We start from the raw sequence: 46,202 nt of genomic DNA on the forward strand, positions 1-46,202 counted from the left end.
GCGGTACCGGGTCAGGAGATCCCGAGCTCCGTGCAGGCGTCGGCGAACTTCTCCGTGCACAGCTCGTCCGCCGTGACGAAGCCGTCGTCCACGACGTCCTTGACGTTGTCGCGGAAGATCGCCTGCGGCTCGAGGAGGATCGAGGCGACGTCGCGGTCGCCGGTGTCGTCGCGCACGGTGCCCGTCGTCTCCGGCTCCTCGCCGTTGATGAGCGCGATCGCCGTGTCCGCCAGCCCCTGCGCCTCCTTGGTGACCGCCTTGTAGACGGTCATGCACTGGTCGCCCGCGAGGATGTTCTGCAGGCCCTGCACCGTGGCGTCCTGGCCGGTGACCGGGACCTGCCCGTTGAGGCCGTTCTTCGCGAGGATGGAGATGGCCGCGTTGCCGAGGCCGTCGTTCGCCGCGAGGACGCCGTTGATGGTGCCCGCCTGCGTGAGCATCTGCTCGAAGATGGTGGCGGCCTGCTGGTTGTCCCAGTCCGGCACGGCCTGCTCGCCGACGACCGTGTACTGCGTCATCGGGTCGAGGACGCTGTGGGCGCCGTCGGCGAAGAGCGTCGCGTTGTTGTCGGTGGGGGAGCCGTCCAGGTAGACGATGTCCGCCGGCTGGTCGCCGAGGCACTGGGCGAGGCCCTGCCCCTGCAGCTCGCCGACCTTCGTGTTGTCGAAGGAGACGTAGTAGTCCGCCGAGCCGCCGAGCGTCAGGCGGTCGTAGTCGATCGTCTGGACGCCGGCCTGCTTCGCCTTCGCCTCGATCGCGGCACCGGAGTCGGAGTCGAGGTTGACGATGGCGAGGACGGCGACGCCCTGGGTGATCATCTGGTCGGCGATGGTCTGCATCGTCGAGGCGTCGCCCTGCGCGTTCTGGATGACGGCGTTGACGCCGGCGTCGTCGAACGCCTGCTGCAGGAGCGGCTGGTCGAACGACTCCCACCGGGCCGACGACTCGGTGTCGGGGAGGATCACGCCGACCTGCGGGGTGTCGGACCCGCCGCCGTCGGACCCGCCGGTGCTGCCGCCCGACCCCGCCGAGGCGTCGTCGGTGCCGCTGCTGCCGCAGGCGGACAGCAGGAGGAGGGCGGCGGTCGCCGCGGTGGCCGTGAGGGTCGAGCTGCGCACGTGCATGGATGCTCCTTCGCATCGGGGACCCGGGTCGTCGGCGACCCTGGATAAGTCTGCGGCCCGAACATATGCCCTTGTCCAGCGCGCCGACGCCCTCGTGACCGGATCGTGACGGCGCGTCGCCCGTGCGGGTGCCTGCGGGGGCCCCGGGAGGGTCCGGCCGGCCCGCGGCGGCGGGCCGGCCGACACACCACGCGACACACCACCAGGGGCTTCCGGGCGGGTGGTTGCAGGGCACGGCGCTGACCTGCGGCGACAGCGTGTCGTCGCAGGTCAGAGGGGGTGCGCGAGCTGCCGCGAGCTGGTTGACACCAGGTCGCGCCCGAGTACGGTCGACCTCGGCCACCGCGGCTCGTGGTGGAGCAGCGACGGACCCGTCCACCCCGTAGACAACGTCTCGCAGACCTCGGCGCCACCGGGGCTCGGACGGACCGAAGGGTGGACGGGTCCGTCCGCTCGCACCCGGGCTCGTCCGGCGCCGGCCACCGCCCGCGCGGCACCTACCCTGGTCGGGTGCTCCTGCGGCCGCCCCTCCTCGTCCGGCTCGTGGCGGCCGCCCTCGGGGGCCTGCTCGTCGCCGTGGCCTTCCCCGAGCCCGGGTGGTGGTGGCTGGCCGCGCCGGGCGTGGGCCTGCTCGTCGCCGCCGTCGCCGGCGCCCGGGTCCGGACCGGGGCGCTCGCCGGCCTCGTCCACGGCCTCGTGCTCTTCGTCGTGCTCCTGCGCTGGACGGCGGAGTACGTGGGACCGGTGGCCTACGCCCTGTCGGTCCTCGAGGCGGGCTTCACGGCGCTCGCCGGCGCGCTGCTCGTCCTCGTGCTGCGCGTGGGTCGCCGAGGTGCCGGGCACGTCCGGCGCGAGGGCTGGGCACCGACGGGCCCCGCCGCCGTGCTGCTCACGGCGCTCGGCGCCGGCGGGGTCTGGACGGGCGTGGAGGCGCTGCGCGGGCGGCTGCCCTTCGGCGGCTTCGGCTGGGGCCGCCTCGCCTTCAGCCAGGCGGACGCCCCCGCGGTGGGGCTGGCCTCCCTCGGCGGGGCGCCGCTCGTCTCCTTCGCCGTCGCGACGACGGGCGCGGCGCTCGCCCTCGTCCTCCTGCGGGGGGCGCTCGCCGCGGGCGCGGCCGCTCCGGCGCGCCGCACCGGGACCACGTCGCCGGCCGGCGCCACCTCCCGCGCCCGCGCCGCGGGTGCAGCGGTCGCGCCGCTGGCCCTCGCCCTCGTCGCCGGCGGGGCCGGTGCCCTCGTGCCGCGGCCGACCGACCCCGAGGCGGGCACCCTGGTCGTCGCCGCCGTGCAGGGCGACGTCCCCGAGCCGGGGCTGGAGTTCAACGCGGAGCGCCGCGCCGTCCTGGACAACCACGTGCGGGCGACCGAGCGGCTCGCCGACGCGGTCGCGGCCGGTGAGGTGCCCCAGCCGGACCTCGTCGTGTGGCCGGAGAACGCGAGCGACATCGACCCCTTCGCCAACGCCGACGCGGCGGCGCAGATCGACCGGGCCGCGGACGCCGTCGGCGCGCCGCTGCTCGTCGGGACGCTCGTGCGCGGGAGCCGCGGCACGGGCGTGGCCGCGACGGGCGACCCGCTCGAGGACGACGAGCTGCGCAACGTCGTCGTGCAGTGGGACCCGGGCAGCGGACCCGGGCACGTCTACGCCAAGCGGCACCCCGTGCCGTTCGCGGAGTACGTGCCGCACCGGGACTTCTTCCGCCTCTTCAGCGACAAGGTCGACCTCGTGCGGGCCGACATGGTCCCCGGCGAGGTGCCCGGCCTCTTCGACGTCGCGGGGACCACCGCCGGCACGCTCATCTGCTTCGAGGTCGTCGAGGACGGGCTCGTCGACGACGTCGTCGACGGCGGCGCGCAGCTGCTCGTCGTGCCCACCAACAACGCGACCTTCGGCTTCACCGACGAGAGCGTCCAGCAGCTGGCGATCTCGCGCGTGCGGGCCGTGGAGGAGGGACGGGCCGTGGTCCACGCCTCGACCGTCGGGGTCTCGGCCGTCGTGCAGCCGGACGGCAGCACCGGACGGACGACCGACCTGTTCACCCCCGACGTCCTCGTCAGCGAGGTACCGCTGCGCACGACGCGGACGCTCTCCGCGCGCCTGGGCGCCTGGCCCGAGCTGGCACTGTCCCTGCTCGGGGCCGCGGTGGCGCTCGCCGGGGCGCTGCCGGGTCGTCGCGGTCGTCGTGCGGGGCTCCCGTCGGCAGCGCCCCCCGCCGCCGACGCCGAGCCCGTCGGGGCCTCCGCCGGGGGCCCACGATGAGCGGCGGGCGCCCCCGCGCTCGGCGGGCGAGCCGTCCGCGCCGGCGCCGGCTCGCCCTCGTGCCCCCGCTCCTGGTCCTCGTCGAGGTCGTCGGCATCCTGCTGGTCGGCCAGGCGGTCGGGGCGGGCTGGACGGTGCTGCTGCTGCTCGCCGGCGCCGTCGTCGGTGCCGTCGTGCTCGTCCGCGGCGGGCTGGGTGGCCTCCGGCGCGCCGCCGAGGGGGCGCGCCGGCGCGCCGCGACGGCCACCGCGCCGGCCGACCTCGAGGGCGCCCGGACGGGGCGCGAGCTCGCGGACGCGGGGGTCGTCGCGCTCGGCGCGCTGCTCCTCGTCGTGCCCGGGTTCCTCACCGACCTCGTGGGGCTCCTCGCGCTGCTGCCGCCGACCCGCCCGCTGGTGCGGCGGCTGCTCGGCGCGGCCGCGGGTGCGGCGGCGCTGCGGGTCGTCGGTCTGCGCCGGGGCGACGTGGTCCCCGGCACGGTGGTCGTCGAGGGCGACCCACGCCCGGACTCCGCCGCAGGACGCGGCGCACCGCTGCGGGGGCGCGTCCTGCCGCCGCCCGAGCAGCCCCCGGACGGCCCCCCGCCGCGCTGAGGACGCCGCCGCGCTGAGGACGCCGCCGCGCTGAGGACGCCGGCGCGTGCCCGGCGACGACGACGGCCGCCCCACCGTGAGGGTGGGGCGGCCGTGGTCGTGCCGGTGCGGCGCCGTCGCCGTCAGGCCGTGCGCTTGGCGTGCAGCAGCCCGTTGCGCAGGAGCTCCAGGCGCTCGTCGAGCAGCACCTGCAGGTCGTCCTTGGACCGCCGCTCGAGCAGCATGTCCCAGTGCGTGCGGGGCGGCTTGCCCGGCTTCTCGTCGGGGCGGGACGCGTCCCGCAGCAGCGCCTGCTGACCGCACCGGCACTCCCAGAGCGCCGGGACGTCCGCCTCCATCGACAGGGGGACCACGGTGCGGTGGTCGTCGGGGCACACGTACTCGCGCATCTGCCGGGGCGCCGGCTCGACGCCGGTGTCCGACTCCAGGCTCGCAGCGCCCAGTCGGGTGCCTCTCAGGCTCCGGTCGGCCATGGGCAGCCACCTCCATCCTCGTCCATCACCACCGGCGCCACGGGGTGGGGGCGCCGGGTACTGCAGGGGACAACGGGACCCCGGGGCGGGCTGTTCCTGCCGCCGGCCGGACGGTCGCCGGGAGGGCCCCCGTCCGGTGCGGCAGCCCCCGGGTCCTGCTCCCTCTTCGGCGCCGACCGGGCTCCCGGATGCCGTCGACCGCGGGTGGGACGCAGGACGTCGCGGGTCACACCCGTCGCGGCTGCTCCCGGCCGGCGTCGGCGACCCCGCGGCGCACGTCCACGCGCAGCAGGAGCAGCCCGCCCACGACGAAGAAGACGACGAGCGAGGCGATGGCCGGGCGGTAGGAGCCGCTCAGCTGGAACACGAGGCCGAAGACGAGCGTGCCGAGCCAGGAGGTGCCCCGCTCCGCCGCCTGGTAGAGGGCGAAGTACTGCGCCTCGCGCCCGACGGGCACGACCTGGGCGTAGAGCGAGCGGGAGATCGCCTGGGTCCCGCCGAGGACGAGGCCGATCGCCGTGGCCAGCAGGAGGAACAGCCCGAAGCGGCCGGCGGGCAGGGCGTAGCCGGCGGCGACGACGACGGTCCAGGCGACGAGGGACCACAGCACCGTCCTGCGGGCGCCGAAGCGCCCGGCGAGGCGTCCGAAGACCAGCGCGCCGCCGAAGGCGACCGCCTGGACGAGGAGGATCGCGGTGATGAGCTGGGACTGGGCGAGGCCGATCTCCACGGTCCCGAAGAGGCTCGCCGCGTAGATGACCGTCTGCACGCCGTCGTTGTAGAAGAGGTAGGCGAGCAGGAGCAGGAGGGTCATCGGGTAGGCGCGGGCGTGCCGCAGCGTGGCCACGAGCTCGCCCAGCGTCCCGCCGAGCGCCCCCCGGCTGCGCCCGCGGGAGGGGGCCACGGCGTCCCCCGCGGGCCCGGCGCCCCCGCTCGGGGGCGGCCGCAGGGGCCGGTCCCGCAGCCCGAGCACGGGCACCAGCGTGAAGGCGCCCCACCACACGCCGGCGGACAGCAGGCTGAGGCGCACCGCCTCGGCCTCGGTGAGCCCCAGGGAGCCCGCACCGGACACGAGGCCGAGGTTCGCCGCGAGCAGGAGGAAGCCCCCGAGGTAGCCCAGCGCCCAGCCGCGGCTGGACACGGCGTCGCGCTCGTCGGGACCGGCGAGGTCGAGCAGCAGGGCGTTGTAGACGACGAGCGAGGCGCCGAGCGAGGCGCCCGCGACCACCTGGAGGACGACGCCGAGCTGCCAGTCCGTCCCGGTCACCGCAGCCATGGACGCCGCGGCGAGCGCGCCGACGAGGGCGAAGGCGCCCAGCAGCAGCCGCTTGCGGACGACCCGGTCGCAGAGCGCGCCGACGAGCGGCAGGAGGAGCGCGGACAGGACGGTGGAGACCGTGGTCGTGTACAGCGACAGGGCGCCCGGGGCGACGGGGATCCCGAGGACGGACAACGTCTCGTCGCAGACGGCACCCGCCGCGAGGTCCGGGCAGGCGGCGGCGGTCGCGACGGCGGTCAGGTAGGGGGCGAGCAGCACGGTCCCCGTCGTCGTGACGTAGGCCGAGTTCGCCCAGTCGTAGACGTACCAGGCCCGGCGCTCGCGGCGCAGCGCGGCCGGGGTCGTGGCCGCCGTCGCCTCCTCGACGGGGACCGGCCTCACGGGTGCGCCGCCCCGCCGGACGCGCCGCGGCCGCGACGCGCGCGCAGGACCTGCCCGAGCAGGTCGGTGCGGTCGGTGACGAGGCCGTCGACGCCGAGGTCGAGGAGGCGGTGCATCGTCGGGACGTCGTCCACCGTCCACACGTGGACCGGGCGCCCCGCGCCGTGGACGGCGCGGACGAGGGCGGGGGTCGCCACGCGCTCGGGCACCTGGACGACGTCGACGCCCGCGAGGGTGCGTCGCACCGCCGGCCCCCGCAGCCGTCCCGGCAGTGCCCGGACGGCGGCGACGACCTCGGCGACGAGGGGTGCCCCGGCCGAGGTGGCGGTGCCCGGCGGCAGCCGCCGCACGACCGCCCGGCGACGGCGCTCCGAGAAGCTGGCGACGACGACCCGCTCCCAGGCGCCGCTGCGCCGCAGGAGGTCCACGAGCGGCGCGACCGCACCCGGCGTCTTGACGTCCACGTTGAGGACGGCCGTGGGGAACGCCTCGAGCACCTCGGCCAGGCGGGGCACGGGCTCGCGCCCGCCGATGCGGGCACGGGCGACGTCGGACCAGTCCGTCCGCGCCAGCAGGCCCGTGGCGTCGCTCACCCGGTCGAGACGGTCGTCGTGGAAGGCGACGAGGACGCCGTCCGCGGTCGTGCGGACGTCGGTCTCGAGGACGTCGGCGCCGAGGTCGAGCGCGGCGGCGAAGGCGACGAGCGAGTTCTCCAGCCCGTCGCGGGAGAAACCGCGGTGGGCCACGAGCAGCGGCCCGGGCGCCTGCAGCGCGGCGGGGCGCGGGCGGTGGCCGCCGCGGGTCACGGCCCCGGCGCGGCGGCCGGGGAGGGCGACGCCGTCCCTCACGGCTCCCCGGCGTCGTCCGCGGCGGGGCCGCCCGCCTCGGCCGCCTCGGTCGGCCCGGCAGCCTCGGTCGGCCCGGCAGCCTCGGTCGGCCCGGCAGCCTCGGTCGGCCCGGCAGCCTCGGTCGGCCCGGCAGCCTCGGTCGGCCCGGCAGCCTCGGTCGGCCCGGCAGCCTCGGTCGGCCCGGCAGCCTCGGTCGGCCCGGCAGCCGCGGCCGGGTCGGCCTGCTCGGCGAACTCGAAGTGCCAGGGCTCCGGCTTCGAGCCGTCCGCCTCGGCCCACGAGGGGTGGAAGAAGCCGAACAGCGGCGCCCGCTGGACCATCCACGCGTGCTGCGGCGTGCCGAAGTCCTCGACGCCGCCGCAGAGGTCGACCGCGCGGCCGAGGCCGTGGCGGCTCGTGCCGGGGACGGCGGCCAGCCCGGGCTTGCGGGCGCGCACGGAGATCTGCTCCTCGAGGGAGCGGTAGGAGTCGGTGACGCACAGCGGCTGCCCGAAGGTCTGGGCGTAGGCCCGGCTCATGGCGTCGAAGGAGCGAGCCGCGTCGGCGCGCAGGCGGTGGCCCGGGGCGGTCTCCAGCGGGCACAGGGCCTCGAGGGGGATCTCGCCGTTGGGGTAGGCGCTGACGTCGCTGGACGCGCAGCCCCCCGAGCCCGCCGGCAGGTCGACCGGGCCGGCCGCCCCGGCCGCGGCGGCGAGGTCGGCCGCCTCCCGGGCGGCGTCGACGGCCGTCCCCAGCCGCTCGCGCGCGGCCGCGAGCCGGGCGTCGACCGCGGCGGCGAGGTCGCGCTGCTCGGCGAGGGCGTCGGCGGCGGAGGCCGCCTCCGCGTCCGCCTCCTGCTGGGCCGCCACGGCCTCGGTGGCGGCGGCGTCGGCGCGGGCGAGGGCCTGGCGCGCGACGGCGTCGGCGTCCAGGGCGCCCCGGACGGCGCCGGCCCGGTGCCGCCCGAGGGCCTCGAGCAGGCTGAGCTGGTCGCCGATCTCGTCCGTCGTCGCGCTGCCGAGGAGCGCGGAGGCGACCGGCATCGCCCCGACGTCCTCGGCCCCGCGGTAGCTCGAGCTCGCCCACCGCCCGACCTCGCTGCGCTCGCGGGCCACGGTCGTGGCGGCGGAGGCGGCGACCTGCCGCTGGTGCTCCTGCTCGGCGACCGCCGCGTCGTGCCGCGCCCGCGCCGCGTCCCGGGCCTCGAGGGCGGCGCCCGCCCTCGCGGACACGGCGGCGAGCTGCCGGGAGGCCTCCGCCGAGGCCGCGACCGCCTCCTCGTACGCCGCCACGGCCGCCGGGTCCGGCGCCGGGGCCGTGCCCTCGGCGGCAGGCGCGCCCTCCGGGGCGGCCGTCCCCTCCTCGGGGTCCACCGGCTCGCCCGTCGCCGTCCCGCCGCCCGGCCTCTCGTCGCCGGGGGTGGTCTCGTCGCCGGGGGTCTCGTCGCCGGGGGTCTCGTCGCCGGGGGTCTCGTCGCCCGGGGTCTCGTCGCCCGGGGAGGAGGCCGCGGCCGTGGGCGTGGGGGCGCTCGTGGCCGGCGAGGTCGCCCGACCCGCCGCGCTCGGGCCCGCCGTCACGGTCGTGCCCTCGCCCGCGGGGGCCGGGGTCGCCGCCGAGGCCGGCAGCACGAGGCCGCCGCAGAGGGCGGCCGCTCCCACCAGCACGGCGGCACCGCGCAGGACCCCGGGCGCTCGGCGGGCGAGGGCACCGGCGCGCGTGCGCCGCGACGGCACGGTCGGCGCCGCCCCGGGCCTCGTCGCCGTCACGGGACCCGTCGTCGCCGCCCTGCTCGCCTCGCCCCGCACCGGTCCTCCTCGTCCCACGCCGCTGCGCGTCCTCGCCGGGCGCTCTCCCCGGGCACTCTCCCCGGACATCGTCCTCGGGCACCCTCGCCGGACATCGTCCTCGGGCATCCTCCTCGGGCATCGGCACGTCTGTCACGGTCCTGGAGCACCCCGTCCGCGCGTCCCGGAGGCCCCGCCCGTGCGGCGGGCCGGCGCTCAGCGTCTCGACCGGTACATCTCCTCGATCTCCCCGGCGAACTCCTCGAGGACCACGCGTCGCTTGACCTTCATGCTGGGGGTCAGCTGGCCGGCCTCCTCGGTGAGGTCGACGGGCAGGACGCGCAGCCGCTTGACGCCCTCGGCGGACGACACGCCCTCGTTCGCCCGGTCCACGGCGCCCCTCAGCTCCGCGAGGAGCTCGGGGTCGTCCACGAGCTCGGCCACCGGCGTGGCGGGCCGGCCCTGCTGGGCGAGCCACGCGTGCACCGCCTCCTCGTCGAGGGTGATCAGCGCCCCCACGCTGCTGCGGCCGTCGCCGACGATGACGGCCTGGCTGACCAGGGGGTGCGCGCGGACGGCGTCCTCGAGGGGGCCGGGGGAGACGTTCTTGCCGGAGGAGGTGACGAGGATGTCCTTGGACCGGCCCGTGATGCGCAGGTACCCGTCCGCGTCCAGCTCGCCGAGGTCACCCGTGGCGAACCAGCCGTCGTCGAGCACCGCGGCGGTGGCGTCGGGGTTGCCGAGGTACTCGCGGAAGACGTGGCCGCCCCGCAGGAGCACCTCCCCGGAGCCGGAGACCCGGACGTCGAAGCCCGGGAGCGCGCGCCCGACCGTCCCGACCCGCTGGTCGCGCGGGGTGTTCACGGTGGCGGCGGCCGTGGTCTCCGTCAGCCCGTAGCCCTCGAGGATCGTCACGCCGACGCCACGGAAGAAGTGGCCCAGCCGCTCGCCGAGCGGCGCGCCGCCCGAGACGGCCCACTCGGCGCGGCCCCCCAGCGCGGCGCGCAGCCTCGTGTAGACCAACCGGTCGAAGAGCGCGTGCTGGGCCCGCAGGAGCAGCCCGGGGCCGCCCGTGTCCTGGGCCCGGCTCCACGCCGTGGCCACGTCCGACGCCCGCTCGAAGACGGCGCCGCGCCCCTCGGTCGTCGCCCGGCGCCGCGCGGTCTCGTAGACGCGCTCGAAGACCCTCGGCACGGCGAGGACGAAGGTCGGCCGGAAGGTGGGCAGGTCGCGCGTGATGCGGGCCACGTCGCTGTGCCCCATCTGCACCCGGGCCATGAGGACGGCGATCTCGATCATCCGCCCGAAGACGTGCGCGAGCGGGAGGAAGAGCAGCGTGGAGGACCGCGGGTCGGTGAACAGCTCGGGGAGCAGCTCGACGGCCGTCCCGCACTCGACGAGGAAGTTGCCGTGCGTGAGGACGCACCCCTTGGGGCGCCCCGTGGTCCCGGACGTGTAGATGATCGTCGCCACGTCGTCGCGCGTCAGCGCGGCGCGGCGGCGGGCGAGCTCGGCGCGGCCGTCGTCCGCCGCCGCGCGGCCCGAGGCGACGAGGTCGCCGAGCGTCGGCAGGACGCCCGTGGCGCCCCCGTCGACGACCCAGGAGGAGCGCAGCGCCGGCAGGTCCCCGGAGACCTGCGCCAGCGTCTTCGCGTGGCTGGGCGTCTCGACGAAGCACGCGACGGCCCCGGAGTCCTCGAGGATCCAGCGCAGCTGGTCGGGGGCGCTCGTCTCGTAGACGGGCACGACGACGGCGCCCGCCGCCCACAGCGCGGCGTCCAGCAACGTCCACTCGTACCGCGTCCGGGACATGAGGCCGACCCGGTCGCCGGGAGCGACCCCGGAGGCCACGAGGCCGAGCGCGACCTCCTCGACCTCCTGCGCGAAGCGCCGCGCGTCCACGCCCTGCCAGCCGCCGCCCGAGCGGCGCGCGAGGACCTCCCGGTCCGGCTCCTGCTCCGCGGCGCGCGCGACGACCTCGGCCAGGCTGGCGGGCGGGTCGGCCTGCCACCACCACGTGCCGCCGGTCGCCGCGGGACGGGGCGCCGCTGGAGAGCTCGAGGAGGGCCGCGCTGCGCTCATGGACGCAGCCTAGGAGACGGCACCCCTCGCGGCCGGGGCGTCGCGGTCGCCCCCGACGGGACCCAGGCAGCAGAGTGGCCCCGCACCGGCCGACCGGCCGCTGCGTGAGGAGATCCCGCATGTCCCTGCTCCAGCGCCTGCGCGGCGGCTCCGCGCGCGGCGGCCAGGACCCGCGTCCTGACGAGTCGCCGTCCGCCGACGACGCGTCCCCGCCGTCCCGGGGCCAGGAAGAGGAGGACCAGGGAGGGCTCGGCGCGGTCGTCGAGGTCCGTTCCCCCCAGGCGCGCCAGTCGACGCGCTTCAGCCGCCTCGAGCGCGCCGCGACGTCGGTGGCGCTGTGGGTCCTGCGCGTGCTCGCGATCGTCGCCGGGCTCGTCCTCGTCTTCGTCGTCCTGCGCGAGCTGTGGTCGATCGTCCTGCCCGTCGTGCTCGCGCTCATCCTCTCCACCGTCCTGTGGCCGGTGGTCAAGCTGCTGCGCCGGGTGATGCCGGCCGCGCTCGCGGCGGCGATCGCCCTCGTCGTCTTCCTCGGCGCGATCGTGGGGATCTTCGCCTTCCTCATCCCGCGGGTCGTGGACCAGGCGTCCGGTCTCACGCAGCAGGTGGTCAACGGCTTCGAGACGCTGCAGCAGACCGTCACCGACGCCACCGAGAACGGCATCCTCGGCATCGGCGGCGACCAGATCAGCACCTGGATCGACGACGGCCTGCAGCGCCTGCAGAGCAACGCGCAGAGCATCGCCAGCTCGGTCGGCGGCGGGGTCGTCAGCGGCCTCACGAGCCTCGGCTCGGCGCTCATCACCCTGCTGCTGGTGCTCGTCCTCACGTTCTTCTTCACGAAGGACGGGCCGAAGTTCCTGCCCTGGCTCCACCTGTGGAGCGGGGCCAAGGTCGCCGACCACGTCGACGAGCTGCTGTCGCGGGTGTGGTCGACCCTGCAGGGCTACATCTTCTCCCAGGCCGCCGTCGCCCTCGTGGACGCCGTCTTCATCGGGCTGGGCCTGCTCGTCATCGGCGTGCCCTTCGCCTTCCCGCTCGCGGTCCTCGTCTTCTTCGCGGCATTCATCCCCATCGTCGGGGCCGTCGCCACCGGGGCGCTCGCGACGCTCGTCGCCCTCGTCAGCCTCGGGTGGCCGCAGGCTCTCGCCACGCTGGCAGTCGTCCTCCTCGTGCAGCAGCTCGAGGGCAACGTCCTGCAGCCCCTCCTCGTGGGCAAGACGCTCGCGCTGCACCCCGCCGTCGTCATCCTCGCCGTCACCGCCGGTGGCACCATCGCGGGGATCATCGGGGCCTTCCTCGCCGTCCCGCTGGCCGCGGTGGGCACCGTCGTCTTCCGCTACGTCCGCGAGGGCGTCCTGGGGGAGGACCCCGCGCACGGCGACGGAGGGTCCCCGCCGCTGACGAAGGAGCTGTCCGAGAAGGTCGAGGAGAAGGCCGACGCCGGCGAGGACCCGCGCGAGGCCGTCGCGGACGCGACGCCCCGCGGCTGACCGCCGACGTCGCCGACCGCCGACGTCCTCACGACGACGCCCCGCCCCCTCACGAGGGGCGGGGCGTCGTCGTCGGACGGCTGCTCGGGTCAGCTCCCGGCCACTCAGCGGCCGGCCACTCAGCGCCCGGCCACTCAGCGCCCGGCCACGACCAGCCGCTCGCTGGTCGCCGCGTCCGAGGTGACGCCGTGGGCCCGCAGGTCGTGGGGTCCGCGACGGGCGTCCGCCGGCACCCGCACCTGCGTGGAGAACCCGCCGTCGGCGTCTGCCCGCACGGTCGCCAGGGCGACCACCTCGGCCTCGCCGCGGCCCTGGTGGCGCTGGAGCGTCATCTCCACCTGCTCGCCGGGCGCGAAGCCGGTCCCGGTCACGGCGACCCGCGCGCCGGGGCTCGCGAGGCGCGCGCCGAGCCCCAGGGCCGGGTCGACCTCGACCGCCGGGGCGGCCGAGACCTCGACCCGGACCTCCCGCGTCACGCTGGAGCGTCCGTCGTCCACCGTGACGTGCGCCGTGTACGAGCCCGGCTGCGCGTAGACGTGGTCACCGGCCACCGTCGCGGCGTCGTCCTCCACCCGGGTGGCGACCTCCTCGAGCGGGGTCCCGTCGCCCCACAGGACCCGGGCGGTGACGTCCTCCGGCGCGGCCGTGCCGCCGGAGACCGTGCCGAGGGCCGCCTCGACGGGCTGCCCCGCCACCGCCGCCACCGACGCCGGCGCGGACAGCTCCAGCGCGGCCGCGGGCGTGCCGTCCGAGGCGACCGCCATGACGTGCACGCGCCCGTCCTCGGTCTCCGTGCCCTGCTGGTCGGGCATCGTCACCGAGACGGGGAGGGGCCCGTCCAGCGCCACCGGCGCCGTCGCGAAGACGTACGGGCGGGCGCCGTCGCGGCTGCCGTCGCGCAGGCGGTACTGCGCGGCCGCCACGACGACGTTGCCGAACTGCGGGTCGCCGGCGCCGCCGCCGAGCGTCCAGTCCGACAGCTGGAGCGGCACCTCCTGCGTGCTGCCGTCGGCGTAGGTGAGCGTCGCCGTCTCGTCCTGCGCGCCCTGCGTGCCGGCGCCGACGAAGGAGACCTGCGTCGCGTCGGCCGGCAGGTCGAGGTCGACGACCTGCCCGTCGCCCGTCGCGTTGTCCGGGGCGCCCGCGGGCACCGCGGGGAGGACGAAGGACAGGTCCGTGCCGGGCACCTCGTGGCGCTCGCCCTGGACGAGCCCCGCGTCGGCCAGGGCCGCGCGGGAGTACGCCCAGCCCTTCGCGTCGCAGTCCGCCGTGGCTCCGACGGCCGTGCCCTCGTCGCCGAGGCACGTGCTGTCGAAGGCCGCGCGCAGCGAGCCCTCCGGCACCAGCGCGACGTCGACGAGCAGGGCGGCCGACGCGCTCTCGTCACCGGCCGTCGCCGTGACGACGACCCGGTGCACCCCCGGCTCGGCGTAGGTGTGGCCCCCGCTGACGACGAGCGAGCCGAGACGGCCCTCCCGCACGTCCGCCGGCGCCGGCTCGCTGCCGTCGCCCCAGTCGACGGTGACGTCGACCGCGTCCGCGTCGGCGCCCGCGACGACCGCGAGGTCGCCCGAGACCTCCGTCCCCGTCTGCGCGGTGAGGTCCTGCCCGGCGGTCACGGCGAGGTCGCCGGTCACCGCCTCGGCCGGGTCGACGAGGAGCTCGACCTCGGACAGGGAGACCTGCTCCTGCGTGCCGTCGGTCACGCGCAGCCGGTACCGCGAGTACGGCTGCACCGACGACCGGGCGTCGTCGACCTGGAACGGCCGCGTCTGCCGACGCCAGTCGAAGGTCTGCCCCGAGCGGGCGTCGACCTGCGTCCACGACTCGCCGTCGTCGGAGCCCTCGAGCACCCACGCGCTCGGGTCCCCGGCACCGTCGGTGCCGCCGGAGCCGGAGGTCAGCGTGTACGTCCGCACCGCGCGGGCGCCGACCGCCGAGTCCCACGTCAGCGTCGCGTCCGCGCCCAGGACCGCCTCGGTCCGCGACGTGTCGTCCACGAGCGCCCCGACGTCGCCGCCGTCCGCGCTCGTGAGCCGGCCGAGGCCCTCGGCGGTGGAGTCCTCGAGCGGGTCGGGCGCCTCGCCCTCGGGCGTGAGCGACGGCGGGGAGTCCTCCGTCGCCGACCCCCACGACGACGGCTCGGGGCCGGTCGTGAAGTCCAGCTCGTGGCCGCCGCTGACCTGGTCGGCGGTCAGCCAGGTCTGCTCGTGCTCCTGGCCGTCGACGGCGAGGGACTGCACGTAGACGTCCTCGTGCCCGTTGTCCCCGCCGCCGGCGTCCTGCGCCTCGACGACGAGGTCGCCGTCGGGGCGGTGCACCACGGCCCGGTCGAACAGCGGCGAGCCGATGCTCCACCGGTCCGAGCCCACCTGCTGCGGGTAGATCCCGAGCGAGGACAGCACGTACCAGGCGGACATCTCCCCGTTGTCCTCGTCGCCGGGGTAGCCCTGGCCGATCTCGTCGCCGGTGTACAGGCGCCGCATGATGTCGCGGACGAGCGCCTGGGTCTTCTCCGGCGCGTCCGCCTGCAGGTAGGCGTAGGGGATGTGGTGGCTGACCTGGTTGCTCATCCCGAGCTGTCCGAGCCGCACGTCGCGCGCCTCGCGCATCTCGTGGATGACGCCGCCGTAGCCGCCGGGCTTGTCCGCCTCCTCGGGCGTGGCGAAGAACTCGTCGAGCTTGTCCTCCAGGCCCTGCCGCCCGCCGTACAGCGCCGCGAGCCCGGCGCCGTCGTGCGGGGCGTGGAAGGCGAAGTTCCAGCCGTCCGTCTCGGTGTAGACCCCGCCCCAGGCCTCGGGGTCGAACTCCTCCGGGGACTGCTGGAACTCCCCGTCGGGCTCGCGGCCCTGGAAGAAGCCCACCGACGGGTCGAACATCCGGCTGTACCCGGTCGCCCGGTCGAGGAAGTACGTCGACTCCTCGCGCAGCCGCGCCCGCCGGTCCTCGGGCGTCCTCGGGTCCTCGGCGAGGGCGGCGGCCATGTTGCCGATGCCGTAGTCGTTGATGAAGCCCTCGAGGCCCCAGCTGACGCTCTCGCCCGTCGTCGTGGGCGTGTAGCCGAGGAAGATCGAGGAGTCGAGGCCCTTGCGGCCCACGGCCGCGTCGTCCGACGGGGTCGTCGCGTTCTTCACGGCCGCGTCGTAGGTCTCCAGGGCGTCGGGCAGGTCCACGCCCTTGAGGTAGGCGTCGGCGAAGGCGACGTCAGAGCTCGTGCCCGTCATGAGGTTCGCGTAGCCGGGGGAGGACCAGCGCGAGACCCAGCCGCCGTCCCGGTAGTGCTGCACGAAGCCGTCGACGAGCTCGGCGGCGACGTCCGGGTACAGCAGCGAGTAGGCGGGCCACACGGTCCGGTAGGTGTCCCAGAACCCGTTGTTGACGTAGATCTTCCCGTCGACGACCTCGGCGCCGGTCTCCGTGGCGGTGGGCTCCCCGGCCGGCTCGGCCATGGGGCTCGCGTGCCGGTAGACGGGCTCGTCGGCCGTGCCGGTGTTCTCGAACTGGCTGTTGGGGTAGAGGTTCAGCCGGTACAGCGAGCCGTAGAGGCTGCGCAGCTCCGTCTCGCTCGCCCCCTGCACCTCGACGACGCCGAGGCGCTCGTCCCACTGCCGGGCGGCGTCGGCGCGCACGTCGTCGAACGAGCGGCCGGCCACCTCCATGGCGAGGTTCGCCCGCGCCTGGTCCAGGCTGATGAAGGACGTCGCGACCCGCAGCTCCACGTCGCCGTCGCCGTCGAACGCGGCGTAGCGCGTGCCGGCGTGCCCGCCGTCGGTCTCCCCGGCCGCGCTCGCGGCGCGGTCGAAGGTGCCCGCCACGAACATCCGGCTGCGGCCGGCGGACAGGCCGCTGCCGTTGTCGACCCAGCCGGTGAGCTCGTCCGAGCCCGCCGCGACCGAGAACTCCCCGTCGTCGTCCACCGTGTCGACGACGACCTGGCGCGGCGCTCCCTCGGGGAAGGAGAAGCGCATCACGGCGCCGTGGTCGGTCGGCGTCATCTCGGCGCGCAGCCCGCCGTCGAGGTCGACGCCGTAGTAGTCCGGCTGCGCGGTCTCGTCGTCGTGGGCGAAGGGCAGCGACCTCGCCTGCGCACCGCCGGCGGGGACGCCGTCGGCGGTCGCCGGCATGAAGGACACCTGGTTGCGGTCACCCATCCACGGGCTCGGCTCGTGCGAGAACGCCAGCCCCTGCAGGTGCGGGCGGTTGCGCGCGTCGTTGCCGCGCGCCCAGTCGTACTCCCAGCTCTGGCTGTTCGCGTTCGTGGTCGGGGTGAGGAAGTTGAACCCGTTGGGCACGGCCGTGATGGGCAGGTTGTTGCCCCGCGAGAAGCTCCCCGTCGAGTTGGTGCCGCGCCGGGTGTCGACGAGCTCGGCGAACCCCGTGCCGTCGGCGGGCGCGGTGAGGCGCTCGGGGGACGGGTCGATGACCACGTCGTCGACCCAGCCGCCGAAGGCGGTGCCCTCGTCGGCGTCGGGGTCGTCGTAGGACAGCAGGAGCGCCTCGACCGTCTTCCCGGCGGCCACGGCCCCGAGGTCGGCCTCGACCTGGTTCCACTGGTCGGGGTAGAGGACGTCGGAGGCCCCCTGGCCCGCGGCGGTCAGCGGGTAGCCGTGCTGGTCGGTGGCGCCGAGCTCGGACAGGCGGGTGCCGTCGGTGAAGCGGACGTCCATCGCGACGTGCAGGGAGGGGTAGGAGAGGTCCCCGCCGGTCAGCTCGGGGAAGACCCGGTAGGACAGCCGGCTGTCCTCCCCGACGGCGACGTCGTCGACGTCGAGCACCCGGTTGACGGCGTAGCCGCGCCCGTCGGCGGTGTGGACGCCCGCGTAGCGCAGGGCCGCGACCCCCGTGAAGCCGACCCGGGGCCGGATCGTCGGGCCGGAGGCCGGGCCGGGACCCACCTCGGTCGTCATGGGCTCGGCGGTGCCGTCGACCGGCGCGGTCCCGTCCGCGAGGTCGAGCTCGGCCAGCTGCAGCAGGGGGGCGCCGCCGTTGGCGTCCACCTGCAGCCGGTACCAGCGGTGCGGGGCCGAGGCCTCGTCCAGGACGAACTGCTGGGTGGACAGGCGTGCGGGGAAGGTCACGTCGGTGCGGCGGTCGACCTCGGTCCAGGACTGCCCGTCGTCGGACCCGAGCAGCCGCACGGACCGCGGGTCGCGGGCCGGCTCGTCGTCGGCCGACGTCATCGACCACGTCGTGACCGGCCGGGCCTCGGCGAGCTCGACCTGCAGCCAGCCGGTGGGGGAGAAGGTCAGCCACTTCGAGCTGGTGGAGCCGTCGACCCCGGCCGCAGCGACCTCGTTGGGGGGGTTGTCGGCGCTCGCGGTGACGGCGACGACGTCGTCGCGCAGGGAGCCCGGCAGCCCGGGCTCGCCGCCCGCGACGCCGTCCTGCAGCGGCTCGCCGTCCTGGAGCTCCGGCGTGCTGACGAGGACCTCGGGGGAGTCGCCCTGCTCGAAGGAGGTGCCGAAGGCGGCGCCGGCGGGAGCCGCGGACGACAGCGGCGCCGTCGCCACGAGCGCCAGGGGGACCACGAGGGCGGTCGCGGCGACCCCGGCGAGGGGCGCCCGGGCGGCACGCCGGGCGCGCGGGCCCGGCGACCGGCGGGGGGATGCGGGGTGGGTCGGGGAGGTGGGGGGCGGGGGCGCCATGGGCGGACCTTCCGTCGGGGTCGAACGGGCGGCGAGGGCCCGCGGCGCCGCGGGGGGACGCCGCTGCGCGGCCCCGGGTCTCGCGGCGGTGCGGACCTCAGCACAGGGAACATCTCCGGCGCACCGGGTGTCAACGTTGTCAGGGCAGCGCTCGGGTGCCATCCTCCGCGGGTGACCGGTGACGACGCCTCCCGCAGCGCCGCCGCCGACGCCTCGGCCGTGGTGCCCGCGCCCGTGCGGACGCTCCAGCACGTCGCCGAGCTGGCGGGCGTGAGCGTGAAGACGGCCTCGCGCGCGCTGAACGACGAGCCCTACGTCGCACCGGCGACCGCGGCCCGGGTCCGCGACGCGGCGGCCCGCGCGGGGTACCGCGTGAACGCGACCGCCCGGGACCTGCGCCGCGGCGCCCCGTCCCCGCTCGTCGGCCTCGTCTCCGCCGACCTGGCGAACCCCTTCTACTCCCGGCTCGCCGCCGGGATCGAGCGCGAGATCCGACCGGCGGGCCTGCTGCTCGTGACGTCCTCCTCGGACGAGGACCCGGACGCCGAGCGTGCCGTCGTCGCGTCCCTGCTCGAGCGCCAGGTGCGCGCCCTCGTCGTCGTGAGCACGACCGAGACGCACGAGCACCTGGCCGAGGAGCGGCGCCCCGGCACCCCGCTCGTGATGGTGGACCGGTCCGGCTCGGTGGAGGACGCCGACAGCGTGACCCTCGACAACCGGGCCGGTGCCCGCGCGGCCGCGGAGCACCTCCTCACCTGCTCTAGCGGTGCACCACGCCTGTCCGTCGTCACCGACCTGCGCCGGCTCGAGACCGGACGGGCCCGCCTCGCCGGCGTCGCCGACGCGCTGCACGCGGCCGGCCTGGACCCGCTGGGGGCCGACCGCGTCCGGGAGGCGCACGACGTGCGCAGCGCCGAGCGGGCCGTCGCCGAGCTGCTCGCGGCCGACCCCCCGCCCACGGCGGTCCTCGCGATGAACAACCGGCTGGCGACGGGCGCCGTGCGCGCCGTGGCCGCGGCCGGGGAGCGCGGCGCCCGCGTCGCCGTCGCCGGCTTCGACGACCTCGAGCTCGCCGCGCAGGTGGGTCTCACGGTCGTCGCCTACGACGCCGAGGAGATGGGCCGCGCGGTCGGACGCCTCGTCCTCGAGCGGGTGAGGGGGGAGCGCGGTCCGGCCCGTCGCGTCGTCGTCCCCACCACCCTCGTGGTCAACTCTCCGTGCGGGCGGGGGCACGGCGCGGACGCCGGGCTCCCGGCCGGGGCGGGGCGAGGTCACGATCGCGTGACGTCGTTGACACCGGAGACGGCCCCTGCCTAACGTTCCGTCGTACTGACATCGATGTCACTCCGAAGGAGAGCACATGCGTTCCACACGGCTGACGACCGGGGTCGTCGCGGGCGTCGCGGCCCTCGGTCTCACCCTCACCGCCTGCGGGTCCGACTCGGGCAGCGGCAGCGGGTCCGACGACGGGGGCTCGGGTGGCGGTGACGCCAGCGAGGTCGAGGTCTTCACCTGGTGGGCCGCGGGCTCGGAGAAGGCCGGGCTGGACGCGCTCGTCGACGTGTTCGACCAGCAGCACCCGGACACGGAGTTCATCAACGGTGCCGTCGCCGGGGGCGCCGGCTCCGCGGCCAAGGACCTCCTCCAGCAGCGGCTGCAGACCAACGACCCGCCGGACACGTTCCAGGCGCACGCCGGGGCGGAGCTGCAGGACTACATCGACGCCGCGCAGATCGAGGACGTCAGCGCGCAGTTCGAGGAGTACGGCCTCACCGACGCCGTGCCGCAGGACCTCATCGACCTGCTGACCACGGACGACGGCGCGATCTACTCGATCCCCTCGAACATCCACCGCTCGAACGTCGTGTGGGCCAACCCGACGGTGATCGAGGGCGCCGGGCTCGACCCCGAGGCCACCTACGCCACCATCGACGACTGGATCCCGGCCCTGCAGGCCGTGCAGGACTCGGGCAAGACGCCGCTGTCGGTGGGCCAGGCCTGGACCCAGGTCAACCTCCTCGAGACGGTGCTCATGTCCGACCTCGGCGCCGACGGCTACATCGGCCTGTGGGACGGCTCGACGGACTGGAGCTCGGCCGAGGTGACGGACGCCCTCGAGGACTTCCAGACCCTCATGAGCTTCACGAACACCGACCGTGACGGTCTCGACTGGCCGGACGCCACGCAGCAGATCATCGACGGCGACGCCGCCTTCAACGTGATGGGCGACTGGGCCGAGGCCGCGTTCGAGGAGCAGGACATGACGGACGGGGAGGACTACGTCCACTTCCCCGTCCCCGGGACGGAGGACCAGTTCGGCTTCCTCGCCGACTCCTTCACCCTGCCCGTCGGCGCCCCGCACCCCGGCGGCTCCGAGGCCTGGCTGTCCACCGTCGCCTCGCCCGAGGGCCAGGCGGCGTTCAACAAGGCCAAGGGCTCGATCCCGGCCCGCTCGGACGTCGACCTGTCCGACTTCAGCGAGTACCAGCAGAGCGCCGCGGAGGACTTCACCTCCACGACGATCGTCCCCTCGCTGGCCCACGGCGCGGCGGCGCCGGTCGCGACGCTGAACGACATCACCGACGCGACGAGCAAGTTCACGAGCGGGTCCTCGGACCTCGCGACGTTCCAGCAGGAGATGGCCGCGGCCGTCAACGGCTGACCTGCGCACGCGCGACGCCCTCCCCGGTCTCCTCCGACGGGGGAGGGCGTCGCGGCGCCCGCCCCGACGGGCCGGCACGGCACGACCCGCACGACCCTCGGCCCGACCTGCTCGCCGGCGCACCGACGGGCGGGAGCCCCAGCCCTCGTGGAGGACCCCTGTGACCACGGACCCCGTGAGCCCACGAACGGGTGACGCGCGGTGAGCGTCGCCGACCGCACCACCCCCGGCACGGCCGGCGCGACGGCGCCCGCGGGCACCGCACCGCGCCCGCGCCGGCACCGGAACCGGCGCTACGTCGCGCCCCTGCTGCTCATCTCGCCCTCGCTCGTCATCGTCGCCGTCTTCGTGTACGGCCTCATCGCCGTCAACATCCGGACCTCGCTGACGGACGCGAACTCGGCGGCGACGGTGACCGGCCAGGAACCCACGAGCTTCGTGGGTCTCGCCAACTACGTCGCCCTGCTGCAGGACCCCGACTTCCAGCACTCCCTCGCCAACATGGCCATCTACACGGTGGTGTTCCTGGTCGGCGCGCTCGCGGTCGGCTTCGTGTGGGCGTGGCTGCTCGACAAGCCCATCAAGGGGGAGGGGATCTTCCGCTCGGTCTACCTCTTCCCGATGGCCGTCTCCTTCGTGGCCTCCGGCGTGGTGTGGCGGTGGCTGCTCAACTCCAACACCGGCGACTCCGCCTCCGGCCTCAACGCCCTCTTCGAGATGGTGGGGCTGGGCTTCCTGCAGAACAGCTGGTGGAGCAACCCGACGTGGGGCATCGCCGCCATCGCGCTCCCGGCGGTGTGGCAGCTCGCCGGCTACGTCATGGCCCTCTTCCTCGCCGGGTTCCGCGGCGTCCCGGAGGAGCTCCGCGAGGCCGGCCGGATGGACGGCGCGAGCGAGTGGAAGCTCTACCGCTACGTCGTCTTCCCCCAGCTGAGCCCGGTCCTGCTCTCGGCGCTCATCATCATCGGCCACATGTCGCTGAAGGTGTTCGACCTCATCCTGTCGATCGCCGACTCGGCCAACTACTCCACGAAGATCCCCGCGGTCGACGTGCTCCAGTACAAGTCGAGCTTCGAGTACGCCAACGCCGCCGCGGTCGGGACCATCCTGCTGCTGCTGGTGGCCCTGCTGATCATCCCCTACCTGGTGCGCACCGCCCGAGCGGAGAAGGACCGATGAGCTCGACGACGACGACGGTCGCGGCCCCGAAGCCCGACGAGCGGCTGCGGCTCGCGCCCCGGCCGCGGGAGCGGAAGTTCTCGCGGGGCCGGACGCTGCGGTACGTCCTCCTGCTGGTGTTCCTGCTCTTCGTCCTCACCCCGGTCTACGTCCTGCTCGTGACGAGCTTCAAGGGCGCCGGGGACGCGACGGCGGACTCGGCGTGGGCGCTGCCGAGCACCTGGACGCTGGAGAACTGGTCGGCGGCGTGGGAGGCCCTCGCCCCCGCCATCGGTCGCACCTTCCTCATGGTCATCCCGGCGGCGATCATCTCGTCCGTCCTGGGCTCCATGAACGGCTTCGTGCTGTCCCGCTGGAGGTTCCCGTACGCCAACCTGGTGTTCACGCTCATCCTCTTCGGGATGTTCATCCCCTACCAGGCCGTGGTCATCCCGCTCGCGCAGCTGCTCACCGTGACCCTGCAGGTGCCGTCGGGCATCCCGTCGCTGATCATCCTGCACGTCGTCTACGGCATCCCGATCACGACGCTGATCTTCCGCAACTACTACGAGTCGGTCCCGGGCGAGCTCATCGAGGCCGCGCGCGTGGACGGCGCGGGGATGCTGCGCACCTTCGCCTCGGTGATCCTGCCGATCTCGGTGCCCGGCTTCGTCGTCGTGCTCATCTGGCAGTTCACCAGCGCCTGGAACGACTTCCTCTTCGCCGTGTTCTTCGCCTCGAGCCAGAACGGCCCGGTCACGCTGGCGCTGAACAACTTCGCCAACGGCGCGCTGCTGCAGAACTACGGGCAGTCGATGGCGGGCGCCCTGCTGGCCTCCGCCCCGACGCTCGTGGTGTACATCGTCCTCGGCAAGTACTTCATCGGCGGGATGATGTCCGGCTCCGTCAAGGGCTGACCGTCCGCCCGACGCCCCACCCGACACCCAGCAGCCCCCGTCCCGGTCGAGCGACCGGGACGGGGGCTGCGCCGTCCCGGTCGTCACCGGGCTCAGGCGTCGACGCGGATGCCGAACAGCCGCCGCGGGTCCTGGAGCGAGGCCGGCGGCAGGGCGGCGGAGCGGGGGAGGCGCCCGCCCCAGCGGACGGCGCGGCGGTGCGGCGCCGGGGCCCCGCGGCGCGGGACGAAGACGTAGTCCCCGACGACCTCGCCGACGAGGAGCGCCTGCTCGCCCTCGATGGGCAGACCCACCTCGTCGCCGACGGCGACGTCACGCACGAGAGCCTCGAGCTGGCGCAGCTCCTTGCCGGGGCGGCGCCCGGGGTGGACCCGTCTGAGCAGGGCGCGGAGGTCGGGCTCGGGGACCTCCTCGGGCTCCGCGCCCTTCGCCGCCGCCTTCTCGGCGGCCGAGCCCTCGGCGAGCCGTCGGGTCTCGGCGAGCCCCTCCACGACGTCGACGTCGACGCCGGAGCCGGTGGACAGGCCGATGACGCCGTCGGCGAGGAAGGCGGCGAGCTCGTCGGCGCCGCCGGGGCGCACGACCCACAGCGACCGACCGCTGGTCGTGCGGGGGAGGGCCGGGCGCGGCTCGGGCCACACGTAGGGCAGGTCGTCGGGCTCGTCACCGAGCACCGGGCGGTAGGTGCCCGGCTCCTTGCGCAGCAGGGCCGAGCGGTGGCTGCGGTGCAGCGCCTCGTCCCCGAGCCAGGTGGGCAGCAGGCCCTCGGCCGCCAGGTCCTGCTGGGTGACGCCGACGACCTGCGGTGCGAACTCCCCGATGAGGTCGGCCGTCCCGTCGGCGTGGCCGCGACGGCGCCAGGCGTCGACGCACGCCAGGCCGTAGCCGACGAGCGCCGGGGTCCAGCCCCGCCACATGAGCACGGCGGGGTGGTTCGCCCAGCCGTAGTCGGGCAGCTCCAGCGCCCGCAGGATCTGCAGCGTCTCGACCCGCTGCTTGCCCAGACGGGGGGAGTCGAGGACCTCGGCGCTGCGGGCGAAGCTCGGGTAGGGGAGGAAGGTCTGCACGGGACCCATCCTCGCCGCGGCGCCGGGCCCGCCCGGTCACCGGCGCGTCGTGACGGTCAGGCCGGGGCGACCGCCAGGGCGCCCGGCGGACGCTGCATCTCGGGGACGTCGTCGGCCCCCGGCAGGTCCGGCACCGGCTGCGAGAGGTCGTCGCCGAGGGCCACCTGCCGGTTGCGGCCGTCCACGTGGACGACGCGGGGGGAGTGGTCGGCCCGCTCGTCCTCGTCGACCTCGACGAAGGACATGATGATGACCAGGTCGCCGGGGGAGACGAGGTGGGCCGCGGCGCCGTTGATGCCGATGACCCCGCTGCCGGGCTCGCCCGGGATGACGTACGTCGTCAGGCGGGCGCCGTTGGTGACGTCGACGACCTGCACCTGCTCGCCCTCGACGAGGTCGGCCGCGGCGGCGAGGTCCGCGTCGATGGTGATGGAGCCGACGTAGTGCAGGTCGGCCTCCGTCACCGTGGCGCGGTGGATCTTGCCGTTGACCAGCGTGCGGCGCATGCGTGCGGCCCCTCCCCGAGGTGGTCGAGCGGGCGGGCCGTGGTGCGCGGGGCCCGCGTCTCCCGAGCGTAACGACGAGTGCGGGTGCGCCCTTCCCAGCTCCGGGCCGGTCCCGTGCCGAGGCCGGCGCGGTCCCGGGGACGAGGTCGCCGAGGACCTGGTGACGCGCCGTCGCGCTCACGGTCGTCTCACCGGTGATACGTTCGTCGCGTGGATCACGTCACGGTGAGACAGCTCCGCAACGACGGGGGAGCGGTCCTGGACCGGGTGGCGCGGGGGGCGTCGCTCGTGGTCACCCGGGACGGCGCCGAGGTCGCCGAGCTGAGGCCGCGACGTCGACCCGGACCGTCGGCGGAAGACCTCGTGGCGCGCCGACGGCACCTGCCCGCCGTGGACCCCAGCCGTCTGCGCGACGACCTCGACACGGTGCTGGACCCCCGGCTGTGACCCGGGGCCTGCTCGACACCTCCACGGTGGTCCTCCTCGGCCGGCTCGGCGACGACGCCGTGGCGGCCCTGCCCGACGAGCCGCTCGTCTCGGCGATCACGCTCGCCGAGCTGTCCGTCGGACCGCTGGTCGCCGCGACCGAGGCCGAGCGCAGCGCCCGGCAGGCGCACCTGCAGCAGGCCGAGGCCGACTTCGAGCCCCTGCCGTTCGACGCAGCCGCAGCACGCGCCTTCGGGCGTGTCGCCGCCTCGCTGCGGTCGGCCGGACGGGAGCCGGCGGCCCGGGCCTACGACGCGCTCGTCGCCGCGGTCGCCGTGGCCGGCGACCTGCCGGTCCACACCTGCAACCCCGCGGACTTCGACGGGGTCGACGGGCTGGACGTGCGCCCGGTCCCGCACCCGGACCAGGGAGACCGTCGGACCGCTCCCGCGCAACGCCGATAATTGACGTTATGTCAGTTGTCCCCAGGAGGCCGACCCCGCTCCTCCTCCGGGGCCGACGTCACGCCGGCGCCGCCCCGGGCCCCTCGAGCACGACGTCGGCCGCGTCGACGACCGCGGCGGTGCGGCCCGGCGCCGTCTGGAAGCGCCAGTACAGGTTGGTGTGCGCGACGACGTCCGGCACGGGTGGCACGCCCCACTCCGTCTTGTCACCGGCCGTGTGCGCGTCGGCGACGAGCGTCACGTCGTAGCCACGCGCGAAGCCGCCGTGGATCGTCGAGCGGATGCACGCGTCCGTCTCCGCCCCGGCGACGACGAGGCGACCCACCCGGGCGTCGGCGAGGACCTGCTCCAGGTCGGTGCCCTCGAAGGAGTCGCCGTGGTGCTTGGCGACGAGCGGCTCCCCCGCGGCGCGCTGCAGCTCGGGCACGTACCGCCAGCCGTCGCTGCCCTCCGGCAGCCCGTCGTCGGAGTGCTGCACCCAGACGACCGGGACTCCGCCCTCCCGGGCACGGGCGACCAGGTCCCGGATCCGGCCCACCACCCCGTCCCGGTCGTGCGCGCCGTCGACGACGTCCCGCTGGACGTCGACGACGAGCAGGGCGGTGCGCGGGCGGTCGGCGAGCGTGGTCATGGCGGTCCTCCCCCGGCGCCGCGGCCGACGCCGTGCTGACCCGCGACGGTAGCCCCGCACGCCGACGACCGTCGTCGGGTCGCGGGCCCGTCCGGCGGGGACGTCCGTCAGCGGCGGCGGTCGCGGGCCCAGGCCAGGGGCCGGCGCACCAGGGAGAGCGGTCCGAAGCCGCGACGGTAGGAGCTCGTGCGCGTGGAGCCGACCTGGAACAGGACGAAGGCCACGAGCCACAGCAGCCGCGCCTGCGGGGCGTCGTGCAGCAGCAGGACGACGGCGGCGACCACGAGCGCGGTGACCTCGACGGCGACGACGGCCGCGAGGCTGCGCGGCGCGAGCCACGGCGGGCGCCCGTCCCAGCCGCCGACGCCCGCGCGGCTGCGCAGGTGCAGCACCGGAGGGGCCGCGGCGCTGACGACGCCGGCGACCGCGAGGACGGCCCAGCCCGTGCCGTCCGCCCCTCCGCCGACGCCGACCGCCGCGTACGCGGCCAGCAGGGCCGCCGCCCCCGCGGCGTCCCAGGCCTTCAGGTCCAGCGCCGAGCGCGCCGGCCGTTCACGGGCCACGACGAGCTCGTCCGCCGGGCGCGCGCGCTCCGAGCGGCCCTCGACGCGCAGCAGACCCGCGTGGTGCAGGAGCAGCGCCACGTGGGCGCGCCGGCCCAGGCCCGCGGCCGGCGGCGCGCCCCGCTCCCCCAGGAACGTCGTCGCCTCGAGCACCCACGCGGTGAGGACGCTGGCCGTGTACGTCGCCAGCAGCGTCACGACGAGCAGGACGCCGAGCCGCGCCGGCAGCTCGCCCGCCGCCGCGGCGTGGTACCCGGTCCAGACGCGCAGCCCGTAGCCGAGCGGCACGAACAGCAGCACCGGGACGCCGAGGGACCGTGCGCGCGGGCCCGTCGGGTCGACCGCGGGCGCCCGACGGATGCGCTCGCGCACGAGCTCGTAGCCGCCGGAGACGAGCACGAGCAGCACGAGGAAGGCGAGCGCCGCCTCGCCCGGCGCCCCGGGCAGCGCCACGGCCAGCAGCACCGAGAGCACGACCCGCACGACGACGCTGCCCCACACCGCGGCGGCGCGCAGCGGCGTCCACGGGAAGCTCAGCCGGCCGCGGTGCGCGCTCTCCGGGTGGGCGGCGTCCGCCGCGCGGTCCCGCAGGTCGTTGAGCTGGTACCGGGCCTGGTAGGCGAGCAGCTCGACGAGCACCCACAGCACGAGCAGCTGCCCGAGCTCCGCGGGCCCGGGCAGGTGCTCGCGGGCGACGAGGGCCGTCAGGGCCCCGAGGGGGACGAGCGGCAGCTTGAGGACCACCTCGCGGGCCCGGGGCAGCAGCAGCCGCGCCACGAGCGCCCCCCTCGTGGCGTGCAGCTCGGCCGCGGCGGGCCGAGGCTGCTCCCCCGTGCCCGTGCCGCGCTGCGTCCTTCGGCCCCCGTCGACCGGCGTGGTGCTCACGAACGGTGACGGTAGGGCAGGACCGGTCGACCGCGGGCGAGGTCCGTGGCCCCGGGTGAGCGGACGGGCGACCGTCGCCCGTCCGGCCCCCTCCTGCCGTCACCGTGCGCGAGGATCCCGAGTGCGCCGACGACCGGCGCGCGACAGGAGGTCCCGTGCCCGCCCCCCGTGAGCCCGTCCCCCGTGAGCCCGTCCCCCGTGAGCTGTCCACCACCGACTGCTTCGACACCGTCATCACCCGTGGGCTCGGGGAGCCCCGCCAGGTCCACTACGTCGTCGCCCGGAGGCTGCGGCAGGACGGCCTGCTCGCCGCGGGGGCCGAGGAGTACGTGGAGGCACGGGAGCGGGCGGAGCACCTCGCCCGCTCCCGCCGCGGACCGGGGCGGACGTCGGACGACGTGGCCCGCGAGGTCGTCGCGCTGCTGGACCTGCCGGCCGACGCGGCCCCGGCGGTCGCGGCGGCGGAGATGGACGCGGAGCTCGCCCTGACCCGTGCGGTGCCGGGCGCCGCCGCGCTGCTGGCGGCCGAGCGCGCCCGCGGCGCCCGGCTCGGCTTCCTCTCCGACACGCCGATGACCGCGGGGCAGCTGCGGCTCCTGCTGGAGCGCTGCGGGCTGATCGTCGAGGGCGACCTCGTGTGGACCTCGAGCGACCTCGCCGCCGAGAAGGGAGAGGGCGAGGCCTACGCCGCCGTCGTCGCCGACCTCGGGGGCAGGCCGGGGCGCTGGCTGCACCGCGGGGACAACCGCCGCTCGGACGTCCTCATGGCGCGCCTGTCCGGCGTCGAGGGCTCCTGGGCGCCGGCGGCCGCGCTCACGGGCGACGAGCGCCGGCTGGACCGCGCGGCGCCGGCCACGGGCGGCCTGTCCTCCGTCCTCGCGGGAGCCTCCCGACGCGCCCGGCTCCTCCTCGCGGAGGACGGGGACGCCGACCCGCGGGCCGGCGCGGTGACGGGCGTGCTCGCGCCGCTGCTCGTCGGCTACGCGCTGTGGGCGCTCCACCGCTGCGCCGCCGACCCCCCGGCGGCGCTGCGCGTGACCGGTCCCGGCTCGGGGGTGCTCCTGGACGTGCTGACCCCCCTCGCGGCCGTCGTCGCCCCCGGGCTGGAGCTCCGCGACGACGGCGCGCCCGCCGCGGACGAGCTCGTCCTGCACTCCCCCGGCTCGACCACCGGCGCCGGCCTGCACCTCGTCCGGACCGACGACGGCACCGAGCAGGGGGTCGACCCCGGGCCCGACGACGGGGCGGGTGCCCGCTCGGGGGCGTGGCTGCGGGACGACGTCGCCGGCACCGGGTCGGTCGAGGCGGGGGTCGAGGCCGCTCTGCTCGTCGCCGCCCTGGCCCGCGAGCCCCACCCGGGTGTCGTCCTCGCGGCGCGCGAGGCCGCCCCCCTGCTCGCGCTCCTGCCCTGGTCCGCCGACCTCAGGGGGCCCGTGCTGGCCGTGGCCGAACGGCTGCGGACCGCCCCGACGCCGGCCGAGGCCCGCGCCTGGGCCCTCGTGCCCGGGACGCCGGCGTGGCCGGCCGCCCGCGCCGCCGCCCGGTCGGGGGCGGCGCGCACCGCCGCCCGCGCGGCCGCTCGCTCGCGCGGCGCGGGCCGCCTGCTGCGGCACAAGGCCACGCGCGGCGGCGTCCTGCTGCGCGGGCGTCTGGCGGCTCCGCGTCCTCGGGGCGAGGACGGGACCGGCTGACCGACGCCGCGGGGTCGTTCCCGTGACGGCGACCGCCCCCGGGAGACCCGGGGGCGGTCGGCGTCAGGACGTCCCGACGGCTCAGCTCTTCTCGACGACCCTGCGCGCCGTGCGGTCGATGAAGCCGACCGCACGGTTCGGCGGACGCTGCTGCTCGCCGAGCGCCGACGCGGTCCCGATGATGGAGCCGGTGAGGACCGGGATCAGCCACTGGAGCGCGTCCAGCTGACGCTGGGCGTCGGCGACGTCCGGCGGCGTCTGCGTCGAGGGCGTCGTGCCCCCGCGGACGGCGACGTCCTGGTTCTTGGAGACGGTGCGGCCGAGCTTGCGGCTGTAGGCCGTCGCGCCCAGGGCGGCGACGGTGAAACCCGTCTTCACGGCGCTCGTGACGCGCACCGCGGGTTGGGTCCGGACCCGCTCGCGGTTGGCGGCCAGCTGGCCGACGGCGCCGACCAGGTGGACGCCGATGGCCACGGCGTTGACGGGGGTCCAGCGGTCCCAGCCGTCGTTGGCGACGCGACCGGCCTCGTTCGGGTCGCCGACCTTGGACGCCGCGTGGTTGAGGGAGACGGCGTTGGCCAGCGTGCCGCCGAACCAGGCGGCGAGGCCGACGTCGTGCAGGACGCGGGAGACGGTGGATGCCACGGTGTTCCTCCGGGAAGGGGATGGGTCGTCGTGCGGTCGGGTCACCCCAGCCTGGGGGCCCCGGCGCGGACCTGCACGGCGAGCGGGCGCCCGACGCGGGGGCCCTGGCGCCGACGGGGTCGTGCGGGCGGGTCAGCCCCGGGCGCGCAGGTGCGAGCGGCGCAGGATCTGCCCGTCCGCCGTCTGCTGGTGGCGGCGGAAGACCAGCACGGCGACGACGAGGCCGACGGTCGCGGCGACCCAGCCCGAGTAGTTGGTGGGCTGGACGACGATCCAGACGACGCCCCCGACGAGCGCCAGGACGCCGAGGAGGGCGGCGAGGCGCCGCACGAGGAGGGACGCCGCGGACTGGTGGACCTCGCTGCTGCTCACGGCGGCGGAGCCTATCCGGGCACCTGCCGGCACCGCGGGGCGACGCCCGCGGTGCGCCGCGGCCCGGGTCGCCCTAGCGTCCTCGCCATGGCCGTGAAGCTGACCGTCGTGTACGACAACCCCGAGGACCCGGAGGCGTTCGAGAAGCACTACGCGAGCACGCACGCCGCGCTCGCCGGCAAGGTGCCGGACGTGCAGCGGGTGGAGACCGCCAAGGTCTTCCCCAAGGAGGACGGCTCCGACACGCCGGCCTACCGGACGGCGGACCTGTACTTCGTCGACTACGCGACGGCCAGCGCGGCCCTCGCCACCCCGGAGGGGCAGGCGCTCGCCGCGGACGTCGACTCCATCGCGACCGGTGGCTACCGGATGCTGCTCTCGCAGGTCGGCGGCTGAGGCACCCCTCCCACCCGCCGGGCCCCGGCCGCGACCCCTGGTCGCGACCGGGGCCGCGTCGTGCCGGCGCTCTGCGAGGGTGACGTCCGTGGGAGGGCAGGAGCACGTGGTCGTGACCGCCGCCCTGCGCCGGGACGGGCGCGTGCTGCTCGTCCACCGCTCCCCCGGCCGCTCCTTCTACCCCGGCGTGTGGGACCTGCCCGGCGGCCACGTCGAGCCCGGTGAGGACCCGTGCGCGGCACTCGCCCGTGAGCTCGCCGAGGAGCTCGGCGTCGACGCCGAGGTGCACGGGCCCCCGGTGGCCCGTCTCGTCGAGGACGACCTCGTCATGGACGTCTGGGTGGTCGACGCCTGGCGCGGCCACGTGGTCAACCGGGCGCTCGACGAGCACGACGCGCTGGCGTGGTGCACCGCCGAGGCGCTCCACGGCCGCCCGCTGGCGCACCCCCGGCTGGGGACGCTGCTGGCCGATCTCCTCGTGCCCTGAGCCCGGCGGCCGGCGCTCAGACGACGCGGCGCGGCCGCTGCGAGACCAGCCACCACAGGCCGAGGACGGGCAGGACGAGCGGGACGTAGCCGTAGCCGGCGCCGAACCCGGACCAGACGGTGGCGTCGGGGAAGGCCACGGGGTCCTCGACGCTGAGCAGGCCGACCGTGACCACCCCGACGAGCTCCACGCCCACGGAGACGAGCGCCACCCGCCGCGAGCGCTCGCTCGAGCGCACGAGCGCGACCGTCGCGACGACGTACACGGCCGCCGCGAACGCCGAGAGCAGGTAGGCCAGGGGCGCCGCCGAGAAGTCCGTCAGGACCTGGACCAGGGCGCGGGCGCCAGCCGACAGGGCGAAGACCGCGTACACGGCGACGAGGACGCGCCCGGGCCCCGAGCGCAGGGTCGGTCGCCGCCCGCGCGGGTCCGCGTCGGCGCCCGTCGCGGTGCTGCCGTCGTCCGCCACGCTCACCCGTTCCAGATCTGCTCGAGCCGCAGGACGAGCACGGCGGTCGTCACGGCCGTGATGGCGAGGACGCCGTTGCCCCAGCGGCTGCGGTCGGCCAGCCCCCAGAAGACGCCCACGGGCAGCAGCACGACGACCGTCAGGAGGTACCCGGCGAAGGTGGCCGTCGACACCGGACGGGTGCCCGTGACGACGTAGACCACCGCGACGGCGGCCTGCACGAGGACGAGGACCTCGAGGACCGCCGCCAGCAGCAGCTGCCCCCCGGACGGACGGGCGGCCCGCAGCGCCCCGACGAGCGACCACGCGGCCAGCGCCAGGGACAGGGCGCCGAGCACCACCGCGAAGGGGAACAGCACGCCCGGCAGCCTAGGGGCGGGCCCGCGGCGCCTCCCCGGCCCTCCCCCGCGCCGTCCCGGGCGCCGGCTCCCTCGTCCCCCTAGGGTGCGACCGCATGAGCACCCCTGCGGACGCCGCGTCCTCCCCCGACGCCGGGGCGGGGGGCTCGCTCGTGCTGGGCCCCCCGTCCGCCGGCTCGCACGACCTCAGCAGGGGCCCCGGCCGGTACCCGCTGCTGCTCGTGCGCCACGGGCAGACCGAGTGGTCCAGCGACGGCCGGCACACCGGGCGCACCGACATCCCGCTCACGCAGGAGGGCGAGGCGCAGGCGACGGCCCTGCGCGAGCTGATCGCCCCGTGGCGGGTGAGCGCCGTGCGCGTCAGCCCGCTCCAGCGGGCCCGCCGGACCGCCGAGCTGGCCGGGCTCGGCGACGAGCTGGAGCTGGTCGAGGACCCTGACCTCGTCGAGTGGGACTACGGCGGCTTCGAGGGCCTCTCGACGCCGCAGGTCCGCGAGCGGCTCGGGTACGAGTGGAAGATCTTCGACCACGGCGTGCCGCCCGGTCGCACGCCGGGCGAGCTGGTGCAGGACGTCGCCGCCCGCACGGCGCACGCCCTCGCGCGGGTGCGCCCCCTCCTCGACGAGGGTGCCGTCTGCCTCGTGGCCCACGGCCACTCCCTGCGGATCCTGGCCGCGACCTACCTCGGCCTGCCCCCGAGCGCCGCGGCCGCCCTCGAGCTGAGTCCCGCCTCGCTGAGCGTGCTCGGCGAGAGCCACCGGGAGCCGACCGTCCGGCAGTGGAACCTGCGGCCCTCCTGAGCCGCACCTGGGAGAGCCCGCCGGGCCGTCGCGCACCGGCGGCGGAGGCCCGCCCACCGCCGTCGCGGTGGCAGACTCCTCGCCCGTGCGCCGGGGTGCGCGACCTGGCGGGCACCCGCGAGGACCGCACCCGGCGCCGACCAGCCGAGCAGAGACGGACGATGCGCGTGTCGGGCAACACCACGATCCACCACGAGGGCACGGCCCTGCTCGGGACGAGCGCGGTCGAGGCCCCCGTCGTGGTCACCTCGGCGTCGATGGAGGAGCAGCTCGCGCCCACGCTCGCGCGGCTGCGGATGCGCGCGGGGACGCTCGCCTCCCTCGCCGGCATCGAGGAGCGGCGCTGGTGGGGACCCGACGAGGACGCCGCCGGGGGCGCCGCCCGCGCGGGGCGGCAGGCGCTCGAGGCCGCCGGCGTGGAGCCGGGCGACGTCGGCCTGCTGCTCAACACGTCGGTGTACCGCGCGAACCTCGAGCCCTCCGTCGCCGTCGGCGTGCACCACGCGCTGGGGCTGCCGAGCTCGGCGCTGAACTTCGACATCACCAACGCCTGCCTGGGGTTCGTCAACGCGCTGACGCTCGCGGCGACCATGATCGACAGCGGGTCGGTGCGCTACGCCCTCGTGGTCGACGGCGAGGACGCACGGCCCGTGCACGAGTCCACGCTGGCGCGGCTGTCCTCCGACGACGCCACGCGGCGCGACTACCTCGACGCCTTCGCGACCCTCACCCTCGGGTCGGGCGCGGCCGCCGCCGTCCTGGGGCCCGTCGCCGACCACCCCGGGGCGCCCCGCGTCCTGGGCGGGATCTCCCGCGCCCGCAGCTCCGCGCACGAGCTGTGCGTCGGCGGCAACGACGGCATGGTCACCGACGCGCGCGGGCTCCTCGAGGAGGGCATGCAGCTCGTCGGGGACGCCTGGGACGACGCGCAGGGCGACGGGTGGTCCTGGAAGGACATGGACCGCTACGTGCTCCACCAGGTGAGCACGGTCCACACCCGCTCCCTCGTCGAGCGCATCGGCATCGACCCCGAGCGCGTCCCGCTGACCTTCCCCCGCTGGGGCAACGTCGGTCCCGCCGCGCTGCCGATGACGCTCGCCGCGGAGGCCCCGTCGCTGCGACCCGGCGACCGCGTCCTGTGCATGGGCGTCGGCTCCGGGCTCAACACGGCGATGACGGAGATCGCCTGGTGACGGCGCCCCCGTCACCCGCGCTCCCCCCCGGCGCCGCCCGGCGCGCCCCCGGAGCGCCCCCGGTCGACCTCGCCGCCCTCCCCGGCGTCGACCCGTGCTGGTCCCGCCTCGTCGACGCCCCCGCCTCGGACGGCACCCGACGCACCTGGCACCTCCTGGACAACGGCCGCCGGCTGGACGGCGGCCGGCTCGACGGCGGGGACGGACGCCCGCCGGCGGGGACGGTCCTCGCCGTCCACGGCAACCCGACGTGGTCCTACCTGTGGCGCGACGTCGTCGCGGAGGGGACGACCGGGGACGCCGACGGCCGCCGGTGGCGCGTCGTCGCCGTGGACCAGCTCGGGATGGGCCTGTCGGACCGCCGCCCCCGCGCGGACGGCTCGCCGTGGCGCCTGGCCGACCGGGTCGCCGACCTCGCCGCGCTCGTCGACGTCCTGCGCCGCGGGACGGACGACGGGTGGCCGCCCCTGGACGGGCCCCTCGTCGCGCTCGGCCACGACTGGGGCGGCGTCGTCGTCAGCGGCTGGGCCGGCGAGCACCCCCACGACGTCGCCGCGCTGGTCCTCACGAACACCGCCGTCCACGCGCCCGCGGACGCGGCGCTGCCCCCCGCGCTGCGGCTGGCGAGCGCGCCCGGGGTGCACGAGCTCCTGACCCGGCGCACGGACGGCTTCGTCCGCGCCGCGGTCGGGCAGGTCCGCCCGCGCCCGCCCGCCGCCGTCCGCGACGGGTTCGGGGAGCCCTACCGGACGACCGCGCAGCGCCGCGCCGTCGCCGACTTCGTCACCGACATCCCCTGGCGCACCGGCCACCCCAGCCGTCCCGCGCTGGAGCGGGTGGCGGACGGCGTCAGCGCGCTCGGCCGGGCCGACGTCCCCGCGCTCCTCGTGTGGGGCACCGACGACCCGGTGTTCTCCGACCGCTACCTGCGGGACCTGCAGCGGCGGCTCCCGCGGGCGGACGTCCACCGCGTCGAGGGCGTCGGGCACCTGGTACCCGAGGACGTCGGTCTCGGCCCGCTCGTGCTGCGCTGGCTCGCCGCGCGCGACGTGGGCGCCGACGGGGACGCGACGGCCCGACCCGTCCCCGCGGGCTCCCTGCACGCCGCCGAGGGCTCCCCCGGGACGGGCTCCCCGGGGCCGTCCTCGGGCGCGCTGTGGTCGGAGCTCGAGGCGCGGGCGCAGGACGACTCCCCCGCCGTGGTGGAGATGGCGGCCGGGCCGCAGGGCCGTCCGACGACGCTGAGCTGGCGCGAGCTCGGGCACCGGGTCGCCGAGGTCGCCGCCGGGCTGGCGGTCGACGGCGTGCGCCCCGGTGACCGCGTGAGCCTGCTGGTGCCCCCCGGGGCCGACCTCACGGTCGCCCTCTACGCCTGCCTCCGCCTCGGCGCGGTCGTCGTCGTGGCCGACCAGGGGCTCGGGGTCCGGGGCCTGTCGCGGGCGGTCCGCGGTGCCGCCCCCCGGCACGTCCTCGCCGTGGAGCGCGGCCTGGTCGCCGCGGCCGCCCTGGGCTGGCCCGGCCGGCGGGTGGGCGTCGGCCCGCTCGGACCGGTGGGACGACGGCTCGCCGCGACCACGCTCGCCGCCACCGCGACCCGGGGCCGCCGGTCGCCCGCGGGGGGCGCGCCCGCCGGTGGCCGGCCGGGCCTCGCGACGCTGCGGCTCGCCGCGCCGGACCCCGCCGCGGACGCGGCGGTCCTGTTCACCTCCGGCTCCACCGGTCCGGCCAAGGGCGCCGTGTACACCGGCGCCGGGCTCGCGGGCATGCGCGACGCCGTCGCCGCCACGTACGACGTCGGCCGCGGGACGGCGCTCGTCGCCGCCTTCGCCCCCTTCGCGCTCCTGGGACCGGCGCTCGGGGCCGTCTCGGCGAGCCCGGCCATGGACGTCACCGCCCCGCGCACGCTGACCGCCGCGGCGCTCGCGGACGCCGCCCGCGAGGTCGGCGCCTCGGTCGTCTTCGCGTCGCCGGCGGCGCTCGCCCACGTCGTCGCGACGGCGGCCGACCTCGACGGCGCGGGCCGCGCCGCCCTGGCCGGGGTGCGCACCCTGCTCTCCGCGGGTGCCCCCGTCCCCGTGCCGCTGCTGCGCCGGGTCGCCGACCTGGTGCCGTCGGCCACGCTGCACACGCCCTACGGGATGACCGAGGTGCTGCCCGTCACCGACGTGGACCTCGCCGCGCTCGAGGCGGCCGCGGCGGACGGGGCGCACGACGGGCCGGCGGACGGCGTCCTCGTCGGCGCGCCGCTGGACGGTGTCGAGCTCGCCGTGTCCCCGCTGGACGGCGCCGGTGCCGCCGGCGCGCCCCCGACCTGCGCCGCCGGCGTCGTGGGCGAGGTGCTCGTGCGCGCACCGCACGTCAAGGCCCGTTACGACCAGCTGTGGGCCACCGAGGACGCCGGCCGCCTCGTCGACGACCGGGGGCGCACCTGGCACCGGACCGGCGACGTCGGCCACCTCGACGCCCGGGGCCGGCTCGTGGTCCGGGGCCGCACGGCCCACCTGGTGCGGACCGCCCGCGGGGTGGTGACGCCGGTGGGCCCCGAGCTGGCGGCGGGCTCGGTCGAGGGCGTCGCCCGGGCCGCGGCCGTCGGCGTCGGGCCGGACGGCACGCAGGCGCTCGTCGTCGTCGTGGAGACCGACCCGCCGGCCGGGCGCGCGGGTGGCGCCCCGGACGACCTGGTCGGGCGGGTCCGCGCCGCCGTCCGGGCCCTGCGGGGCGAGCCCGAGGTCGCGGCGGTGCTCGTGGTGCCGGACCTCCCGACCGACGTGCGGCACGACTCGAAGGTCGACCGCGCGCTCGTCGCGGCGTGGGCGGAGCAGCGGACGGCCGGTCGGCCGGCCCCGCCGCCGTGGACGTCCCGGGGCCGCCTGGCCACCGCGCTGCGCCGGCCGCACCAGGTGCCCCGGGCGCGGCGGTGAGGACGGTGACGCGGCCGGGAGCCCCTCCGCCGGGGGGAGGGCGACGGTGAGGGAGGCGGGCCTCGTCGTCGTCACGGGTGCGAGCGGGATGCTGGGGCGGGCCACCGTGCGGGCCCTGGCCTCCGCCGGCCACCCGGTCCGGACCCTGCAGCGCCGTCCCAGCGCTCTCGCGGGGCCCCGGTCGGGTGCGGGCCCGGGTGGGGCAGGACCCGTCGAGGACGTCGCGCTCGACCTGTCCGACCCCGCGGCCGACCTCGGTGCGGCCCTGCGCGGCGCGCGCGCCGTCGTGCACTGCGCGGCGAAGGTCTCGGTCTCGGGGCCGTGGGAGGCCTACCGGCGGACCAACGTCGAGGGCACGGCGCGGCTGCTCGAGGCGGCCCGGGCCGCCGGCGTCCGCCGGTTCGTGCAGGTCTCCTCGCCCTCGGTGGCGCACGCCGGCGTCCCGCTCGTCGGCGCCCCGGCCGGCGCGGCGGACCCGGGCGCCGCGCGCGGCCGCTACGCGCGGAGCAAGGCGCTCGCGGAGCGCGAGGCCCTGGCCGCCGACGGTGACGGGCTCGCCGTCGTCGCCGTCCGCCCCCACCTCGTGTGGGGCCCCGGCGACACCCAGCTCGTCGCGCGCGTCGTCGAGCGGTCCCGGCGCGGTCGCCTGCCCCTGCTGTCCGGCGGGAGCGCGCTGGTGGACTCCACCTACGTCGACGATGCCGCCGACGCCCTCGTCGCCGCCTGCGCCCGGGCGCACCGGCCGGGCGTCCACGGCCGTGCCCTCGTGGTCAGCAGCGGCGAGCCCCGGACCGTCGCCGAGCTGCTGGCGTCGCTGTGCCGGGCCCACGGCGTCGCGCCGCCGACCCGCTCGGTGCCGGCGGCGCTCGCCCGGGCCGCCGGGGCCGCCGCCGAGGCGCTCTGGGCCGTGCGTCCGGGGCCGGACGAGCCGCCGATGACCCGGTTCCTCGCCGAGCAGCTGTCCACGGCCCACTGGTTCGACCAGCGCGAGACGCGTCGCGCCCTCGCCTGGGCCCCGCGGGTCGGCCTCGACGAGGGCTTCGCCCGGCTGGCCGCGGCCGCCCGCGGGTGAGGCCGTGACCGGCGCGGGTGGGGCACCGGGACGCCCGCCCGTGGCCGCGGTGCCCACGGGTCCCGTCGACGTGCCGGCGGTGGTCCGCCACGCGGTGCCGGGCCGACGGCTCGTGGCGGTCTGGGTGAACCAGGTGGGCGGGACGACGTGGCGGACCGACGACGACGGGCCGGGGCTGCACGTGAAGTGGGCACCGGCGGGCAGCGGGCTCGACCTGGACGCCGAGGCGCGCCGGCTGGCCTGGCTCGCCGGGCGCACGCCCGTCCCCGCGCTGCAGGCGTCCACCTCCGGCGGTGACGGCGACGTCCTGGTCACCCGGACGCTCCCGGGCCGCAGCGCCGTCGACCCGCACTGGCTGGCGCGTCCCCTGGACGCCGTCACCGCCGTCGGGCGCGGCCTGCGGTCCCTGCACGACGTCCTGCCCGTGGCCGGGTGCCCGTTCTCGTGGTCGAGCGCCGACCGGCTCGCCGCGGTCCGCCCCGACGCCGGGGCGGACGTCCTCCGGCTGCTGGCGTCGCCCCCGCCGGACGACCGGCTGGTGGTGTGCCACGGCGACGCCTGCATGCCCAACACGCTGGTCGACGACGACGGGGCGTGGGCGGCGCACGTGGACCTCGGTGCTCTCGGCGTCGGCGACCGGTGGGCGGACCTGGCCGTCGCCTCGTGGAGCACCGCGTGGAACGTCGGCCCGGGCTACGAGGACGCGCTGCTGGAGGCCTACGGCGTCGACCGCGACGAGGAGCGCCTGCACTACTACCGCGCGCTCTGGGACGCCGGCCCCTGAGGCCCTCGCCGCCCGCGACCGCGGCGTGGTCGGCGGGCGGGGCGTGGTCGGCGGGCGGGGCGTGGTCGGCGGGCGGGGCGGAGGGCGGGCTCGCGTCCGCGGCGGCCGCTAGCGTGCCCGCCATGCCGCAGATCGCCACGTCGACGACCGTCTCGCGCGAGGAGATGCTCGAGTTCACACGCCCCCGCCACCGCGTCCTGCTCATCACCCGGCGGCGGTCGGACGGCGGCCCGCAGGCCTCGCCCGTCTCGTGCGGCGTCGACGAGCAGGGGCGCTTCGTCATCTCGACCTACCCCGAGCGCGCGAAGTCCGCCAACGTGCGGGCCTCCGGCCGCGCGAGCGTCGTCGTGCTGTCCGACGACTGGGACGGGCCCTGGATGCAGGTCGACGGCGACGCCGAGCTCCTCGAGATGCCCGACGCGCTCGAGCCGCTCGTCGACTACTTCCGCTCCATCTCCGGCGAGCACCCCGACTGGGACGAGTACCGCGAGGCCATGGCCCGCCAGGGCAAGGCCCTGGTGCGCCTCACGCCGACCCGGTGGAGCCCCGTCGCCACGGGTGGCTTCCCCGCCCGTCTCGGCTGAGGGGCCGCCCCTCCCGGCGGGCCCGACCGGCGCGACCGACCAGCGCCGCCGACCGCCGGGCTCACCCGGCGGGCCACGACCCGACCGGCTCCCCCTGCCGCATGAGCTCGGCGTACCGCCCGAGCATCCCGTGCAGGGCGCCACGGCGGTCCGCGCCGCGTGCCTCGGCGGCCGCCACGGCGTCGTGCTGCCACTGGGCTCCCGTCTGCCGGGTGCTCGCCCGGTGCTCGAGGACCCCGAGGTACCGGTCGCACGCCGCCTCGTCGACGCCCCAGCTCGCGAGGCCCTCGTGGACCAGCGGCAGCAGCGTCCGCAGCACCAGGTCGTCGGCGTCGCGCTCCTCGACCCGACCCGTGCGGGCGTCCGGCCACGGCAGACGTGACCGCAGGCCGCGCCGGGCACCCGCGTCGAGGGCGTCGCGGGCGAGCGAGAAGGGGACGGCGCCCTCCCCCTCCCACGGCCGGTCGTCGCCGAGGGCCAGCGCCCGCACGGCCCCGAACCAGAACGCCGCGTTGGCCGCCACGTCCACGACCGTGGGCCCCGACGGCAGCAGCCGGTTCTCCACGCGCAGGTGCGGCGAGCCGTCCACGACGTCGTACACGGGCCGGTTCCACCGCCAGACCGTCCCGTTCTGCATCTTCAGCTCGGCCAGGCGCGGCACGCCGCCGCGGCTCAGCACGCGCAGGGCGTCCTCCTCGGCCAGCTCGGGCAGCAGCGGCGGGTAGTGCAGGGCGGCGTCCTCGAAGAGGTCGTAGGCCGAGGTCGTCCACGCGTCCCCGAGCAGCACCCGCTCCCGCACGCCCTGCGCGGCCAGCTCGGGCGGCCGCGAGTCCGTCGACTGGGCGAAGACCGGCAGCCGGGACTCGTCCCACAGCCGCCGCCCGGCGTAGAAGGGAGAGTTCGCGGCGAGGGCCACCTGGGCGCCGGCGAGCAGCTGGGCGGCGTTGTGGACGGCGGCGAACTGCTCCGGGGAGACCTGGAGGTGGAGCTGGACCGAGGTGCAGGCGGCCTCCGGGGCGATCGACGGCGCGTGCGCCAGCAGCCGCTCGTCCTCGCCGCGGATGTCGAGCAGCAGGTCCTCGCCCCGCTGCGCGCGCACGGCCTCGTCGAGGGCGCGGTAGCGCGGCGAGCGCGTCATCCAGCCCTCGCTCTGGTCGTCCGGCAGCAGCGTCGGGACGATGCCGATCATGACGACCCGGGCACCGTGCGCCCGGGCGGCGACGTCGGCGGCCTCCATGCGGGTCCGGAGGTCGGCCTCGAGGGCGATCGCGCCACCACGCTGCATCCGCGAGGGCGGCACGTTGACCTCGATGGTGTGGGAGCCGAGCTCCGTCGTGACGTCCGGGTCGCCCAGCGTGGCGAGCACCTCGCGGTTCGCCCGCGAGGGCCGCGCCGCCGGGTCGACGAGCGCGAGCTCGACCTCCATCCCCGTCATCGTGTCGTCGGTGGTGAAGGCGTCGTCGTCGAGCAGGCGCCGCAGCACGAGCAGCTGGCTGCGCAGCCGCTCGCGGTAGCGCCGCCGCCCCTCCGGCGTCGACACCGTGCCCGAGACCTCGTCACCCACGGCGACGATCCGACCACCTCCGGCGACGAGGCGCCAGGCCCGTCCGCCGACGGGCCCGCGCGGGCTCAGGCCCGCAGGCGGACCGTGGTGGCACCCGTGACCTTCCGGTAGCGCTCCGGGACGCAGGTGAGCACGAGGACCTGGCAGGACGCGCCGGCCAGGGACAGCGCCCTCGCCATGCCGTCGAGCCGACGCTCGTCGGACCAGCCGAGGGCGTCGTCGACGAGCACGGGCACCCCCGCGCCCCCGCTGACGAGCACGGCGCACGCCAGCCGTCCGAGGAGGGCCAGCTGCTCGCGGGCACCGGTGGACAGCTGGTCGTACGGCACCGTGACGCCGTCCAGCGTCCGGGACACCACCCTCAGGTCCGGCCCGACCTCCACGCGGACGTCGGCGCCGAAGACGGGCGCCGCCAGCCGCTCGACCTCGGCCCGCAGGGGCTGCACGTACGCCGCGTGGGCGCGGGCGCGGGCCTCCTGCAGCGCCTCGTGCAGCGTGCGGGCGGCGCTCGCGCGGCGCTCGCGCGCGGCGAGCTCGCGGGAGAGGCGGTCGTGGTCGGCCCGGGCCTGCGCCAGCTGCTCGACGGTGCCGGCACCGCCCCGGTCGTCCAGGACGGCGGCGAGGGCCCCCACCTCGTCCTCCAGCCCGCGCAGCCGCTTGCGACCGTCGTCGACCCGGTCCCGCAGCACGGCCAGGTCGGCCTCGGCGTCCTCCACCCCGGCGTCCCGGACCGCGGCCTCGGCGGTGGCGAGCCGCTCCTGCGCCGCCTCCCGGAGCGCCAGCGCGGTCTCGGCGACCTGCCCGAGGGCGTCGTCCCCCGACCCGGACCGGGCGCTCGCGAGGTCCGCGGCGAGGAGGTCCGCCCGTGCGGCGGCGGCCTCGACGTCCGCGCGCGCCTCCGCGACCCGTCGCCGGTGGTCCTCCAGCGCGGCCGCGGCGGCCTCCAGCCGTGCGGCCGTGCGGGTCTCCTCCGCCGCCGCCCGGGACAGCGCCGCCTCGGACTCGGCCTGCCGCAGGTCCAGCGTGCCGGCGTCGTCCGGACCGCCGGTGTCCCCCGGACCGGCCGACCCGCCGCCGGGTGGGGGTGTGGGTCGGGCGGCGTCCCAGCGCGCCACCCGGCGCCGGGCGGCCCCGAGGTCCTCCCCCGCCGCAGCACGCCGCAGGTCCCCCTGCGCCGCGTCGAGCGCGGCCACGGCGGTCCGCCGTGCGTGCGCCGCGGCCGCGGCGCCGGCCAGGTCGGGCACGCCCAGCGCGGCGCAGCGCCCGGCCAGGGCGTCGGCCGCCCGCCGGGCCGAGGACTCGGCACGCTCCTGCTCGCCCGTCGGGCGCGCCTCCACCCGCAGGCCGCCGACCTCGAACCAGGTCCCGCCGGACAGCCGCACCTCCTCCGGGTCGGGACCCAGCTCGCGCTCCCCGTCGGCCGTGGTGACGACGACGCCGGCGCCGCGCAGCACGAGGACCGGGGCGGACGCCCCGGCCCGGCCCCTCGCCTCGACCCAGGCGCGGTGCAGCTCCTCGACGTCGGCGAGGGCGGCCTCGTCGACGTGACGGACGGCGAGGTCCGCCTCCGCGGCCGCGACCACGACCACGGCCTGGTCGTGGGCGGCCAGCACGCCCCGGAGACGCTCGACGGCGACCTCCTCCGCGCGCTCGCCCGCCGCCCGCACGACCGCGTCCCGCTCCGTCCGGCGACGACCGGCGCCGACGGCGGCGGCCTCGGCCGCCGCGCCGGCGGTCTCCAGCCTCTCCTGCGCGCCGGCCAGCGCCCCCTCGGCGACCACCAGGGCCGTCGCCCGCTCCTGGGCCGCCTCGACCAGCTCCTGCACCCGGCGGCGCAGCGCCGACCGCTCGGCGAGGCCCTGCTGCGCCGTGGCGCTCTGCGCGGTGGCCGAGGCGAGGTCCGCGGCGGCGACCTCGGCCGTCCGCCGGACCAGGCGCAGGGCGAGCAGCCGCTCCTGCGCCGCCCGCAGGTCGGCGGCGTCCCGGGCGCCGGCCGAACGCTCGGCGGTCGCGTCCTCGCGGGCGCGGTCCAGCCGGTCGACGACGCGGTCGACCTCGGCGACCTCGCGCTCCAGCGCGACCACGCGCGCCTGCGCGGCCTCGACGTCGGCCAGCAGCTGGCGGCCCTCGACCCGGACGGCGCCCGTGGGCGTGGAGTAGCGCAGGTGCTCGGCCTCGGCGCGGGCGACGAGGGTCTCCTCCCGCTCGCCGCCGACGGACTCGGCGACCGTCGCGTCCAGCGCCTGCGCCAGCGAGGAGCGCGCGTCGAGCTCGGCCTGCTCGAGACCGACCCCCTGCTGCAGGCGCAGCGCCCGCCACAGCGGCAGGTCCACCTCCTCGGCGAGGACCTCGAGGACACGGGCGTGGGCCTCCCGGCCCGCCAGCTGCTCGGGCGCCGGCTCGTGCACCACGAGCCGCGTCGACGGCTGCCGGTGCCACTGCTTGCGGTAGGTGAAGCGGTGGCGTCCGGCGCGGATCTCCGCCTCGACCACCGTCGCCACGTCCTGGCCCACGGGCTGGGTCTGGCGGACGAGGCGCTTGCGCGAGTCGTCGTACTCGTCGAGGAGCAGGTCGAGGGCGTCGACCACGCTCGTCTTGCCGACCTCGTTCTCCCCGACGAGGACGGTCACCCCGGACGGCGAGGGCACGACCTCGTGGTCGACGACGCCGCGGAAGGACTGCAGGCGCAGCCGCAGGATCCTCATCCGGCGGCCGCGAGCCGGTGCAGCAGCGAGAGGGCGTCCTGCGCGGCGACGGCGTCCGGCGTCGAGGGGAGGCGCCCGCGCTCGCCCGCAGGTCCCCCCGCGAGCAGGTCCGCCGTGACCGGTGCCTGCGCCCGCCGCGCCAGGCCCTCCGCCGCCTCGAGCGCGAACCCGCTCAGGCCGAGGGCGTCGAGGTCCCCGGCGTCGGCCCGCACGACCAGGTCGCTGCGCCGCTCCCAGACCTGCAGGGCGCCGAGCAGGTCGCCCGCGTGCTCCAGCAGCACGTCGACGCGCGCCTTCTGGGCGAGGGACAGCGAGCCCACGACGCCGAGCTTCAGGGCCGTCCGCGACTTGTCCGGCAGGTCCGACAGGAGCGCCTCCAGCGCGTCGACGTCCTCGTCCGTGTCGAGCTCCATCCGCAGGCGGCGGAACCTCCACCGCCCCACCGGCACCCGGGTGACGACGACGTCCGGTCGTGCCGGCGCGCCGGCGTCCCCCGGGTGCCGGCCGATCGCCGCGGGCCCCCCGGGCTCCCCGGGCTCCCCGAGGTCGACGACGAGCACGTTGCCCGGGTCCTCCTCGTCGTGGTCGGTGGGCTCGGGCGCCCCGGCGTACCAGACCCGGCCCGTGCGCCCCACGTCCGTCGTCGAGTGGCGGTCCCCCAGGCAGACCAGGTCCAGGGCGCCGTCGTCGAGGAGCCGCTCGAGCGCCGCCAGGTCCATGACCGCCGGGTCCGGGGCGGCTGCCCCGTAGGACTGCACGGCGCCGTGCGCGACGAGCACGCGGCGCACGTGGGGCTCGGCCGCCAGGTCCGCGCAGGCCCTCGCCGCCAGGTCCTCCACCGGGCGCTTGCTCCGCCACGGGGCCGACAGCACCTGCACCCCGGCGACCTCGACCGGCGTCCCGTCGAGGACGTGCACGTGCTCGGGCGCGAGACGGCGGAAGCGCTCGGACGTCATGACGCTGCCGGCGTCCAGCGGGTCGTGGTTGCCGGCCAGCAGGAGCACCGGGACGGGCACCTCGGCCAGCGCCTCGCACGTGCGGGCCACGACGTCCCGGCCGACCTGGTTGGTCTCGAAGACGTCCCCCGCCACGACGACGAAGGCGCAGCCGTGCTGCTCGGCCACGCGGCCGAGGGCCCGCACGGCCTCGAAGCGCGCCTCGGTGGACCGCGCCTGCGCGTCCGGGGACAGGTAGTGCCGGGTCATGCCCAGCTGCCAGTCGGCCGTGTGCAGGAACCGCACGCCGGCACCTCCCTCCCTGCGGTCGGGGCGCCGGGGCAGCCCCTCCTCCGGGCCGTGCGCCCGGTCCTCGCGACGCTAGCCGCGGGGTCCGACAGCGCCCCGCAGCACACGCTGGGCCCGTCCGGCGGACGCGCTCGTGCGGCGGACGGCGCCCCGCGCCGACGCCGTCACCCGGTCGGGTGGACGACCGGCTGAGGGGCCGGCGCACCAATCCCGCGGGGCCGTCGGGGCGAACGCAGCACGAGACCGGCCGCGGACCCCGCGGCGGTCCCTGCCGGGCGAGCAGCGCCCCGGACCGGGAGGGGTGGCACAGTGAGCACCGTGTCCTTCCTGAGGCCGGAGCGCCGTCGCTCCCGCACCGCCGAGGACGCCGACGGCGCGACCGACGCCCTCGGCGCGCTCCTGCGCCGGGTGGCGCGGGGCGACGAGCAGGCGTTCGAGGCGCTCTACGACGCCGTGGCCGGTCCGGTCTACGGCGTCGTGCTCCGGGTCCTGCGGGACCCGGCGCAGTCGGAGGAGGTCACCCAGGAGGTCATGGTGGAGGTCTGGCGGCAGGCGCCGCGCTACGAGGCGGCCCGGGGCAGCGCCCGCGGATGGGTGCTCACCGTGGCCCACCGGCGAGCGGTCGACCGCGTGCGCTCGGCGCAGGCGAGCACCGACCGCGAGGACAAGGTGGCCGCCCGGGACACCGACCGCGCCTTCGACGTCGTCGCCGAGGAGGTCGAGCACCGGCTCGAGGCCGAGCAGGTCCGCCGCTCCCTCGACGTCCTCACCGACCTGCAGCGCGAGTCGGTCGAGCTCGCCTACTACGGCGGCTACACGCACCGTCAGGTGGCGGAGATCCTCGGGATCCCCCTCGGCACGGTGAAGACGCGTCTGCGGGACGGGCTCATCCGCCTGCGCGACGAGATGGGCGTGGTGGCGTGATGACGGTGCTGCCGCCGCAGGGCCCCCGCCGTGGCGGGGACACCGACGAGAGGGACGTGCGCGACCTGCTGGGCGCCTACGCCCTCGACGCCGTCGACGACGTCGAGCGGGCCAGGGTCGAGCGCCTCCTGCGCTCCGACCCGGACGCCGGGGCCGAGGCGGCGTCGTACGCCGAGACGGCCACCCGCCTCGCGGTCGCCGCCTCGACCACGCCCCCGCCGGCGCTGCGCGCCCGCGTCCTCGCGGAGGCGGCACGGACCCGGCAGGTGGCGCCGGTGGACGACCGTCGCCCCGGCCCCGGCGGGGCGGCACCGGCGGTGCGCCAGCGGCGGGCCGTGCGGCTGCTCGCCGCGGCGTGCGGCGTGCTGCTCGCGGGGACGGTGGGCCTCGGCGCCGCGCTGCTGGGCCAGGACGACGCCGCCCCGACGCTCGTGGCCTCCGGCGAGTTCGCCGGCGGCACCGCGGCGCTCGTCCAGGTGGACGGCGAGTACGTCGTCCTGGGCGAGGGCGTGCCCGCGCCGCCGTCGGACCGCGTCTACCAGCTGTGGTCGCTGGAGGAGGGCGGCGACCCGGTGCCCGAGGGCTTCCTGTCCTCCGAGGGCGGCGGCCTCGTCGGCCAGGTCGACGACTGGCCCTCCGGCGCCGTCCTGGCCATCACCGAGGAGCCCGCGGGCGGCTCGCCGCAGCCGACCAGCGACGTCCTCGCGACCGTCCCGACCTGACGGGCCGCCGGTCTGCGGCCGGGGAGGCACCGCGCACGCCCGAGTCGGCGTGGG

At 77.0% G+C, this 46,202-nt stretch carries 38 protein-coding genes; 20 read left to right on the forward strand and 18 right to left on the reverse strand.

The window, feature by feature from the left end; genetic code table 11:
* Positions 1 to 11: 11 nt before the first annotated feature.
* The gene (locus WDZ17_RS06745; RefSeq protein ID WP_339574378.1) at positions 12 to 1,124 is read right to left on the reverse strand and encodes a sugar ABC transporter substrate-binding protein; all 1,113 of its coding nucleotides are present in this window, start codon (positions 1,122 to 1,124) and stop codon (positions 12 to 14) included.
* 510 nt (positions 1,125 to 1,634) lie between these two features.
* Between WDZ17_RS06745 and lnt the strand changes: the two genes are divergently transcribed.
* Both lnt and WDZ17_RS06755 read left to right on the forward strand, forming a co-directional pair.
* Entirely contained in the window at positions 1,635 to 3,383 is a 1,749-nt protein-coding gene (gene lnt / locus WDZ17_RS06750) for an apolipoprotein N-acyltransferase (RefSeq protein ID WP_339574379.1), read from the forward strand.
* Between the two features lie 59 nt (positions 3,384 to 3,442).
* Positions 3,443 to 3,976, forward strand: a complete 534-nt coding sequence (locus tag WDZ17_RS06755) for an FxsA family protein (protein WP_339574380.1) — start codon at positions 3,443 to 3,445, stop codon at positions 3,974 to 3,976.
* 122 nt (positions 3,977 to 4,098) lie between these two features.
* Here WDZ17_RS06755 and WDZ17_RS06760 read toward each other — a convergent pair whose 3' ends face one another.
* The 5 genes from WDZ17_RS06760 to WDZ17_RS06780 form a co-directional block, all read right to left on the reverse strand.
* Entirely contained in the window at positions 4,099 to 4,449 is a 351-nt protein-coding gene (locus WDZ17_RS06760) for an RNA polymerase-binding protein RbpA (RefSeq protein WP_339574381.1), read from the reverse strand.
* A 226-nt stretch (positions 4,450 to 4,675) separates the two neighbouring features.
* Entirely contained in the window at positions 4,676 to 6,109 is a 1,434-nt protein-coding gene (locus WDZ17_RS06765) for an MFS transporter (protein WP_339574382.1), read from the reverse strand.
* Complete coding sequence (locus WDZ17_RS06770) at positions 6,106 to 6,957, reverse strand: glycerophosphodiester phosphodiesterase family protein (protein ID WP_339574383.1); 852 nt, start codon at positions 6,955 to 6,957, stop codon at positions 6,106 to 6,108. Before WDZ17_RS06770 ends, WDZ17_RS06765 begins: the two co-directional genes overlap by 4 nt.
* Complete coding sequence (locus tag WDZ17_RS06775) at positions 6,954 to 8,702, reverse strand: M15 family metallopeptidase (protein WP_339574384.1); 1,749 nt, start codon at positions 8,700 to 8,702, stop codon at positions 6,954 to 6,956. The genes WDZ17_RS06770 and WDZ17_RS06775 overlap by 4 nt, the downstream gene beginning before the upstream one ends.
* A gap of 234 nt (positions 8,703 to 8,936) precedes the next feature.
* Positions 8,937 to 10,802 carry an AMP-dependent synthetase/ligase gene (locus WDZ17_RS06780; protein WP_339574385.1) on the reverse strand — a complete coding sequence of 622 codons (1,866 nt, stop codon included), beginning with the start codon at positions 10,800 to 10,802 and terminating at the stop codon, positions 8,937 to 8,939.
* A gap of 119 nt (positions 10,803 to 10,921) precedes the next feature.
* Between WDZ17_RS06780 and WDZ17_RS06785 the strand changes: the two genes are divergently transcribed.
* Complete coding sequence (locus WDZ17_RS06785) at positions 10,922 to 12,292, forward strand: AI-2E family transporter (RefSeq protein ID WP_339574386.1); 1,371 nt, start codon at positions 10,922 to 10,924, stop codon at positions 12,290 to 12,292.
* Between the two features lie 134 nt (positions 12,293 to 12,426).
* Here WDZ17_RS06785 and WDZ17_RS06790 read toward each other — a convergent pair whose 3' ends face one another.
* Positions 12,427 to 17,937 carry a GH92 family glycosyl hydrolase gene (locus WDZ17_RS06790; RefSeq protein ID WP_339574387.1) on the reverse strand — a complete coding sequence of 1,837 codons (5,511 nt, stop codon included), beginning with the start codon at positions 17,935 to 17,937 and terminating at the stop codon, positions 12,427 to 12,429.
* A 171-nt stretch (positions 17,938 to 18,108) separates the two neighbouring features.
* Between WDZ17_RS06790 and WDZ17_RS06795 the strand changes: the two genes are divergently transcribed.
* The 4 genes from WDZ17_RS06795 (at position 18,109) to WDZ17_RS06810 (ending at position 22,674) form a co-directional block, all read left to right on the forward strand.
* Positions 18,109 to 19,254 (forward strand): LacI family DNA-binding transcriptional regulator, encoded by a 1,146-nt coding sequence (locus tag WDZ17_RS06795; protein WP_339574388.1) that lies wholly within the window; start codon positions 18,109 to 18,111, stop codon positions 19,252 to 19,254.
* Positions 19,255 to 19,297: 43 nt separating this feature from the next.
* A complete protein-coding gene (locus WDZ17_RS06800; RefSeq protein WP_339574389.1) occupies positions 19,298 to 20,599 on the forward strand; it encodes an ABC transporter substrate-binding protein in 1,302 nt (433 codons plus the stop codon).
* Between the two features lie 306 nt (positions 20,600 to 20,905).
* On the forward strand, positions 20,906 to 21,778 hold the full coding sequence (locus WDZ17_RS06805; RefSeq protein ID WP_422631869.1) for a carbohydrate ABC transporter permease: 873 nt from the start codon (positions 20,906 to 20,908) through the stop codon (positions 21,776 to 21,778).
* On the forward strand, positions 21,775 to 22,674 hold the full coding sequence (locus tag WDZ17_RS06810; RefSeq protein WP_339574391.1) for a carbohydrate ABC transporter permease: 900 nt from the start codon (positions 21,775 to 21,777) through the stop codon (positions 22,672 to 22,674). The genes WDZ17_RS06805 and WDZ17_RS06810 overlap by 4 nt, the downstream gene beginning before the upstream one ends.
* A gap of 92 nt (positions 22,675 to 22,766) precedes the next feature.
* Here the strand turns inward: WDZ17_RS06810 and WDZ17_RS06815 are convergent, their stop codons facing one another.
* Positions 22,767 to 23,741: an MSMEG_6728 family protein gene (locus WDZ17_RS06815; protein ID WP_339574392.1), complete on the reverse strand. Its 975-nt coding sequence runs from the start codon at positions 23,739 to 23,741 to the stop codon at positions 22,767 to 22,769.
* A 56-nt stretch (positions 23,742 to 23,797) separates the two neighbouring features.
* The gene (gene panD / locus WDZ17_RS06820) at positions 23,798 to 24,247 is read right to left on the reverse strand and encodes an aspartate 1-decarboxylase (RefSeq protein ID WP_339574393.1); all 450 of its coding nucleotides are present in this window, start codon (positions 24,245 to 24,247) and stop codon (positions 23,798 to 23,800) included.
* Between the two features lie 210 nt (positions 24,248 to 24,457).
* On the opposite strand from panD, the gene WDZ17_RS06825 reads away from it, so the two are divergent.
* Both WDZ17_RS06825 and WDZ17_RS06830 read left to right on the forward strand, forming a co-directional pair.
* Positions 24,458 to 24,694 (forward strand): type II toxin-antitoxin system Phd/YefM family antitoxin, encoded by a 237-nt coding sequence (locus tag WDZ17_RS06825; protein ID WP_339574394.1) that lies wholly within the window; start codon positions 24,458 to 24,460, stop codon positions 24,692 to 24,694.
* Positions 24,691 to 25,137 (forward strand): type II toxin-antitoxin system VapC family toxin, encoded by a 447-nt coding sequence (locus WDZ17_RS06830; protein WP_339574395.1) that lies wholly within the window; start codon positions 24,691 to 24,693, stop codon positions 25,135 to 25,137. The genes WDZ17_RS06825 and WDZ17_RS06830 overlap by 4 nt, the downstream gene beginning before the upstream one ends.
* 58 nt (positions 25,138 to 25,195) lie before the next feature.
* Here the strand turns inward: WDZ17_RS06830 and WDZ17_RS06835 are convergent, their stop codons facing one another.
* Positions 25,196 to 25,768: an isochorismatase family protein gene (locus WDZ17_RS06835; RefSeq protein WP_339574396.1), complete on the reverse strand. Its 573-nt coding sequence runs from the start codon at positions 25,766 to 25,768 to the stop codon at positions 25,196 to 25,198.
* Positions 25,769 to 25,875: 107 nt separating this feature from the next.
* On the reverse strand, positions 25,876 to 27,216 hold the full coding sequence (locus tag WDZ17_RS06840; RefSeq protein ID WP_339574397.1) for a hypothetical protein: 1,341 nt from the start codon (positions 27,214 to 27,216) through the stop codon (positions 25,876 to 25,878).
* A 155-nt stretch (positions 27,217 to 27,371) separates the two neighbouring features.
* On the opposite strand from WDZ17_RS06840, the gene WDZ17_RS06845 reads away from it, so the two are divergent.
* On the forward strand, positions 27,372 to 28,907 hold the full coding sequence (locus tag WDZ17_RS06845; protein ID WP_339574398.1) for an HAD family hydrolase: 1,536 nt from the start codon (positions 27,372 to 27,374) through the stop codon (positions 28,905 to 28,907).
* An 81-nt stretch (positions 28,908 to 28,988) separates the two neighbouring features.
* Here WDZ17_RS06845 and WDZ17_RS06850 read toward each other — a convergent pair whose 3' ends face one another.
* Both WDZ17_RS06850 and WDZ17_RS06855 read right to left on the reverse strand, forming a co-directional pair.
* Positions 28,989 to 29,552: a hypothetical protein gene (locus WDZ17_RS06850; protein WP_339574399.1), complete on the reverse strand. Its 564-nt coding sequence runs from the start codon at positions 29,550 to 29,552 to the stop codon at positions 28,989 to 28,991.
* 132 nt (positions 29,553 to 29,684) lie between these two features.
* Positions 29,685 to 29,924, reverse strand: coding sequence for a hypothetical protein (locus WDZ17_RS06855; RefSeq protein WP_339574400.1), 240 nt, complete (start codon positions 29,922 to 29,924; stop codon positions 29,685 to 29,687).
* 87 nt (positions 29,925 to 30,011) lie between these two features.
* On the opposite strand from WDZ17_RS06855, the gene WDZ17_RS06860 reads away from it, so the two are divergent.
* Both WDZ17_RS06860 and WDZ17_RS06865 read left to right on the forward strand, forming a co-directional pair.
* The gene (locus WDZ17_RS06860; protein ID WP_339574401.1) at positions 30,012 to 30,320 is read left to right on the forward strand and encodes an EthD family reductase; all 309 of its coding nucleotides are present in this window, start codon (positions 30,012 to 30,014) and stop codon (positions 30,318 to 30,320) included.
* A gap of 88 nt (positions 30,321 to 30,408) precedes the next feature.
* Positions 30,409 to 30,807 (forward strand): NUDIX domain-containing protein, encoded by a 399-nt coding sequence (locus WDZ17_RS06865; protein ID WP_339574402.1) that lies wholly within the window; start codon positions 30,409 to 30,411, stop codon positions 30,805 to 30,807.
* Between the two features lie 16 nt (positions 30,808 to 30,823).
* Here the strand turns inward: WDZ17_RS06865 and WDZ17_RS06870 are convergent, their stop codons facing one another.
* Together WDZ17_RS06870 and WDZ17_RS06875 are read right to left on the reverse strand one after the other, a co-directional pair.
* On the reverse strand, positions 30,824 to 31,276 hold the full coding sequence (locus tag WDZ17_RS06870; RefSeq protein ID WP_422631870.1) for a hypothetical protein: 453 nt from the start codon (positions 31,274 to 31,276) through the stop codon (positions 30,824 to 30,826).
* Positions 31,277 to 31,278: 2 nt separating this feature from the next.
* On the reverse strand, positions 31,279 to 31,635 hold the full coding sequence (locus WDZ17_RS06875; RefSeq protein ID WP_339574404.1) for a hypothetical protein: 357 nt from the start codon (positions 31,633 to 31,635) through the stop codon (positions 31,279 to 31,281).
* A gap of 95 nt (positions 31,636 to 31,730) precedes the next feature.
* On the opposite strand from WDZ17_RS06875, the gene WDZ17_RS06880 reads away from it, so the two are divergent.
* The 6 genes from WDZ17_RS06880 to WDZ17_RS06905 all read left to right on the forward strand — a co-directional run bounded on the left by WDZ17_RS06880 (position 31,731) and on the right by WDZ17_RS06905 (position 38,989).
* Positions 31,731 to 32,435, forward strand: coding sequence for a histidine phosphatase family protein (locus tag WDZ17_RS06880; RefSeq protein ID WP_339574405.1), 705 nt, complete (start codon positions 31,731 to 31,733; stop codon positions 32,433 to 32,435).
* 161 nt (positions 32,436 to 32,596) lie between these two features.
* The gene (locus WDZ17_RS06885; protein ID WP_339574406.1) at positions 32,597 to 33,628 is read left to right on the forward strand and encodes a 3-oxoacyl-ACP synthase III; all 1,032 of its coding nucleotides are present in this window, start codon (positions 32,597 to 32,599) and stop codon (positions 33,626 to 33,628) included.
* Complete coding sequence (locus WDZ17_RS06890; protein WP_339574407.1) at positions 33,625 to 36,549, forward strand: alpha/beta fold hydrolase; 2,925 nt, start codon at positions 33,625 to 33,627, stop codon at positions 36,547 to 36,549. The genes WDZ17_RS06885 and WDZ17_RS06890 overlap by 4 nt, the downstream gene beginning before the upstream one ends.
* 46 nt (positions 36,550 to 36,595) lie before the next feature.
* A complete protein-coding gene (locus WDZ17_RS06895) occupies positions 36,596 to 37,621 on the forward strand; it encodes an NAD-dependent epimerase/dehydratase family protein (protein WP_339574408.1) in 1,026 nt (341 codons plus the stop codon).
* Positions 37,622 to 37,670: 49 nt separating this feature from the next.
* Positions 37,671 to 38,405: a phosphotransferase gene (locus WDZ17_RS06900; RefSeq protein ID WP_339574409.1), complete on the forward strand. Its 735-nt coding sequence runs from the start codon at positions 37,671 to 37,673 to the stop codon at positions 38,403 to 38,405.
* Between the two features lie 122 nt (positions 38,406 to 38,527).
* A complete protein-coding gene (locus WDZ17_RS06905; RefSeq protein ID WP_339574410.1) occupies positions 38,528 to 38,989 on the forward strand; it encodes a PPOX class F420-dependent oxidoreductase in 462 nt (153 codons plus the stop codon).
* A 61-nt stretch (positions 38,990 to 39,050) separates the two neighbouring features.
* On the opposite strand, the gene WDZ17_RS06910 is transcribed toward WDZ17_RS06905, so the two are convergent.
* The 3 genes from WDZ17_RS06910 to WDZ17_RS06920 all read right to left on the reverse strand — a co-directional run bounded on the left by WDZ17_RS06910 (position 39,051) and on the right by WDZ17_RS06920 (position 44,499).
* Positions 39,051 to 40,553: a glutamate-cysteine ligase family protein gene (locus tag WDZ17_RS06910; protein WP_339574411.1), complete on the reverse strand. Its 1,503-nt coding sequence runs from the start codon at positions 40,551 to 40,553 to the stop codon at positions 39,051 to 39,053.
* Between the two features lie 65 nt (positions 40,554 to 40,618).
* The gene (locus tag WDZ17_RS06915; RefSeq protein WP_339574412.1) at positions 40,619 to 43,258 is read right to left on the reverse strand and encodes an AAA family ATPase; all 2,640 of its coding nucleotides are present in this window, start codon (positions 43,256 to 43,258) and stop codon (positions 40,619 to 40,621) included.
* Complete coding sequence (locus tag WDZ17_RS06920; RefSeq protein ID WP_339574413.1) at positions 43,255 to 44,499, reverse strand: metallophosphoesterase family protein; 1,245 nt, start codon at positions 44,497 to 44,499, stop codon at positions 43,255 to 43,257. The genes WDZ17_RS06915 and WDZ17_RS06920 overlap by 4 nt, the downstream gene beginning before the upstream one ends.
* A gap of 330 nt (positions 44,500 to 44,829) precedes the next feature.
* Here WDZ17_RS06920 and sigK point away from each other — a divergent pair, with 330 nt between their 5' ends.
* Both sigK and WDZ17_RS06930 read left to right on the forward strand, forming a co-directional pair.
* Complete coding sequence (sigK, locus tag WDZ17_RS06925) at positions 44,830 to 45,426, forward strand: ECF RNA polymerase sigma factor SigK (protein WP_422631871.1); 597 nt, start codon at positions 44,830 to 44,832, stop codon at positions 45,424 to 45,426.
* Positions 45,426 to 46,148, forward strand: coding sequence for an anti-sigma factor (locus WDZ17_RS06930; protein WP_339574415.1), 723 nt, complete (start codon positions 45,426 to 45,428; stop codon positions 46,146 to 46,148). The genes sigK and WDZ17_RS06930 overlap by 1 nt, the downstream gene beginning before the upstream one ends.
* Positions 46,149 to 46,202 lie beyond the last annotated feature (54 nt).

Source organism: Pseudokineococcus basanitobsidens (assembly GCF_037482545.1).
GTDB lineage: Bacteria > Actinomycetota > Actinomycetes > Actinomycetales > Quadrisphaeraceae > Pseudokineococcus > Pseudokineococcus basanitobsidens.

Coding starts and splice junctions, on each gene's coding strand:
- WDZ17_RS06745 (WP_339574378.1), bottom strand. CDS start 1,124: ATGCACGTGCGCAGCTCGACCCTCACGGCCACCGCGGCGACCGCCGCC.
- WDZ17_RS06760 (WP_339574381.1), bottom strand. CDS start 4,449: ATGGCCGACCGGAGCCTGAGAGGCACCCGACTGGGCGCTGCGAGCCTG.
- WDZ17_RS06780 (WP_339574385.1), bottom strand. CDS start 10,802: ATGAGCGCAGCGCGGCCCTCCTCGAGCTCTCCAGCGGCGCCCCGTCCC.
- WDZ17_RS06785 (WP_339574386.1), top strand. CDS start 10,922: ATGTCCCTGCTCCAGCGCCTGCGCGGCGGCTCCGCGCGCGGCGGCCAG.
- WDZ17_RS06790 (WP_339574387.1), bottom strand. CDS start 17,937: ATGGCGCCCCCGCCCCCCACCTCCCCGACCCACCCCGCATCCCCCCGC.
- WDZ17_RS06800 (WP_339574389.1), top strand. CDS start 19,298: ATGCGTTCCACACGGCTGACGACCGGGGTCGTCGCGGGCGTCGCGGCC.
- WDZ17_RS06810 (WP_339574391.1), top strand. CDS start 21,775: ATGAGCTCGACGACGACGACGGTCGCGGCCCCGAAGCCCGACGAGCGG.
- panD (WP_339574393.1), bottom strand. CDS start 24,247: ATGCGCCGCACGCTGGTCAACGGCAAGATCCACCGCGCCACGGTGACG.
- WDZ17_RS06835 (WP_339574396.1), bottom strand. CDS start 25,768: ATGACCACGCTCGCCGACCGCCCGCGCACCGCCCTGCTCGTCGTCGAC.
- WDZ17_RS06860 (WP_339574401.1), top strand. CDS start 30,012: ATGGCCGTGAAGCTGACCGTCGTGTACGACAACCCCGAGGACCCGGAG.
- WDZ17_RS06880 (WP_339574405.1), top strand. CDS start 31,731: ATGAGCACCCCTGCGGACGCCGCGTCCTCCCCCGACGCCGGGGCGGGG.
- WDZ17_RS06885 (WP_339574406.1), top strand. CDS start 32,597: ATGCGCGTGTCGGGCAACACCACGATCCACCACGAGGGCACGGCCCTG.
- WDZ17_RS06905 (WP_339574410.1), top strand. CDS start 38,528: ATGCCGCAGATCGCCACGTCGACGACCGTCTCGCGCGAGGAGATGCTC.
- WDZ17_RS06915 (WP_339574412.1), bottom strand. CDS start 43,258: ATGAGGATCCTGCGGCTGCGCCTGCAGTCCTTCCGCGGCGTCGTCGAC.
- WDZ17_RS06930 (WP_339574415.1), top strand. CDS start 45,426: ATGACGGTGCTGCCGCCGCAGGGCCCCCGCCGTGGCGGGGACACCGAC.